The 57,671-nt window shown below is 38.2% G+C and carries 55 protein-coding genes and 1 riboswitch (1 of these 56 running past the window's edge); of the genes, 25 read left to right on the top strand and 30 right to left on the bottom strand.

Features of this window, described 5'->3' with window-relative positions; genetic code table 11:
* A protein-coding gene (locus ABN099_RS10025; protein ID WP_349463589.1) for a YbfB/YjiJ family MFS transporter crosses the window boundary here: on the bottom strand, positions 1–595 show its 5' portion. 575 nt of this gene lie to the left of the window's left edge; only the first 595 of its 1,170 coding nucleotides appear in the window; the start codon lies at positions 593–595; the stop codon falls past the left edge of the window.
* Positions 596–809: 214 nt separating this feature from the next.
* On the opposite strand from ABN099_RS10025, the gene moeA reads away from it, so the two are divergent.
* The 3 genes from moeA to ABN099_RS10010 all read left to right on the top strand — a co-directional run bounded on the left by moeA (position 810) and on the right by ABN099_RS10010 (position 4,779).
* Entirely contained in the window at positions 810–2,051 is a 1,242-nt protein-coding gene (moeA, locus tag ABN099_RS10020; protein WP_349463588.1) for a molybdopterin molybdotransferase MoeA, read from the top strand.
* A gap of 5 nt (positions 2,052–2,056) precedes the next feature.
* Positions 2,057–2,824, top strand: a complete 768-nt coding sequence (gene moeB / locus ABN099_RS10015; protein WP_349463587.1) for a molybdopterin-synthase adenylyltransferase MoeB — start codon at positions 2,057–2,059, stop codon at positions 2,822–2,824.
* A 254-nt stretch (positions 2,825–3,078) separates the two neighbouring features.
* Positions 3,079–4,779 (top strand): amidohydrolase, encoded by a 1,701-nt coding sequence (locus ABN099_RS10010; RefSeq protein ID WP_349463586.1) that lies wholly within the window; start codon positions 3,079–3,081, stop codon positions 4,777–4,779.
* A 76-nt stretch (positions 4,780–4,855) separates the two neighbouring features.
* Here ABN099_RS10010 and ABN099_RS10005 read toward each other — a convergent pair whose 3' ends face one another.
* Entirely contained in the window at positions 4,856–5,320 is a 465-nt protein-coding gene (locus tag ABN099_RS10005; protein ID WP_349463585.1) for a GNAT family N-acetyltransferase, read from the bottom strand.
* 9 nt (positions 5,321–5,329) lie between these two features.
* Entirely contained in the window at positions 5,330–5,908 is a 579-nt protein-coding gene (locus tag ABN099_RS10000) for a TIGR00730 family Rossman fold protein (protein ID WP_349463584.1), read from the bottom strand.
* Between the two features lie 335 nt (positions 5,909–6,243).
* Here ABN099_RS10000 and rhtA point away from each other — a divergent pair, with 335 nt between their 5' ends.
* On the top strand, positions 6,244–7,134 hold the full coding sequence (gene rhtA / locus ABN099_RS09995; RefSeq protein ID WP_349463583.1) for a threonine/homoserine exporter RhtA: 891 nt from the start codon (positions 6,244–6,246) through the stop codon (positions 7,132–7,134).
* Positions 7,135–7,398: 264 nt separating this feature from the next.
* Positions 7,399–7,905 (top strand): DNA starvation/stationary phase protection protein Dps, encoded by a 507-nt coding sequence (dps, locus tag ABN099_RS09990; RefSeq protein ID WP_349463581.1) that lies wholly within the window; start codon positions 7,399–7,401, stop codon positions 7,903–7,905.
* Positions 7,906–7,964: 59 nt separating this feature from the next.
* Here the strand turns inward: dps and dinG are convergent, their stop codons facing one another.
* Positions 7,965–10,076: an ATP-dependent DNA helicase DinG gene (gene dinG / locus ABN099_RS09985; RefSeq protein ID WP_349463580.1), complete on the bottom strand. Its 2,112-nt coding sequence runs from the start codon at positions 10,074–10,076 to the stop codon at positions 7,965–7,967.
* A 257-nt stretch (positions 10,077–10,333) separates the two neighbouring features.
* On the opposite strand from dinG, the gene ABN099_RS09980 reads away from it, so the two are divergent.
* The 3 genes from ABN099_RS09980 (at position 10,334) to fabZ (ending at position 12,678) form a co-directional block, all read left to right on the top strand.
* Entirely contained in the window at positions 10,334–11,242 is a 909-nt protein-coding gene (locus ABN099_RS09980) for a LysR family transcriptional regulator (protein WP_349463578.1), read from the top strand.
* Between the two features lie 78 nt (positions 11,243–11,320).
* Positions 11,321–12,202: a dihydrodipicolinate synthase family protein gene (locus tag ABN099_RS09975; protein ID WP_349463577.1), complete on the top strand. Its 882-nt coding sequence runs from the start codon at positions 11,321–11,323 to the stop codon at positions 12,200–12,202.
* A gap of 50 nt (positions 12,203–12,252) precedes the next feature.
* A complete protein-coding gene (gene fabZ / locus ABN099_RS09970; protein WP_349463576.1) occupies positions 12,253–12,678 on the top strand; it encodes a 3-hydroxyacyl-ACP dehydratase FabZ in 426 nt (141 codons plus the stop codon).
* Positions 12,679–12,740: 62 nt separating this feature from the next.
* Here the strand turns inward: fabZ and ABN099_RS09965 are convergent, their stop codons facing one another.
* On the bottom strand, positions 12,741–14,114 hold the full coding sequence (locus ABN099_RS09965; RefSeq protein WP_349463575.1) for an MmgE/PrpD family protein: 1,374 nt from the start codon (positions 14,112–14,114) through the stop codon (positions 12,741–12,743).
* An 81-nt stretch (positions 14,115–14,195) separates the two neighbouring features.
* Entirely contained in the window at positions 14,196–15,563 is a 1,368-nt protein-coding gene (purB, locus tag ABN099_RS09960; RefSeq protein ID WP_349463574.1) for an adenylosuccinate lyase, read from the bottom strand.
* 401 nt (positions 15,564–15,964) lie between these two features.
* On the opposite strand from purB, the gene metC reads away from it, so the two are divergent.
* The 4 genes from metC to sseA all read left to right on the top strand — a co-directional run bounded on the left by metC (position 15,965) and on the right by sseA (position 19,899).
* Positions 15,965–17,140 (top strand): cystathionine beta-lyase, encoded by a 1,176-nt coding sequence (gene metC / locus ABN099_RS09955; protein WP_349463573.1) that lies wholly within the window; start codon positions 15,965–15,967, stop codon positions 17,138–17,140.
* 33 nt (positions 17,141–17,173) lie between these two features.
* Entirely contained in the window at positions 17,174–18,541 is a 1,368-nt protein-coding gene (gene dcuC / locus ABN099_RS09950) for a C4-dicarboxylate transporter DcuC (RefSeq protein ID WP_349463571.1), read from the top strand.
* Between the two features lie 313 nt (positions 18,542–18,854).
* Entirely contained in the window at positions 18,855–19,043 is a 189-nt protein-coding gene (locus tag ABN099_RS09945; protein WP_349463806.1) for a hypothetical protein, read from the top strand.
* Between the two features lie 13 nt (positions 19,044–19,056).
* Complete coding sequence (sseA, locus tag ABN099_RS09940; protein WP_349463569.1) at positions 19,057–19,899, top strand: 3-mercaptopyruvate sulfurtransferase; 843 nt, start codon at positions 19,057–19,059, stop codon at positions 19,897–19,899.
* Between the two features lie 82 nt (positions 19,900–19,981).
* Here the strand turns inward: sseA and ABN099_RS09935 are convergent, their stop codons facing one another.
* The 3 genes from ABN099_RS09935 to rhlE all read right to left on the bottom strand — a co-directional run bounded on the left by ABN099_RS09935 (position 19,982) and on the right by rhlE (position 22,821).
* The gene (locus ABN099_RS09935; RefSeq protein WP_349463568.1) at positions 19,982–20,230 is read right to left on the bottom strand and encodes a GlsB/YeaQ/YmgE family stress response membrane protein; all 249 of its coding nucleotides are present in this window, start codon (positions 20,228–20,230) and stop codon (positions 19,982–19,984) included.
* 221 nt (positions 20,231–20,451) lie between these two features.
* Entirely contained in the window at positions 20,452–21,384 is a 933-nt protein-coding gene (dusC, locus tag ABN099_RS09930; RefSeq protein ID WP_349463566.1) for a tRNA dihydrouridine(16) synthase DusC, read from the bottom strand.
* 9 nt (positions 21,385–21,393) lie between these two features.
* Positions 21,394–22,821 carry an ATP-dependent RNA helicase RhlE gene (gene rhlE / locus ABN099_RS09925; protein ID WP_349463565.1) on the bottom strand — a complete coding sequence of 476 codons (1,428 nt, stop codon included), beginning with the start codon at positions 22,819–22,821 and terminating at the stop codon, positions 21,394–21,396.
* Positions 22,822–23,136: 315 nt separating this feature from the next.
* On the opposite strand from rhlE, the gene cecR reads away from it, so the two are divergent.
* The 8 genes from cecR (at position 23,137) to ABN099_RS09885 (ending at position 30,910) form a co-directional block, all read left to right on the top strand.
* On the top strand, positions 23,137–23,826 hold the full coding sequence (cecR, locus tag ABN099_RS09920; RefSeq protein ID WP_349463564.1) for a transcriptional regulator CecR: 690 nt from the start codon (positions 23,137–23,139) through the stop codon (positions 23,824–23,826).
* A gap of 21 nt (positions 23,827–23,847) precedes the next feature.
* Positions 23,848–24,834, top strand: a complete 987-nt coding sequence (gene hlyD / locus ABN099_RS09915; RefSeq protein WP_349463563.1) for a secretion protein HlyD — start codon at positions 23,848–23,850, stop codon at positions 24,832–24,834.
* A 14-nt stretch (positions 24,835–24,848) separates the two neighbouring features.
* The gene (locus tag ABN099_RS09910; protein ID WP_349463562.1) at positions 24,849–26,618 is read left to right on the top strand and encodes an ATP-binding cassette domain-containing protein; all 1,770 of its coding nucleotides are present in this window, start codon (positions 24,849–24,851) and stop codon (positions 26,616–26,618) included.
* The gene (locus ABN099_RS09905; protein ID WP_349463561.1) at positions 26,611–27,762 is read left to right on the top strand and encodes an ABC transporter permease; all 1,152 of its coding nucleotides are present in this window, start codon (positions 26,611–26,613) and stop codon (positions 27,760–27,762) included. Before ABN099_RS09910 ends, ABN099_RS09905 begins: the two co-directional genes overlap by 8 nt.
* Before the next feature lie 12 nt (positions 27,763–27,774).
* The gene (locus ABN099_RS09900; RefSeq protein WP_349463559.1) at positions 27,775–28,884 is read left to right on the top strand and encodes an ABC transporter permease; all 1,110 of its coding nucleotides are present in this window, start codon (positions 27,775–27,777) and stop codon (positions 28,882–28,884) included.
* Positions 28,885–28,949: 65 nt separating this feature from the next.
* A complete protein-coding gene (locus ABN099_RS09895) occupies positions 28,950–30,152 on the top strand; it encodes an AAA family ATPase (RefSeq protein WP_349463558.1) in 1,203 nt (400 codons plus the stop codon).
* On the top strand, positions 30,139–30,459 hold the full coding sequence (locus tag ABN099_RS09890; RefSeq protein WP_349463556.1) for a hypothetical protein: 321 nt from the start codon (positions 30,139–30,141) through the stop codon (positions 30,457–30,459). The genes ABN099_RS09895 and ABN099_RS09890 overlap by 14 nt, the downstream gene beginning before the upstream one ends.
* A 10-nt stretch (positions 30,460–30,469) precedes the next feature.
* Positions 30,470–30,910, top strand: a complete 441-nt coding sequence (locus ABN099_RS09885) for a glyoxalase (protein ID WP_349463555.1) — start codon at positions 30,470–30,472, stop codon at positions 30,908–30,910.
* Between the two features lie 181 nt (positions 30,911–31,091).
* Here ABN099_RS09885 and ABN099_RS09880 read toward each other — a convergent pair whose 3' ends face one another.
* The 3 genes from ABN099_RS09880 to ABN099_RS09870 are packed head-to-tail and all read right to left on the bottom strand — an operon-like array spanning position 31,092 to position 33,741.
* Positions 31,092–32,066, bottom strand: coding sequence for a sugar phosphate isomerase/epimerase family protein (locus ABN099_RS09880; RefSeq protein WP_349463554.1), 975 nt, complete (start codon positions 32,064–32,066; stop codon positions 31,092–31,094).
* A gap of 50 nt (positions 32,067–32,116) precedes the next feature.
* Positions 32,117–33,355, bottom strand: a complete 1,239-nt coding sequence (locus ABN099_RS09875) for an MFS transporter (protein ID WP_349463552.1) — start codon at positions 33,353–33,355, stop codon at positions 32,117–32,119.
* An 11-nt stretch (positions 33,356–33,366) separates the two neighbouring features.
* Positions 33,367–33,741, bottom strand: coding sequence for a RidA family protein (locus tag ABN099_RS09870; protein ID WP_349463550.1), 375 nt, complete (start codon positions 33,739–33,741; stop codon positions 33,367–33,369).
* Between the two features lie 193 nt (positions 33,742–33,934).
* On the opposite strand from ABN099_RS09870, the gene ABN099_RS09865 reads away from it, so the two are divergent.
* Positions 33,935–34,588, top strand: coding sequence for a helix-turn-helix transcriptional regulator (locus ABN099_RS09865; protein ID WP_349463549.1), 654 nt, complete (start codon positions 33,935–33,937; stop codon positions 34,586–34,588).
* Positions 34,589–34,686: 98 nt separating this feature from the next.
* On the opposite strand, the gene ABN099_RS09860 is transcribed toward ABN099_RS09865, so the two are convergent.
* The 5 genes from ABN099_RS09860 to moaA form a co-directional block, all read right to left on the bottom strand.
* Positions 34,687–35,397 carry a Bax inhibitor-1/YccA family protein gene (locus ABN099_RS09860; RefSeq protein WP_349463547.1) on the bottom strand — a complete coding sequence of 237 codons (711 nt, stop codon included), beginning with the start codon at positions 35,395–35,397 and terminating at the stop codon, positions 34,687–34,689.
* Positions 35,398–35,591: 194 nt separating this feature from the next.
* Positions 35,592–36,053, bottom strand: a complete 462-nt coding sequence (gene moaE, locus ABN099_RS09855) for a molybdopterin synthase catalytic subunit MoaE (RefSeq protein ID WP_349463546.1) — start codon at positions 36,051–36,053, stop codon at positions 35,592–35,594.
* Between the two features lies 1 nt (position 36,054).
* The gene (moaD, locus tag ABN099_RS09850) at positions 36,055–36,300 is read right to left on the bottom strand and encodes a molybdopterin synthase sulfur carrier subunit (RefSeq protein ID WP_349463545.1); all 246 of its coding nucleotides are present in this window, start codon (positions 36,298–36,300) and stop codon (positions 36,055–36,057) included.
* Entirely contained in the window at positions 36,297–36,776 is a 480-nt protein-coding gene (gene moaC, locus ABN099_RS09845) for a cyclic pyranopterin monophosphate synthase MoaC (RefSeq protein WP_349463544.1), read from the bottom strand. The genes moaD and moaC overlap by 4 nt, the downstream gene beginning before the upstream one ends.
* A gap of 41 nt (positions 36,777–36,817) precedes the next feature.
* Positions 36,818–37,798 (bottom strand): GTP 3',8-cyclase MoaA, encoded by a 981-nt coding sequence (gene moaA / locus ABN099_RS09840; protein WP_349463543.1) that lies wholly within the window; start codon positions 37,796–37,798, stop codon positions 36,818–36,820.
* Positions 37,788–37,934: riboswitch (molybdenum cofactor riboswitch) on the bottom strand. It overlaps the preceding gene by 11 nt.
* A 279-nt stretch (positions 37,935–38,213) precedes the next feature.
* Here moaA and yvcK point away from each other — a divergent pair.
* Positions 38,214–39,152 (top strand): uridine diphosphate-N-acetylglucosamine-binding protein YvcK, encoded by a 939-nt coding sequence (gene yvcK / locus ABN099_RS09835; protein ID WP_349463542.1) that lies wholly within the window; start codon positions 38,214–38,216, stop codon positions 39,150–39,152.
* A 195-nt stretch (positions 39,153–39,347) separates the two neighbouring features.
* Here yvcK and ABN099_RS09830 read toward each other — a convergent pair whose 3' ends face one another.
* The 6 genes from ABN099_RS09830 to bioB all read right to left on the bottom strand — a co-directional run bounded on the left by ABN099_RS09830 (position 39,348) and on the right by bioB (position 46,633).
* Positions 39,348–40,298 (bottom strand): DUF1266 domain-containing protein, encoded by a 951-nt coding sequence (locus ABN099_RS09830; protein ID WP_349463540.1) that lies wholly within the window; start codon positions 40,296–40,298, stop codon positions 39,348–39,350.
* 223 nt (positions 40,299–40,521) lie between these two features.
* Complete coding sequence (uvrB, locus tag ABN099_RS09825) at positions 40,522–42,531, bottom strand: excinuclease ABC subunit UvrB (RefSeq protein WP_349463539.1); 2,010 nt, start codon at positions 42,529–42,531, stop codon at positions 40,522–40,524.
* Between the two features lie 471 nt (positions 42,532–43,002).
* On the bottom strand, positions 43,003–43,686 hold the full coding sequence (bioD, locus tag ABN099_RS09820; RefSeq protein WP_349463538.1) for a dethiobiotin synthase: 684 nt from the start codon (positions 43,684–43,686) through the stop codon (positions 43,003–43,005).
* Positions 43,679–44,443, bottom strand: a complete 765-nt coding sequence (gene bioC, locus ABN099_RS09815; protein ID WP_349463537.1) for a malonyl-ACP O-methyltransferase BioC — start codon at positions 44,441–44,443, stop codon at positions 43,679–43,681. Before bioC ends, bioD begins: the two co-directional genes overlap by 8 nt.
* Positions 44,418–45,596, bottom strand: coding sequence for an 8-amino-7-oxononanoate synthase (gene bioF, locus ABN099_RS09810; RefSeq protein ID WP_349463536.1), 1,179 nt, complete (start codon positions 45,594–45,596; stop codon positions 44,418–44,420). The genes bioC and bioF overlap by 26 nt, the downstream gene beginning before the upstream one ends.
* Entirely contained in the window at positions 45,596–46,633 is a 1,038-nt protein-coding gene (gene bioB / locus ABN099_RS09805) for a biotin synthase BioB (protein ID WP_349463535.1), read from the bottom strand. The genes bioF and bioB overlap by 1 nt, the downstream gene beginning before the upstream one ends.
* Before the next feature lie 103 nt (positions 46,634–46,736).
* Here bioB and bioA point away from each other — a divergent pair, with 103 nt between their 5' ends.
* A complete protein-coding gene (gene bioA, locus ABN099_RS09800; protein ID WP_349463534.1) occupies positions 46,737–48,008 on the top strand; it encodes an adenosylmethionine--8-amino-7-oxononanoate transaminase in 1,272 nt (423 codons plus the stop codon).
* 51 nt (positions 48,009–48,059) lie between these two features.
* On the opposite strand, the gene pgl is transcribed toward bioA, so the two are convergent.
* On the bottom strand, positions 48,060–49,049 hold the full coding sequence (gene pgl / locus ABN099_RS09795) for a 6-phosphogluconolactonase (protein ID WP_349463533.1): 990 nt from the start codon (positions 49,047–49,049) through the stop codon (positions 48,060–48,062).
* Positions 49,050–49,197: 148 nt separating this feature from the next.
* On the opposite strand from pgl, the gene ABN099_RS09790 reads away from it, so the two are divergent.
* Positions 49,198–50,019: a pyridoxal phosphatase gene (locus ABN099_RS09790; protein WP_349463532.1), complete on the top strand. Its 822-nt coding sequence runs from the start codon at positions 49,198–49,200 to the stop codon at positions 50,017–50,019.
* A 73-nt stretch (positions 50,020–50,092) separates the two neighbouring features.
* Here the strand turns inward: ABN099_RS09790 and modC are convergent, their stop codons facing one another.
* The 4 genes from modC to ABN099_RS09770 form a co-directional block, all read right to left on the bottom strand.
* Positions 50,093–51,157: a molybdenum ABC transporter ATP-binding protein ModC gene (gene modC, locus ABN099_RS09785; protein ID WP_349463531.1), complete on the bottom strand. Its 1,065-nt coding sequence runs from the start codon at positions 51,155–51,157 to the stop codon at positions 50,093–50,095.
* On the bottom strand, positions 51,151–51,843 hold the full coding sequence (modB, locus tag ABN099_RS09780; RefSeq protein WP_349463530.1) for a molybdate ABC transporter permease subunit: 693 nt from the start codon (positions 51,841–51,843) through the stop codon (positions 51,151–51,153). Before modB ends, modC begins: the two co-directional genes overlap by 7 nt.
* Positions 51,844–51,860: 17 nt before the next feature.
* Entirely contained in the window at positions 51,861–52,631 is a 771-nt protein-coding gene (modA, locus tag ABN099_RS09775) for a molybdate ABC transporter substrate-binding protein (protein ID WP_349463529.1), read from the bottom strand.
* Between the two features lie 373 nt (positions 52,632–53,004).
* On the bottom strand, positions 53,005–53,148 hold the full coding sequence (locus ABN099_RS09770) for an AcrZ family multidrug efflux pump-associated protein (RefSeq protein WP_349463528.1): 144 nt from the start codon (positions 53,146–53,148) through the stop codon (positions 53,005–53,007).
* Between the two features lie 158 nt (positions 53,149–53,306).
* Between ABN099_RS09770 and modE the strand changes: the two genes are divergently transcribed.
* Positions 53,307–54,098 (top strand): molybdenum-dependent transcriptional regulator, encoded by a 792-nt coding sequence (gene modE, locus ABN099_RS09765; RefSeq protein WP_349463527.1) that lies wholly within the window; start codon positions 53,307–53,309, stop codon positions 54,096–54,098.
* Positions 54,099–54,392: 294 nt separating this feature from the next.
* On the opposite strand, the gene cdiI is transcribed toward modE, so the two are convergent.
* Both cdiI and ABN099_RS09755 read right to left on the bottom strand, forming a co-directional pair.
* Entirely contained in the window at positions 54,393–54,770 is a 378-nt protein-coding gene (cdiI, locus tag ABN099_RS09760) for a ribonuclease toxin immunity protein CdiI (RefSeq protein ID WP_349463526.1), read from the bottom strand.
* Between the two features lie 11 nt (positions 54,771–54,781).
* Positions 54,782–57,671, bottom strand: a 2,890-nt coding sequence (locus ABN099_RS09755; RefSeq protein WP_349463525.1) for a DUF637 domain-containing protein, incomplete at its 5' end; no start/stop codon positions are given.

The raw sequence follows: 57,671 nt of genomic DNA, 5'->3' as shown, positions 1-57,671 counted from the left end.
CACGATTCATCAACCAAGGCTTGGGTAAATGATAGCTTACATATATAGCGCAAATAAGCGCCAATGAACCATAAACTAACCACCCTGCTGTTGCACTCAACTGCCATTTCATAATTAGCACAGCAAGAATACCGCTTATAAATATGCCAACGCCAGTGCCAGCATAAACCGCGACACTTAATGCCGGGCGATTAAGGCGTGCGAGTAACTCATTTGCCCATGAAGCCACCAGCACTAAAGTCCAACCACTTGCCCAACCAATAAAAAAGCGAGCAATGCTATGCATAACAGCATCATTTAAAAAAGCAGATAACAAGGTGATAATTACTGCACCCCATAATCCTGCCCATAACCGATAACCGACACCGCGAACCGCTTTCATTGCATCATAAGAGCCCGCTAAATAGCCCAAATAATTGAATGCAGCAACAATACTGGCACTGGTGAGTGTTAATTGAGATCCACTAATCATCAGTGGTACTTGTGGTGTAAAGGTGAAACGTCCTATTCCCATCGCAACAACTAATGCCAGAAATCCACTAAAAGCGATATGAAATGCTTGTGCTGAATGACTTTGATAATTTGGCGTATTCATGGATATCCACAATTAAATTCTGGTTATATTCGCGGTTTGCTGTCGTTATCATTAACATATTTAATAACAATTAAACCTTAAATAGTTAACATTTTTACTATTCAATCAGGTTTTGTTTTTATCCTCAAGATGATCTCTGACATGATGAGGCTCATCATGATAGATTAGTATTATGAGATAAAACAAAACAGTTCTATGGATTTTGGAGTTTATAATGAGTCAATGTCACGTTAGCGGTTTGTTATCCCTTGATGAAGCGCTAGAAAAACTGCTTGAAAAACCGGTGGCAATAACAGACACCCTTAGCATCCCATTAAATAATGCAGCAGGTTATATTTTAAGTGAAGACATTACTTCACCCCTAAATGTGCCACCTTTTGATAATTCTGCAATGGATGGTTACGGTCTTCGTTATGCAGATTTAAATGACCAAACTCCACTCCCTATTGCAGGTAAAGCTTTTGCTGGCGTACCTTTTGAGGGTGAACTACCCGTTGGTCAATGTGTCCGTATTATGACTGGCGCAATGGTGCCAGCAGGTGTAGACACTGTCATTATGCAAGAAGAAGCAGAAGTGACTGAAAACGGTGTTCGCTTTCCTCACCCAGCTAAAAAAGGGCAAAACATCCGCCATATTGGTGAAGATATCAGAGAAAACGATACGGTATTAGCCGCTGGTACAAAACTCTCTACAGCTCAATTACCGTTAATTGCCTCGTTAGGTATTGCCAATGTACAGGTTTATCGTCAATTAAAAGTTGCCGTTTTCTCAACGGGTGATGAACTACAAACGATTGGTCAGCCACTAAAAGCGGGTCAAATTTACGATACCAACCGTTTTGCAGTACGCTTAATGCTTGAAAAACTCGGTTGTGAAGTCTTAGATTTAGGCGTTATTCCTGATTCACCAGAAAAACTGCGTGAAACCTTTATTAAGGCAGACCAAGAAGCAGACTTAGTCATCAGTAGTGGTGGTGTTTCTGTTGGTGAAGCGGATTACACCAAACAGATGCTAGATGAAATTGGCAAAATTGGTTTTTGGAAACTGGCAATTAAGCCGGGTAAACCGTTTGCATTTGGTCACTTACATAATGCTTGGTTTTGCGGTCTACCGGGCAATCCAGTTTCAGCTACGGTTACCTTTTATCAATTAGTTCAGCCATTAATCGCTCGCTTATCTGGCTTTAGCCAATGGAAAGCACCGCAACGTTTTCAAGCGATTTCTCAAAGCACACTGAAAAAATCAGCTGGTCGTCTTGATTTTCAACGTGGTATTGCCAGTATCAATGCCGATGGCGTATGGCAAGTTGAAACCACAGGGCACCAAGGTTCTCACGTTTATAGCTCCTTTAGTGCAGCAAACTGCTTTATCGTTTTAGAACGCGAACGAGGTAAAGTAACCGCCGGTGAAACGGTCACTATCGAACTATTTAATCCTCTGTTAAAAAGCGAATAATCGATATGAGTATCGAGCTAACAGATGAAGAGACGCTAAGATACAATCGCCAAATTGTATTACGAGGCTTTGACTTTGATGGTCAAGAGGCGCTGAAAAGTGCCTCTGTCTTGATTGTTGGTGCCGGTGGGTTAGGTTGTAGCGCATCACAATATTTAGCGGCAGCCGGTGTTGGAAAACTAACCCTACTCGATTTTGATACAGTGTCGTTATCTAATCTTCAACGTCAAATTCTGCATCGCGATGCAACGATAGGTCAGCCCAAAGTACTTTCGGCAAAGGCCACATTAACAGCAATTAACCCCCATGTTGTTATTGAAACCGTAGATGCATTACTGGAAGACGATGCATTAAATGTACTGATTAGCCAACATAATATTGTGCTGGACTGTACTGATAACGTAATGGTACGTGAACAACTTAATCGCCTATGCTTTCATCAGAAAAAACCGCTAGTTTCTGGTGCTGCAATCAGAATGGAAGGTCAAATCAGCGTATTTACCTACCAAGATGGTGAGCCTTGTTATCGCTGTCTTAGCCATCTTTTTGGTGATAACGCACTCAGTTGCGTTGAAGCTGGCATTATGGCACCTGTTGTCGGCACGATTGGAACACTACAAGCTGTTGAAGCCATCAAGCTACTTACTGGCTATGGTGAAAACCTTCATGGCAAAGTGCTTATGTTTGACGCAATGAGAATGCAATTTCGTGAATTCAACTTACCGAAAAACCCGCATTGTGAAGTGTGTTCAGTAAACTTACCTGATAACTAACCATTTCGTTATAAAAATTTATAAGGCAGGTATAAGCTTTTAGCCCCTGCCTTATCTCATCTTAATATTTCTGCTTTTTATATCTCTTATATCTTTTCTTGTATTTAACTCTCTTTTTTAAGTATAAACCCCAGTTAAATCAATGTAACAAACTTGTAGTATTCACAAATACTTATTGCTAAAACGTAATTGGATACTCTACAAACACAACTGAACACAAAACAACCATTAAAATAGCAACACAAGGTAGGATAATGACATTTCAAATTGCAGAAACGCTCTATTACAACGGATATATCTACACTGCCGATAATAATGACAGTATCGTTGATGCTATCGCTATATCTCAGGGATTTATTATCGCCACAGGGACAAAAGAGAGCGTAAGTTCTTTCTGTAATAAAAAAACCAAACAGATTGATTTACAGGGAAAAATGGTCATGCCGGGCATTATTGATGCACATATGCATCCATTTTGGGGTGGTGCCACATTAGCAGGTTGCCACCTTAATTATGAATCGCTGACAATTCCTGAAATTCTTTCTCATATTCAAAATCATCTTGATAATTTTGCTGTTGATAATGATAGCGAATGGCTAAAAGTCTCAGCATGGTATCGCGAAGCAATGCTACCTGAAGGTGTGCAAATGACGCGTTATCATCTTGATACCCTAAATACACAACGCCCAATTTTACTATTTTCAAGTGATTGCCATAGTGTACTCGCAAATTCTCGTGCTCTAGCATTATTAAATATTACAGCTGAAACGCCAGATCCCCCTGATGGCAATATTGAACGAGATACAGATAGAACGCCGATTGGGATCCTTGAAGACGCACCCGCAATGCAAGCCATTGATAGCTTGCCGCCACTAACCGCAGCACAAAACCTACAAATTGCACGTCATGTTCAAAAATTACTGAATGAGCAAGGTGTTACCACTATTATGGATGCTCGTGTTGGCGAACCTCAGTTACGTGCCTTTAATGCCTTAAGAGAAGCGGATGAACTGACTATTCGCGTTGAAAATGCCGTTGAAATCACGCCTGATGATGTGCCCAACATTAATGATATTCCTAAAGCAGTTCATCATGCTGCAACACGTTTTTCGCAGTGGCATCAACTTAGTAACGGCGCTAAACCTAGTGTGACAATTCGTCATATTAAGCTATTTCTTGATGGCGTTTTACAAGCGCCTATTATGACGGCACGTTTGCATTCACCTTATCGTATTAATGTAGGCACTGATGACACTCCACATTGGCAACGCTCAGAGCATTTAGGCGATCTCTATTTTTCACCTGAGATTTTAACGCCACTGATCACTGAAATAAGCCAAGCTGGTTATCACCCCCATATTCATACTGTCGCTGAAGGCGCCATTAGTGTTGCCCTTGATGCGATCAGTGAAATGCGCAAAGCACTACCCGAAAAAGATATCAGACCCGGTCTTGCTCATAATGAATTGATGTGTGAAAGCGATTATGCCCGTTTTGCACAACTGAAAACCTACCCATTTCTTTCATTTCAATGGGCAGCAGCAGAACAAAATAATATTGAAAAAGACATTGAAATGCTTGGCAAATCACGTTGTGAATATTTAGAAACCGCAGGTAAGTTTATTGATGCCGGTGTTACTGTTGCCTTTGGTAGCGATTGGCCTATTGACCCACTTAATGAGTGGTATGACTTTAAGGTTGCGATGACACGCCAAAAAGCGGTCACCACTCCACGTCTTGATAATGATCGTAATCTCACATTACTTGAAGTATTACGTGCAACGACCATTAATGCGGCTTATGCCTTAGCGAGAGAACACCATATTGGCTCATTAGAACAAGGTAAATTTGCCGATATGATCATATTAGATAGAAACTTGTTTGAAATATCGCCAGAAGATATTGAAAATGTCAGGGTATTGTGTACGATCATTGCGGGGAAACCCACAATTTAGCTGAATAATATAATTAATAAACCCGCTTTAAGGCGGGTTTATTTTTATCTCTTATTTAACTTAACTGTACTACTCGTTATAAAGCGATGCTCATAATGGTGCTCACTTCTGTTAGTCCTTCACGCGCATAAAAACGCTTTGCAGCACCATTTTCAGCCAATACCGATAATTCTAGGTGCGTCATTTTTTTTGATTTAGCCCATTGCTTCATGGTATCAAGTAACTGACGACCGACGCCTTGGCTACGCACGCAAGGATCTACCACAATATCGTAGATATAAATATATTTACGTTGCACCAAGCAATTAAACATAGGTGTTTCTTGAATTTGTGAAATGATAAACCCAACAACTTTGCCATCTAAATCAGCAACTAAAAGATGAAACTTATCATTTTCGATACCATTAATAATAAAAGCTTTATCTTGCTTACCCGGTTTTAATCTTTCCGGTTGTAACGTTGCCATTTCATTAAAAAGATGGGTGTAAAGTATATTAATTTCATCTACATCAGACAAAATCGCTTTTCTTATTATTATCATATTTCACCTTTATTTATTGTAGGTTTTTACTGGGGGTGCAACATAAACATTAAATTTATCGAGTAATTGAATTGGACACTGTTCAACTATTGCCATTGTACGGTATTTTTCGTGTAAAAATTGTTCATCTGCCATTTTATTAATCATCATTAACAATGGATCGTAAAATTGATTAATATTGAGTATACCAAGTGGTTTTTGATGAAGACCTATTTGGCTCCAAGTAAACACCTCACTAAACTCTTCTAACGTGCCAAAACCACCAGGTAATGCAACAAAACCTTCAGCTAACTCAATCATTTTGCTTTTGCGCTGATGCATAGTTTCAACAACGTGCAATTCAGTCAGGTTTTTATGCGAAATTTCTCGTCCTTCTAATAGCGTTGGAATAACACCAATAACGTTACCACCTTCTTGTAATACAGTATCAGCAAGCGTTCCCATAATTCCCACACTTGCACCACCATAAACTAATGTGATATTTCGTTTAACCAGCTCTTGGGCAAAAATAATTGCTTGCTCTTTATAAATAGATGAAGCACCTATACTTGAACCACAATACACAGCGATGGATTTTATGTTATTCATTTTTCATTCTCTTTTTGCTAGTATAAAACGAGTTAGAAATTATACTTGAGCTATTATTGATTACAAAGGTCAAAAAAAGTGATTTTATCATTTTTATAAAATATCTATCTATTCACTTTTATTAATTTAATTTATTTAAATCACTTTATTTTCTTGTTTTTTTATTAAAAACTCATTTCATAATATTTTAATTTATTAAGGCTAAACATAAATTAAATAAAATAAATAATAAATAGTTATATTAAACATCGTGATTTTATTTTATATTATGCGATCCTTTGTTATATAGGGTAACAGGGTACACACACGATTTATTATTGATGAGGTTTATCAGGATGTTGTCAGCCAGGCACTCAGCTAAATTACAGGTGTTTTACCCTGTACTTCTTTTGCTTCTTTCTATGCTTTCGATACAAAGTGGCGCATCTCTTGCCAAAAGCCTGTTTCCCGTTATTGGTGCTCCTGCAGTTACCGCATTACGACTGTTATTAGGTACTCTGATACTATTTTTTATTTTTAAACCATGGCGAATAAAGTTTACTCGTGAATCATTAATGCCACTTTTTTTATATGGTTTATCACTAGGTGCAATGAACTATCTGTTCTATCTCGCATTAGAGACTATCCCGTTAGGTATTGCCGTTGCACTAGAATTTACTGGACCATTAGCGGTAGCAATGTTCTCTTCACGTAGAGCCATCGATTTTGTCTGGATTATCTTGGTTATTGCCGGGTTAGGATTATTATTACCTATTGGCGATAATATTCATGGACTTGATCCTCTTGGAATTCTTTATGCTTTAGGTGCAGGTGTTGGTTGGGCGCTCTATATCGTATTCGGACAACGAGCAGGAAAAGGCTATGGTACCGCAACGGTTTCTATTGGCTCTTTAATTGCTGCATTTATCTTTTTCCCAATTGGATTAATGCAAAGCGACCCAGAATTAATGTTCAGTTGGTCTATCCTACCTATTGCACTCGCTATCGCAATTTTATCTACTGCATTTCCTTACACCTTAGAAATGATTGCCCTGACTCGCTTACCCGCAAAAACATTTGGTACGCTGATGAGCTTAGAGCCTTGTATGGGTGCATTTATTGGTATTATTTTTCTTCATGAACATCTTACTTTAATACAGTGGGTTGCCCTTGCATTTATTGTTCTTGCATCTATTGGTTCAACCACCACCATGAAAAGTAAGACAAAAATTGAAGAAGTAAAATAAATAATTAATTTACTTAGTTGACCATAAAATAAAAAGGGATCGTAAGGTCCCTTTTACTTATTTAATAATAACTTTACGGAGCTATCATTGCTATTTTAATATCTTTGACTTACCCTAAATAGACTATTTAGATAGTTTAGATTCTGACAAGAGATAACCTATCAATTTAATAGTATTAAGCGATAAGACTAACCATTAATAATTCACTATCATAATTATCAGAAATTAAGATTTTGATTTATTAATTATTTAGGGAGAACGATTATGAGTACTGCTAAATTAGTCAAATCCACACCTTCAACCCTGCTTTATACCCGTAATAATCTTGATGACAGTGTTAAACTGCACACTATCGAATTACTTCAGCAGATGGTGACTCAGTTTATCGACCTGTCTCTCATCACAAAACAAGCTCACTGGAATATGCGTGGCAGAAACTTTATTTCTGTACATGAAATGGTTGATGGCTTTCGCGATACCATTAATGAGCATACCGATACTTTCGCAGAGCGTATTGTACAGTTAGGCGGTGTCGTACTTGGTACAGCACAAACTGTCAGTAAAAAGACACCACTGAAAGCTTATCCATTAGACATTCATGATGTGCAAGAGCACTTAACAGCATTGGCTGATCGTTATACGATTGTTGCTAACGATATTCGTAAAGCCATTGATGAAGTTGAAGATGAGGACACCGCAGATATGTTTACCGCTGCCTCACGTGACCTTGATAAATTCTTATGGTTCCTTGAAGCGAATATTGAAAATTAATAAACCTGTAAGAAAATCATTATTATTACCTGAAAAGACTGTCATTAAAGGCAGTCTTTTTATTTATTCTCTTTAGGAATTTCTGGCTGATAAATTGGAAATACCGGAAGCGCCGTTAATAAACGAGAACCATAATTTTTGGTTAATAAGCGTCTATCATAAATAATAATCTCACCATGGCAATGGTGACTTCTAATCAACCTTCCTACTTGCTGAATAAGATTAAACGATGCACTAGGTAAGCTTTGCACTTCAAAAGGGTAACGTTTCAGCGATTTTAGCCACTCCCCTTCGGTTACAATAACCGGGTCGGTGACTGGTGGAAACGCTATTTTATGAATATGCACCTGTGTTAAATAATCGCCTTTTAAATCTAATCCTTCGGCAAAAGATTGCAGTCCAATTAATACGCTATTGTCACCATCATCAATACGCTTACAGTGTGTTTCAACTAATCGATAACGAGGTTGATCGCCTTGCACTAATAAGCACAAACGTAAGTCTTTAACTTCTTCTAAAAATCCTTCCATCGCACGTTGGCTACTAAAAAGCACTAGTTGCCCACGGTGGTTATTTTCTTCCATTCCTTGGCGAAAATACCGTGCCATCTCTTTTAAATGTTCAGTTTCATTATGAATAGTTGGCTCATAACTCATTTTAGGAATAATGAGTTTTCCCTGTTTTTCATGAGTAAATGGCGATGATAAGGTTATAAAACGATCATCAAACTGTTCACTTAACCCAGTTAATTCTTGAATGCGTGAAAAACTATTTAAAGAGCGCAACGTTGCCGATGTCACCACAACATGCGGAATATTGCGCCACAATAACTGAATAAGCTGCTCACTAACACGAATACCCGCACAATGAAAATAGAGATGAGACTGTTTTTTGTCATAACGGCGCGTTAGCCATTTTGATACTGGTGCTTGAGAAGTTTGCTCTAATGTCGCTAAACGCCACAGCTTTGACATATTTTCTAAATAACCCACCATTCTACTGGTGGTTAAAATAGCCCGGTGTAAACGCACCACATCTTCTTTAGCTGTACGCTCTGTTAAATCGCTAAGGATAGCTTCACCTAATATTTTCAAGCCATCTGTTAGTTTAAATAATGACTGGCAACATAATAATAGTTGCTCAGGCAATTCCCCCAAAGGAAAAATATATTCATCTTTTTCACTACGCTCTGGTAGTAAAGCACGAGTAAAAGTATCTACTTCTTGATACGTTTCACGTAATTTTGCGATATGGGCATCAAAGCGAATAGGATCTGCTAATTTTGGGGGTTTTACAGGAACAAACTGTGCTAAATATTGGCTGACATGTCGGGTAATATTATCGAGCTGGCTATTTAACGATAACAGTGTAATTTCGCCTTCCACTTCAAGCGCATCCCTTGCAACATCAGGAATATGATGTCCTTCATCAAGTACCAAGAGTAAGTTTTTAGCATCAGGTAAAACGGATTCACTCTCCATTGCCGCCATAACTAATGAGTGATTGGTAATGACCACGTCAACTTCATCAATTTCACGGCGAGCAATAAAAAAGGGGCAGCGATGATAATATTGGCAATTGCGACCTAAGCAGTTCATTTTATCGGTGCTAATTTTGCGCCATAAGCTGTCTGTTAATGCGCGTTTATGGTGATCTCGTAAACCATCCCAGCCAAAACTGGTGAAATCATTTTTTAACTCTTGGCAAATTTCTCGTTCTGCGCTGGTTGCAATATCGACTTTATCTTCAAGCAGGAACATTAAGTCGATTTGCTCACCTTCTGTAGCACAAATTGCCGCTAAATTACGGGGACATAAATAACGACCACGACCAAATGCCCCCGTAAACGTGAGATCAGGAATAATTTTCTTCAATAATGGCAGATCTTTACTATAAATTTGATCTTGCAGTGCCACATTTGCCGTACTAATAATCAGCGGTTTTTTCTCATCGCGGCTAATCGCAATTCCCGGAATAAGATAAGAGAGTGTTTTACCTACCCCCGTTGGTGCTTCTATCACCAAATGGCGTCCTGCATCATCTGAAAAAGTCTTAGCAACCTCAGCAATCATTTGGCGCTGTGGTGCACGAGGAATAAACCCGTCAATATGTTCTGGCAAGGCTTTATACCACTGACTTATTTGATTTTTCACGGACTGAGAAAGGGACATAACCACTCTATCGCTGATTAAAAAAGAGCGTCATTGTCTCATAACACTGTATAAAAATCAGTAGTTACCTTCTCTTCGTCTCATTTTTCATCGAATTATGGGTAACACTACGAAATTATTGAGCTTAGTTATAGATTATTAATTCAACTCTTTCTAGTATGAGTAACGCTTTACGTAATACTTAAAATAGCTTGATAAAAATAGATTGTTTCATTTGCAAAGCACACAACACCAACCCTTTTGAAGAGATAATAAAAATGACTTCTGCAAAGCGCCCTATCTTTAACTTAGAGCTCGATTTACTGAGAACATTTGTTGCCGTTGTTGATGGCAATACATTTGCAGCGGCGGCTGAATCTGTTTGCCGTACCCAGTCTGCGGTTAGCCAGCAAATGCAGCGTCTTGAATCCCTGATAGGAAAAGAGCTCTTTGCACGTCAAGGTCGCAATAAAACCCTCACTGAAGCAGGAATACAGTTACTTAACTATGCAAGACGTATTTTGCGACTTAACGATGAAGCTTGCCTTTCGCTCATGCATGAAGAGATAGATGGCATTTTAAAAATAGGTTCTCCTGACGACACCGCAAACACTATTTTACCTGATTTATTAGCTCGATTTTCTGGCGCTTATCCTCGTCTTATTATGGAAATTATTGTTAAACGTAGCCCGTTTCTTATGTCGATGTTAGAAAATAACGAGCTTGATTTGGTGATTTCCACAGAAGCACATGTGGGTTATCCGAAAATTGTTTTACGTGTTTCACCTTCATTATGGTATTGCGGAAAACACTTTAGATTTGATCTCGATGAACCGTTGCCATTAGTCGTTTTAGATGAACCAAGTACTTATCGCGATATGATGATTAATCATCTTGATCAACAAGGTATTCGTTGGCGCATTGCTTATATTGCCACTACGCTCTCAGGCGCTCGCGCTGCTGTTCGTGCAGGTTTAGGTATTATGGCGCGTTCAATAGAGCTTTCAGGGGATGATTTGCGTATTCTTGGCGAAAAAGAGGGATTACCTGCACTTCCTGCTATTCATTATAATCTTTATTTAAATTCCAATAGCCCTGCGAAAGCCGCCCAAATATTGTTTGATTCGTTAAAAAACGAACAAAATGAAGTTATTAATCATGCTGATATTACACATCAACACGATTAAACAAATAGATATTTTCCTCTTAAAAAATAAATAATTGCGGTAAATAACACACTAAAAAAATGAAATAGGACACCGATTATGACTCACTTTCATGGTATTTTTCCTTATCTTGTCTCCCCGATTGATCAAAACAGAGGAACGGTTCTTGAAACCTCACTACGCCGTCTTATTGAGCACCTTATCGAGTGTGGTGTTCATGGTTTAAGCCCACTAGGCAGTACTGGCGAGTATGCCTATCTTTCACAAGATCAGCGTAATGAAGTGGTGCGTATTACCGTTGATCAAGTGGCAGGACGTGTTCCTGTTATTGCTGGAGTTGCTGGCTTTTCAACTGCCGATGCCTGTTATCAAGCAGAGCAATACGCCAAACTTGGTGTAGATGGCATGGTGCTGATTTCGCAAAAAATGTATCCATTAAGCGAAAGCGCACAAGCAGGTTATTTCCGCACTATTGCGGAAACGTTCCCTGAGAAATCAATGACAATTTATACTAATCCCGGATTATTAGGTGATGTGCTGCCAATATCACTATTCAATGAACTGAGCTATGTTCCTAATATTGAATATATTAAAGATGCCTCCAGTAATACTGGCAGATTATTAACCATGATAAACACCTTTGGTGAACGCGTTAAAATCTTTAGTGCATCAGCGCATATTCCATTGTTAGTGTTAAAACTAGGTGGCGTAGGTTGGATGGCGGGTCCTGCTTGTGTGTTACCAAAACAGTGTGTAGAACTGTATGAACTGGCAACTAAAGGTGATTTTGATACTGCATTAGCGAAGCAAAAAGAGATGTGGCAAATCAATGAAGCCTTTACTAAATATTCATTAGCATCTTGTATTAAAGCCTCACTAAATATTCAAGGATTTGACGTTGGCGACCCTATTTTACCGCAAGAACCTTTAAACGAATCAGCTTTAGCTGATTTACGCCAAATTATTGCGAGTCTAGAATAACGCCTGTTTTGTAAAGTGTCTTACTCTGTTGTCGCAATGGGAGGCGTCGTATGTCCGTTTCAGTGAAAGAAATCATGGAAATATTACCTCATCGTTATCCTTTTTTACTTATCGATAGCGTAATTTCTGAACCATTAGAATTAGCTGAGGGAAAATTAACTGCGCTTAAAAATATCACCACTAATGATATTGTTGTTTATGGTGAGTTTTATCCTCCTTTATTACTTCTTGAAAGTATGGCTCAAGCGGCGGGCGTTCTCGCGCATTATTACCTTTCGCCGATGACAACAGGACAGCAATGTTATTTTGCTAGCATTAAGAATGCGCGTTTTTATGATGTGGTAAAAGCAGGGGATCAACTCCACTTTGATATTCAATTTCGCCGCCAACGTCGAACCATTGTCAGTTTTTCAGGTATAGCGCGTATCGGAGATAACATTATATGTACATCCGAATTTATGTGTGCAAGGCAATAAACAAAGGATTGGTTAAATTGAACCAATCCTTTTAAAAATAATAGTGTTAACCCTGAGATCACTTAAACAAGCAATAACTGTGTGATTTCTGAAATAGTGACCTTTTCAAACGCTAATACTTTCTCAACCAATTTTACCGCTTGCTGCGTTTCTATGGTCAAAGAGGCATTATCATAAAATTTGTGAACAACATCAGCATCGGTCATTGGATTTTTTGGATTACCGTACTGAATATCCAAGCGCTCTGTCATCTGTTTACCATTGTTCAATGTGACAAAAATTAATCCCGGAAAATAAGTAGGAAATGGAATTTCACCTTTTTCAGGATAACGATAGCTCACTTTTTTTGCCAAAGTTTGAATATCTTCACGCTGCAAATTTTCAGGCAATAGCGAGGATAACGTAAGTTCATCATCTAGAAATCCAGCGGCAAATAACCAAGGTAAACTAAATTTTGCACCATAAGCGGTTGTGGGTGCCCATTTTGTTTCTGGTGGCTCACAAATCAATGCCGCAGCGACAGGATCAACAACACACTCCACACTTTTTATATCATCAGCACTAATACCCTGCTTTAATAAACTACGACCACAATCAACCGTTGCATGGGCAAAATGGCAAACCGGATACGGTTTAATCGAAACATTTAAAAATTCCCACACGTCCCCTAATCCCAACGCCACTTGTTCTGGTTGTGCTTGCGCTTTTATGCCATGAGTATGATAAAGGCTATATCGACCTTCAAATATGGTTTCAGGTCCTGTCATTCCACCTTTTGCAAGCGAGGCTGCAATAATACCTGATTGTGCCGCCCATCCTGCATGAAAGCACTTTGAAGAGGAACTATTGGTTAAATATTCAGCAACACCCCCTGCTTGACTTCCTGTTAACCCTAATGCATTGGTTGTCTGGTCGGCAGTTAGTTTTAATAAAGAAGCAGCACAAGCAGTAGCACCAAAAATTCCGGCTATTGCTGTGGCATGAAAACCGCGTTGATGAAATCCACTATGGCTTGCTAAGCCCACTCTTGCTGCGACTTCCCATCCAACAATCCACGCTGTTAAAATTTCTTCTGTCGATGCACCAATTGATTCACCTAAGGCAAAAGCGGTGGGGGTTAAAACAGCACTACCATGAGCAATAGAATCAGTATGTGTATCATCAAAATCTAACGCATGAGCAGCAATGCCATTAGCTAAAGCGGCAATCGTAGTGCTCGCTGTTAATGCGCTTCCCCAAATGGGAATATCGCCTTGGCTATCCGGTAAAAAAGCAATACCTTGTCGCCCCTGTATTGCACTTTGTTGCACACTTCCCGCTAAAGCAACACCTAAAGTATCTAACAAATGAATTTTTGCTCTGCTAATAACTTGAGCGGGTAAATCAGAAAAAGTCGTTGTGGTAATAAACTGGCTTAAATGCTGACTCAATGTCATAAACACCTCGAAATCGATTAAGAAAAAGCCAGCATTTCACCGGCTTTTAGATAATAAGAAGGTTAAGTTCTATAAAGTCACTTAATCATTTAACCAACCAGACGCTTTAGTTTGCTCAATAACACGGCTCACTTGTTCTGGTGCATTACCAACATAAGTGGTTGGATCTAACAGTGCATCAAGCTCTTCTTGTGTAATGTGATCACGAATACGTGTATCGCGATTAATGGCTTCAACAAATGTAATTCCCTCTTCTTGCCCTGACATAGACGCTTCATACACAATTTCATGCGCTGTTTGTTTGCCCGCTTTATCCGATAGAGCAAACATTACCCGTTCAGCCAGCATAAACCCGCCTAAAATATCCATATTGGAACGCATTTTATCAACATGAACATTTAATCCACCTAATACTGTTTTCATATTATCGAAAATAACAGATAACATCAGGCACATTTCTGGCATGATTTTCCATTCCATTTTCCAAATGGCACCATCACGCTCATGTTGATGTTTCATCATATCGGTTAGCACAGATAAATTGGCTTTTAAGGTATTACTGACACAAGCGGCATTTTCAACAATAGCCGGATTGCGTTTATGTGGCATCGTTGAAGATCCCACTTGTCCTTTACTAAATGCCTCTGAAAGTTCATCGACTTCATTATGAGCTAATAACAATATTTCATTAGCAATTTTACCTAAAGTACCACTAATTAATCCCATTACCATGCCATATTCACTAAATCTATCACGTGCTGGTTGCCATGATATTTCTGGTACACCTAAACCTAAACGTTTTAAAACGCGCGCTTCGAGCTCATCCGCTTTGTCACTTAAAGAGGCTTTTGTACCCACTGCACCGACAACACTTCCCACAAATAAACGAGGTTCAACTTCTTTAAGACGCTGATAATGACGCGCGAGCTCTGTTAACCAAATAGCGGTTTTATGACCAAACGTAATCGGTAGTGCTTGCAACGCTAAAGTCCGCCCAACCATAGGTGTATTACGATGTGTTTCACTCAGTGATAATAAAGAACGCCCTAAAATTTTGATATCACGTAGAAAAGTTTGGTGTGCATCTTTAAGTTGTAGCACTAATCCTGTGTCAATAACGTCTTGTGTGGTGGGTCCAAAATGAACATATTCGCCATAATGTTCAGGGCAAGCATGTTCTAATCCGCGAATTGTAGGCACTAATGGATGGCGTGTAAGACGAACTTGTTCTAATACATAATCCATATCCAGCTTTTCAAGTTTTGCGGTATCCGCAATAACCTCTGCCGCCTCTTTGGGGATCAAACCTAAATTTGCCTGTTCAATTGCTAAAGCCGCTTCATAATCAAGCCAATTTTGCATTCTTGTTTTATCTGAAAAAATAGTTCGCATCTCTTGTGTAGACCATAAATTCTTTAATAAAACCGAATCAAATACGCTAGTACCCATAATATTTTCCCCTGTGAAAATAATAATTAAAAAATCACTTTTTAAATAAAATGACTTATTGGTTTGTTATTTTATTTATGCAATAGAATTAAAGAAAAAACACTTTGATAATTTTAATCTAATTTAAAATATTTCTAATCAATTAAAAAATAGCATTAATTCAATAAGTTATGAATCATCATTTACTTATTAGTTATAACTTTTAATTCTTAAGTGTTATTTAAGATTTAATTAGAATAATTAATGCTAAAAAGTTAGAGCAAGATCATCTTTTTTAGAAAATAGATATTTTAAGAATAAATAAGTTTGTTATAAATAATAGAAACACAAAGCACAGAGAGTAATTAAACCTTTTATTTAATTACCAGGGAACTCTATTTTTATATTCGGAGATATTAATAATGAAACAGAATAAACAGACAACGCTTATACACAGTGGACGCCAAGAAATTAAAACTTCAGGTCCCATTAATCCTCCTGTAATGAGAGCTAGCACCATCGTTTTTGACTCAATTAAAAGCTGGCGTGATGTGCGTGATCGCCGTGCAACAGAGCGAGTTTTAAGCTATGGCGCTCGTGGCACAGAAACTGCCTTTGCGCTTGAAGCTTTAGTTACTGAACTCGAAGGCGGGCATCGTGCTCAGTTATTTCCTACAGGGCTTGCGGCTATCGCGGTAACGATTATGGGATATGCACGTAATGGTGGTCATGTTTTATTTGCAGATTCAGTTTATGAGCCTGTTCGTAAAATCGCCTCAGCATTTTTAGAACCTAACAATATTGCTTACAGCTTCTTTAAAACCGACGGCTCAGATTTTGAGCAAAAAATTCAACCAAATACTCAGCTCATTTTTGTCGAATCTCCGGGTTCATTACTTTATGAAATGCTGGATTTGCCAGAAATTTGTCGTATTGCTCATGAAAGAGATATTCCCGTAGGCGTTGATAATACTTGGGGATCCGCTTGGCTTTATAACCCACTAGAGTTAGGCGCTGATGTTTCTATTATTGCTGCGACAAAATATTTATGCGGTCACTCCGATGTGATGATGGGCATTATGGTTGCTAATGAAAAAGCATGGCAGAAAATTGGCGCTTTACCTGAAGCCTTGGGTCAAGCCAGCAGCCCAGATGATGCCGCATTGGTATTACGAGGAATGAGAACATTAGGTCAGCGTATTGCTGCACATGGTAAATCCGCTTTAACCATTGCCCAATGGTTAGAAACCCGCCCTGAAGTCGAAAAAGTATGGTTCCCAGAACTACCTAATCATCCTCGTCATGATTTATGGAAACGTGACTGTAAAGGTAGCAACGGTCTATTAACCATTGAATTTAAAAAACAATACACCACAAAGCAATCTGAGCAATTTATTGATGCACTTGATTTATTTGGTATTGGTGCTTCTTGGGGCGGATTTGAGAGCCTTGCATTACCCGCCAACGTTGTCGGTGCAAGAACAGCATCAGATTGGCGTGAAGGTCATGGACCTTTTGTACGTTTACATATTGGACTTGAAGCAACTGACGACCTTATTGCCGATATTACACAAGCATTTTTAGCATTAAACCAATAACAAGAATATTGCATCACAACCGGGGAATTTACTATGACAGGCTTAATCATTGCCGCGCTGGTAACAGCGCTGGTCGTTTATTTACTGGCGCGGGGTTATAAACCTCAGCCAGTCTTATTACTGGGGGGTTTGCTGCTTTTGCTCCTCACAGCATCTCTCGATCTCAATCCGTTATTACCGGAAAACAAATCAACTCAATTTAAATATTTTGATGTTTTCCAAATCTTTACCGATATTATGAGCTCTCGTTTAGCGGGGTTAGGTTTAACGTTAATGGCAATTGCGGGTTTTTCACGCTATATGGAACATGTAGGTGCGAGTCGTGCTTTATTTGCCATTTTTGAAAAACCGCTAAAAGCAATTAAATCACCCTATTTGCTATTAGTTATCTCATTTTTAGTTACCCAAATTTTGGTTATTTTTATCCCTAGCCATGCTGGTTTAGGCATGCTGTTAATGGTAACCATGTACCCTATTTTAATTCGGTCAGGTATTAGCCCACTTTCAGCATTAGCGGTTATCGGATGCTGTCAGTTTATTGACCACGGACCCGGTTCTGGTAACGTTATTATGGCGGCAAAAACCGCGGATATTGAACCTGCGGTCTATTTTGTCCAACACCAATTACCTATCACTATTCCTATTATTATTGCGGTTGCGATTACCCACTTCTTTATTCAACGTTGGTGGGATAAACGTGAAGGTTTTATTTTTGACCCAACGACTATTGATGCAGTAAAAGAAGAAGGTAGTAAAATTCCACTCTCTTATGCCCTATTACCTGTTATTCCATTAATTTTAATTATCGGGTTTAGTCCGCTATTACACCCTTATATTAAATTAGAAGTCACCACAGCGATGATTATTAGTACTGTGATTGCACTTTTATTTGAATATGTTCGCTTACGCGATGCCAAAGCAGTGATGAATAGTTTTATGTTGTTCTTTGAAGGAATGGGTAAACAGTTTGTCTTAGTGGTATCACTGATTGTATCTGGTGAATTCTTCGCCAATGGATTATTAAAAAGTGGCGCGGTAGATACACTGATTTCCTCTGCTCAAGATGCTGGTTTTGGCATTGCCGCTATGATTATCGTGATGAGTGCTATTCTTGCATTAGCCGCATTCTTAATGGGTTCTGGTAATGCTGCATTCTTCTCATTTGCCGCATTAACACCAAAAATTGCTGCATTTTTAAAAGTTGATGTCATCACCTTAATTCTACCAATGCAAATTATGACTAGCTTTGGTCGTACTGTTTCACCTATCACTGCGGCGATAGTTGCCATTGCAGGTATTGCCAACGTGTCACCGTTCCAAATTGTTAAACGAACCGCTATTCCTATGGCTGTTGCTGCACTGGTAAACTTAGCAATGACCTTTTGGTTCCTCTATTCGTAGATAAAGTCATAAATAAAGTAGTAAGTGAAGTTTAAATTGCTTTACCCCTTGCCCTTAAACTCTGTTACTCCTGAGTTTAAGGGGCTTTTTCTTATCATTGACTGTAACCTTTGATTGTAACTTTGACTGTAATTAAGGCTGTTTATGCAAATAAACAGCCTATTTATTATTCAATGGCTATCTCATTCACCACCTTTTTTTGTCTAAAACCTAAGCACTTTTATTAATGTTATTTCCTATTTATGCTGACTTAGTGCTTGTTTCAACTTCATATCTCGATATACTTTTGCGCAACATTCATCTGCAAATGAACATTATGAAAAAAATAATTATCGTTGTTATCGCACTACTTGCCTTTGGATCGATTGGTGGTGTTTTTCTTGCTGGTTTAAATATTTATACGCGTTCTACCACACCGATAGAAACCAAACAGCCCCAGCCAGAAGCTTCGCCAACACAACAATTCCCAGCGATACCAGACAGTTCACCTTCTGCTAAATAAATGAGGTTGCACCATGGAATATGATTACTTTGTTACCCCACAATGGCTATTTGAACATCAAAATGATAGCGACCTCGTGATCCTCGATGTTAGTGCACCAATGCCAACACAAACTATTAATTATCAGCAACATTATCTCGAACGCCATATTCCACAGGCTCATTTTTTTAATCTTGATGAAGTCGCAGATAAAACCACAACGTTGCCACATATGCTGCCTTCAGATGCGCTATTTTCTGAAACCCTCACCCAATTAGGTATTTCCAATACCACGACCGTTATTCTTTATGATCAGGGTAACTTATTTTCAGCACCGCGTGGCTGGTGGACATTCACCACATTAGGTTGTCAAAATGTGCGTATTTTAGCGGGTGGTTTACAAGCGTGGATTGATGCTGGCTTTAAAGTAGAGCAAGGTAATGTCGCTATTACACCAGCAACTTCTGCTTTTGTTGTTAAACGCAATGCACAACGCAAAGTAGACCAACAACAGATCTATGAGAATTTAACCACTAAACAGAGACAAGTGGTTGATGCCCGTTCTGCTGATAGATTTTATGGTCGTGCACCAGAACCTCGCCCAGGTTTACGCAGTGGACATATTCCAAAAAGTAAAAATGTACCTTGGGATCGGTTAGTTGAACATGGCAAGTTAAAAAGCTGTAATGAGCTAAGAAAGCACTTTGAACAAGCTGGGGTAGATTTATCACAACCGATTATTGTGAGCTGTGGTTCAGGCATGACAGCGTCTATTTTATTCTTAGCATTAACCGTATTGGGTTGCCAATCTATCGCGCTTTATGATGGTTCATGGGCGCAATGGGGTGCCGATAGCGCATTGCCTTGTGAGTGTTGAGAATTAACGTATATTTCAATAAAAAGTAAACCCGCAGTTGCGGGTTTATTCTATTTATTGTGGTGCACATTTATAAGCTAGATTAACTGGCAAAAATCTTCGCTAAATATAAAACAACTATCGCACCAATCACGGCGACAATAAAGCTGCCAAAGTTGAAGCCATCAACTTTGCCTTTACCAAAAAAGCTACTGATAGCACCACCAACAACAGCACCAACAATACCCAAAATACATGTCCATATAAGACCAATATCATAAGAACCCGGCATTAAAAACTTTGCAAGAACACCGGCAATTAAACCAAAAATAATCCACGCTAATACACCCATATTTCCCCCTAAAAGAGTCATGATATAAACGTCATAAACAGATGTTTACCACTTATTAAGTGTAAGACGATATAGTGTTTTTTTCCAATAATTGACTCTAATCAATAAAAATTTTTTGATTAAGAGATTAGGACAAAAAATAGCGCAATATATTTTGCGCTAATTTCTTTTGAATTGGGCTATTTTTAGGCGTTATTTTATACAGTACATCAAACCACAAACTACAGCGCTTCTATTACTAGCGCAATTTCAGGCGATGTCTTTAATGTGCGTACTTGGGTAAATAATGCATCCGCTTCTTGATACTCTTTACGCAAATAACCTAACCACTGTTTAATACGTGCTGCATGGTAAATAGTTGTATCACCGCGTTTTTCTAACCGAATATATCGCTTTAATAGCTGTTCTACTTCTTTCCATGGCATTCTTGTTTCAGTGCCTTTTACAACACGGCTTAAATTAGGGGTATTCATCGCACCTCGCCCAATCATTACCGCATCACAACCTGTTGTAGATAAACAGGCTAATGCACTTTCACGATCCCAAATTTCACCATTAGCAATAACAGGAATTGGTAGCCTTTGACGAATATCACCAATAGCTTGCCAATCTATTTTATCGGCGCGATAACCATCTTCTTTGGTTCTACCATGAATAGTGATTTCTGTTGCACCACCTTGTACCACCGCATCTGCAATTTCATAGCTAGATTCTGATGAGTCCCATCCTAATCTAACTTTAACTGAAACGGGCAATTCTGAAGGTACCGCACTGCGTATCGCTTTTGTTGCCTGATAAATTAACTCTGGCTGCTTTAATAATGAAGCGCCACCGCCACTGCCATTGACTGTTTTTGATGGGCAACCACAATTAAGATCAATTCCCCAAGAACCTAAAGAGGTTGCTCTAAATGCATTTTCAGCAAGCCATTGAGGGCTTTGACCCAATAATTGAACACGAACTAAAGTACCGCTAGCAGTGCGGCTTTGGTTATGTAATTCAGGACATAAACGATAAAATGCTTTAGATGGAAGCAATGAATTGACGACCCGAACAAATTCAGTAATGCAGAGGTCATAATCATTAACAGAGGTCAGTAAATCCCTAACAAGGGGGTCTAAAACCCCCTCCATTGGCGCTAATAATACTCGCACTTTTTAGCCTCAGAACTCTTTTCTAGCTTTTGACCAAGGGCTTTGATTATCACTACCTTCATCACTTTTACGTGAACGGCGAGGCCCTAATTTACCTGTACGAGAGCCATCTTTATTACGGTAGTTTTCTTTGCCTTTATTGCGTCCAGCTTCTTTACCTTCGCTATCACCCTCTTTACGAGAATTGCTGCGATTATCTTTATCTCGAATATCAGCTCGACCATGCCCACCGCCACCACTTCTACGTGGTGTATTGTTTTTAGGCTTTTTATGTAAAGGCGCGGCTTTAATAGAAGGATCTGGATCATAACCTTCTAGCGCTAAACGAGGGATCTCACGTTTTAATAAACGCTCGATATCTGCTAATAACCCATGTTCATCGACACAAACCAAAGAGATTGCTTTACCTGTTGCAGCAGCACGTCCTGTACGACCGATGCGGTGAACATAATCTTCAGCAACTTGTGGTAACTCAAAATTCACTACATAAGGTAGTTGATCGATATCTAATCCACGAGCAGCAATATCGGTTGCCACTAATGCTTTTAGTTTGCCATCTTTAAAATCAGCTAATGCACGCGTTCTCGCACCTTGGCTTTTGTTTCCGTGGATAGCCGCAGATTTAATACCATCTAAATTTAGCTGTTCTGCCAGTTTATTTGCACCATGTTTGGTACGCGTAAAAATCAGTACCTGTGACCAATCTTCTTTACCAATAAGGTGAGATAACAGTTCAGCTTTACGTTTTTTATCAACCAAATGAACATGTTGTTCAACGGATTCTGCGGCTGAGTTTCTTGGTGCAACAGAAATACTAATTGGATCATTGAGTAATGTATTTGCAAGCCCAGTGATATCTTTAGAAAACGTCGCTGAAAAGAGTAAATTCTGGCGTTTTTTAGGTAATTTATTAATTACTCGACGGATATCGTGAATAAAGCCCATATCTAGCATACGGTCAGCTTCATCTAATACCAGCATTTCAACACGAGAAAGATCAACGGCATTTTGATGTTCAAGATCGAGTAAACGCCCCGGTGTTGCGATTAACACATCAACACCACCACGTAGTTTCATCATTTGTGGGTTAATGCTAACGCCCCCAAAGACGACTAAAGAACGAATAGGTAGATAGCGGCTATAGGCTTTTACATTCTCTGCAATTTGTGCAGCCAATTCACGTGTTGGCGTTAAAATCAATGCTTTAACTGGCTGACGGCCTTTGGTTTTATCGGCAGATTTAGACAGTTTTTCTAGTATTGGGAGTGTAAACGCTGCCGTTTTACCTGTACCTGTCTGCGCACTTGCTAATACGTCCTTACCCGCCAGAATCGGCTCTATCGCCTGCTGTTGAATAGGGGTTGGGGTTTTATACCCTTGCTCATCAATAGCGCGGAGCAGCGCCTCACTTAAGCCAAGCGATGTAAAATCGGTCAAAACAGTAGTCTCCTACAACCAGAACGTATAACACGGTGATTGAAATTAAAAATGACGGGCTTTCACAATAGGTGAAAGAGAATGAACCTTGTCAGGTTAACCTAATAACACCCATTTTAACAGTTTTTGCTATCTTCCGAATATAAAAATAATTTTTAAGAATAAATCATTATTTTTTATTATATGCCATCTTTATTCGACTATTTGTAACAAATCTTTCCTTTTACTCAATATCATCGAATATAATGCAGTTTGTTATCGCTGTTTTAATATCATGACTTTGTTACATTTTACTTAAGTAAGGTACCTTCTACTATGTCAGACACTCATCAGAAGAAGACTCGGGGTGAACTCGCAAAACAGCAATTATTAGAAGCTGCATGCGAAATTTTTGGTAAAAATGGCCCCGATGGCGCAACCACACGCCAAATTGCACAGGCGGCACAACAAAATATTGCTGCAATTGCTTATTATTTTGGCTCAAAAGAGGGATTATACCTTGCAGTTGCACAGCATATTGCCGATTTAATTCGTCTTGATTTTGAACCTACGGTTGTTGTGCTTGATGAATTTCTTGCGAGTCCAAATCCCACAGAACATCTCTCTTTGCTGCAAGACCTAATCACCAATAGCTTTTTACAATATGCACAACTTGTGCTTGATAAAGAGAATATTCACCTAAGCCGCATTATGGCTAGAGAGCAGTTGGTGCCAACAGAGGCGTACTCATTAATCCACCAGCAAGCATTATCTCCACTTCTTACTCGTGTAAATAAGTTATTAGCGTTGTATATTGGTTTAGATGCTACGCTTCCAGCAACAATGTTGCATACTCACGCTATTTTAGGAGAAGTGTTATCATTTCGTTTAGTAAGAGAAACTATCTTACGTCAAACAGGATGGGATAGAATTGGTAAAAATGAGTATCAAGTTATCTCTAATACCTTAAAAACACATATCACCATACTGCTCAACGGATTAAGAGAGATTTACGTTAACAAATAATCACATACAAATAGAGTTATTATGAACATAAAAAAAGTCAGTGTCTTTATTATCTTAATGATTATTATCGGTATTTTCTCAGGTATCTATTATTATGAAGAGAACAAAGATCCTGAGTTAGTACTCTATGGAAATGTCGATATTCGTACAGTGAATCTTAGTTTTCGTGTTGCTGGCAAACTTGATGCCTTACACGTTGATGAAGGTGCTCATATTGAAAAAGGGCAACTATTAGGTCAATTAGATGATGCACCTTATATCAACGCACTCAATAAAGCTTATGGCGAACGCGACAGCGCTATTGCTTCTTTGGCATTAATGCAAGCGGGTTATCGCACAGAAGAGATAGCACAAGCGCAATCTGATGTGACATTAAAGCAAGCCGCTTGGCAATATGCGGATAATTTTTATAAACGCCAACAAGATTTAGCTAATCGCAAAGTGATTTCAGCCAACGATTTAGATAGTGCGAGAAATAATCGCAATCAAGCAGCTGCGGCATTAAAAGCAGCGCAAGATAAACTAAATCAATATCAAAATGGTTATCGTAAAGAAGACATTGCCTCAGCCCAAGGGTTAGTAATGCAAGCCAAAGCAGGAGTTGCACAAGCTGAACTCAATCTTCAAGATACTAAATTAATCTCACCATCTGCAGGTACAGTACTCACTCGCGCAGTAGAACCTGGTACTATTTTACCCGCAGGTAGTACTGTTTTTACCCTCTCTTTAACCAATCCTGTTTGGGTAAGAGCCTATATTAGCGAAGCACATTTAGGTGAAGCAATTCCCAATCGAGAGATCTATCTTTACACCGATAACCGTAAAGATAAGCCTTATCATGGCACTATTGGTTTTGTCTCTCCAACGGCTGAGTTCACCCCCAAAAGTGTCGAAACACCAGAGCTTAGAACCAGTCTTGTCTATCGAATAAGAGTTGTTGTTACTGATGCAGATGACGCTTTACGCCAAGGAATGCCGGTTACCTTAAAATTTGCCCCCACACATTAATGGTGGAGAGCAAAATGGAACACACTGATTACACGATTGAGCTACAAGGTGTTGAGAAACATTTTGCCGGATTAGAACATCCGGCAGTCTCTTCATTAAAGGCGACCATCACGGGTGGTTCGGTAACAGGTTTAGTTGGTCCTGATGGCGCGGGTAAAACTACCCTTATACGTATGCTTGCCGGGTTATTAAAGCCTGATGCTGGTGATATTCGTATTTTAGGCATGGATCCACAACAGCAGAGTACTGAAATCAGAGCCATTCTAGGTTATATGCCACAAAAGTTTGGTTTATATGAAGATTTAACGGTGCTAGAAAATTTAAATCTTTATGCCGATTTAAAAAATGTGATAGGCGAAGAGCGTAAAAAGGTTTATCAGCAACTATTAACATTTACTGATTTAACCCGCTTTACCTCTCGCCTTGCTGGTAATCTTTCTGGTGGTATGAAGCAAAAATTAGGGCTTGCTTGTGCGTTATTAGGCAGCCCTAAAGTCTTGTTACTTGATGAACCAGGTGTTGGTGTTGACCCTATTGCACGCCGAGAACTGTGGCAGATGGTTCATGCCTTAGCAAGCGATGGCATGTTGATATTATGGAGTACCTCTTATCTTGATGAAGCAGAGCAGTGCCAAAATATTTTATTGTTAAATAAAGGACAACTGCTTTATAGCGGAGTACCTCAAGATTTAACGGCAAAAATGGCTGGTCGCTCATTTTTGTTGAGTGTTGATGGTCACCAACGTAGAAAAGTGCTACAGCAAGCTATTATTCAACCACAAGTGACTGATGGCGTTATTCAAGGGCAATCTGTCCGTTTAATCGTTAAAAAAGAGTGTGATCAACAAGCGCTATTAAATGCGATACAGATGCCCAATGCTCAACTCATCCCCGCATCTCCCCGTTTTGAAGATGCTTTTATCGATTTATTAGGTGGTGGGCCTTCTCATAAATCTGAGTTGGCAGAAATCATGCCACAAATTCCAGCAAATCCTGATGAAACCGTGATTGAGGCACAGCAACTCACCAAAATGTTTGGTCAATTTGCGGCAACAGACCATGTTAACTTTCAAGTCAAACGTGGTGAAATTTTCGGTTTATTAGGTCCTAATGGCGCAGGTAAATCGACCACCTTTAAAATGATGTGTGGTTTATTAGTACCAACCAGTGGTAAGGCGTTGGTATTAGGTATGGATTTAAAAGTAAGTTCAGGCAAAGCGCGCCAACATTTAGGCTATATGGCGCAAAAATTTTCACTTTATAGCAATTTAAAAGTGGGTCAGAACTTAACGTTTTTTTCTGGTGTTTATGGTCTACATGGCAAACAGCAACGCGATAAAATCCATGACATGATAACTGCATTTAGTTTACAACCGATGGTAAATCAAATTACTGATGAGCTACCTTTGGGTTATAAACAGCGACTCGCTCTTGCTTGTTCGCTAATGCATGAGCCTGATATTCTATTTCTGGATGAACCCACCTCTGGCGTTGATCCATTAACGCGCCGTGAATTTTGGCTACATATTAACGGGATGGTAGATAAAGGCGTTACTGTTATGGTCACTACCCATTTTATGGATGAAGCTGAATATTGTGATCGCATCGGTTTAGTCTATCGAGGAAAAATCATTGCCGCGGGTGAACCTGACGCCTTAAAACAGATGGTTGCGACCAAAGAGAACCCAACGCCTTCAATGGAAGATGCCTTTATTGAATTAGTTCTCAATTATGATAAGCAGCTTGAAAATCAAAACGATAAAGGGAGCGAAAACCATGCATAATTCGTCTCAATCTTCATCTATACGCTTTTCGTGGCGTCGTTTATATGCACTTTGCTTAAAAGAGACGAAACAGATAACTCGAGATCCTAGCAGTGCTTTGATTGCGATAGTTATTCCACTGACATTGCTGTTTATTTTTGGCTACGGTATTAATTTAGACTCAAGCAAACTAAACCTTGGTATTTTAACAAATCAGCAAAGTCAGCCAGCACAAGAGCTGGTTACTACTTTTACTAACTCTCCTTATATCAATGCCACTATTAGTGATAATCGTCAGTTATTAATTGATAAAATGCAAGCAGGACAAATTCGCGGCATTGTCGTTATTCCTGTTGATTTTGCACAACGTTTAGCAAGACAAGACACCATAGCCCAAATTCAAGTCATTACGGATGGCAGTGAACCTAATACCGCAAATTTTGTGCAAGCTTATACTAAAGGCGTATGGCAAATCTGGTTGCAACAACAAGCAATCAGTAAAGGTATTGATACAACCCCCCTAATTGAAATTGAGCCACGTTATTGGTTTAACCCTGCCGCCATTAGCCAGCACTATATTATTCCTGGTGCGGTGACGATTATCATTACCGTTGTCGGCGCTATTTTAACTTCGTTGGTGATTGCACGTGAATGGGAACGAGGCACCATGGAAGCGCTGCTCTCAACCCAAATTACACGCACAGAGCTTTTACTTTCTAAACTTATTCCCTACCAAATACTAGGCAGTTTTGTCATGGTGCTTTGTATGGTAGTGACTGTCTTTGTGCTTGGCGTGCCTTATCGTGGATCGTTGTGGATATTAGCTGGTATTACTTCACTATTTTTGGCTACTGCATTGGGAATGGGGCTGCTTATTTCAACGCTTACACGCAACCAATTTAATGCGGCAATGATTTCTCTTAATGCGGCATTCTTACCAGCCATCATGTTATCAGGATTCGTTTTTGAAATTGATAGCATGCCATTTTTTATTCAAGTGGTGACTTATTTTATTCCGGCGCGTTATTTTGTTAGTAGTTTACAAACGCTATTTCTTGCAGGTGATATACCACTGATTTTAATGTTAGATATGTGGCTGCTAATTGTATCGGCAATCTTTTTTATTGGCTTAACGGCGTGGGCAACCCGACGTCGTTTAGATTAAAGGAGCACACTTATGTTTTATCGACTGCTCACTTTAATAATGAAAGAGCTGCAATCACTATTACAAGAGCCTCAAACTCGCGCGATTTTAATCATGCCAGTTATCTTTCAAATGGTGTTATTTCCTTTCGCTGCAACACTTGATGTTACCAATGCATCAGTCGCTATTTTCAATGAAGATAATGGAAAGCAATCCATCGAACTAACGCAAAGAATTGCTAAAGCGAGTGCGTTTTCTCAAACTATATTACTTAAAAATGAACATGAGATAAAAGAGACAATAGATAATCGTAAGGCGCTATTGTTAGTCCGGTTTCCGCAGAATTTCAGTGCTGATTTAGCAAATGGTATTCCGGTTAAATTACAACTAATCCTAGATGGACGTAACTCTAATAGCGCGCAAATTGCGGCTAATTATATTCAGCAAATTGTGCAAAATTACCAAGTTGAACTTGCGGGTAATCACCCTTCTTTGCTAAATAAGAGCGAATTAGTTGTGCGCAATTGGTACAACCCAAATCTTAATTACAAATGGTTTATCGTGCCTTCGTTAGTGGCATTAATTATTACTATTGGTGTAATGATTGTAACTTCTCTTTCTGTTGCTAGAGAGCGCGAACAAGGCACCTTAGATCAGTTATTAGTTTCACCGTTATCAACATGGCAAATCTTTATTGGTAAAGCCGTACCTGCGATGGTGGTTGCCGCTATTCAAGGTACTATCGTACTTATTATTGGTATTTTGGGTTATCAAATTCCCTTCTCAGGCTCGCTATTACTATTTTACTTTACCATGTTGATTTATGGTCTCTCGCTGGTGGGATTTGGCTTATTGATATCGGCACTAAGCTCTACACAACAGCAGGCATTTATTGGTGTTTTTGTGTTTATGATGCCAGCAGTATTATTATCAGGCTATATTTCACCAGTAGAAAATATGCCAGTGTGGTTACAAAAAGCGACATGGATAAACCCTATTCGCCACTTCACAGACATCACTAAACAAATTTACCTTAAGAATGCAGATATCACGGTTATATGGCACAGTTTATGGCCTTTAATGGTGATTGCTATAGTGACAGGCGCTATCGCATATTATCTTTTCCAAAGGAAGATTGCTTAAAATCCGTACTTTAATAAATAACTCTAATAGACTGATACAAAAGAAAAAACCAATAGGCAAGCAATATGCAAATCAGCAAACTAAAACTTGAAAATTATGGTGTTTTTACTGATGCAGAAATCACATTAGCCACAAAAAATGGCAATGAGAATAGCGCTAATATTACCGTGTTTATTGGTAATAATGCTTCAGGTAAAACCAGTATTTTAGATGCAATTGCAACCGGATTAAGTTGGTTTGTGGCAAAGCTAGAAGATAAAAATGGTGAAGGCAATTCTATTGATAAATCTAAAATTAATATTTCTTCAGACGTGGCTGTAATTTCTTTTGATAAAGATAGAATAGTGGCGGGTTTAGAATCTTACTCTTCTTCTAATTTATATTCTGATGCATTATCTTTTGAATTAACAACAACTCGTTATCTGACTAAAGAGAATAAACTATCTACTTACCCAGGAGATAGCTTCATAGAGTCATTTTCTGCTCCATATCACAATGCCTTAATGTCAAAAGAAAAAATAGAACTTAACTTCCCAATTACAGCCTACTATGGTGCAACTCGCCATACCTATGACACCACTATCAATAGTGCAATTCAGCCTAATAATAGTAATCAATTTGATATTTTATCAGCTTATAAAGATGCACTAGAGGCTAAAACCGATTACGCTGATTTTTTTGCTTGGTTTCGTTACCGTGAAGATGTAGAAAATGAAACTGCACCTCATACCAGCGTTATGAAATTGTTGGAAAAACATACCGATGTAAACAGTGAAATTTACCAAAGTATGTTAGCAGAACAGAAAAAATTACAAGATAAAGCATTAACTGCTGTACGTGATGCGATTAAAATTTTCTTATCTGATGATAATTCAATTATTGAGAATATCTATATTGAGCGCACACCCGATCTCTCTATGAAAGTCGTAAAAGACGGCACTCATTTCTCTATTGAACAACTTTCATATGGTGAAAAATCATTACTCGCCATGATTGGTGATATCGCTCGTCGTTTAACGCTTTTAAACCCAACCTTAGATAACCCACTTGAAGGTAAAGGGATTATTTTAATTGATGAGCCTGATGTGCATTTGCATCCACAATGGCAAAGACGCTTAATTACTTTATTAGATAAAACCTTTCCCAATTGCCAATTTGTATTAACCACACACTCGCCATTATTAATTAGTGATCATAAAGATATTCTTGTTTACACCATTGAGAAAGGACACGTTGAAGAAGTATCTTCACTTTATGGACGAATGTGAAACGGAACTTAAATTTAAGATAAATGGACAAGTTGAAGGATTAACAGAACGAGCGAGGGAAACAATTAGGATCCTGAATTTAGGGGATTGTGAAAAATCTAATAAGTCTTTAATTGAAAAACGAAAAAAAATTATTTATTCCATTTTATTATCAGAGGGAATTGATCCTAGTGAAGGATTAGATGATGCCGATTTACTTAATGATTTAATGGATAAACTTGCAAAACCTGATGATAAAGAGAAGTTAGAAAGCTTTTCACCAATTATTATCAACGTATTAAAACAGTGGCTAATTCATAATAAGTAAGGATAAAATTATGCTCTCTCACCTATCCAATATTAAAGTTCTATTTATTGCAGGTTTTGGTCCTATTACCGCTAATAACGTACAAAGCCAACAATTTTATAAAGATATTCTTAAACTTCCTTTAGAACCAATGGAAGGTAACAGTGATTATTTATCAACACCTGTAGATAAATTAAACGGTGTTAAGCACTTTGCATTATGGCCCTTAGCCCAAGCTGCCATCTCTTGCTTTGGTGAAGACAATTGGCCTAAAACACTCCCTATTCCACAAAGCTGGATTGAGTTTGAAGTTGAAGATATCAATACAGCGACTCAAACCTTAAAACAAGAAGGTTATCGATTACTGGTAGATAATCGTATAGAACCTTGGGGGCAAACTGTAACACGTTTATTAAGCCCTGAAGGAATGTTGGTAGGATTAACAATTACACCGTGGCTACGGGATAATTAATCCTAATTAGAGCCATAATAAGTATTTAAGATAATTTATATTTAATAAAAAATAGCCCACATTGTTATATGTGGGCTATTTTCATACCAGTTAAGTCACTTTCAATATATTAAAATCGATTAGATATTTAATTAATTCCTTATAACAAAACACCTATCTATTTAATATTTATGCATTACTATTATTCATATAATACTGATTTTGCTTCTTCTTTTAATTCGAGAGCGAGCTTTCTTATAAAACTAATTTGATTCATTGCATCATTCATCTCTTTTTCTAAACGAGCATCTAATCCTTCTACTGGCATTGGTGTTTCACTTGCACCACGATAAGGGATCCAGGGGTTATCACCTTCATCATCAAAACGAAAAGCCGGTGCGTAATAATCAACCTCTTCTTCTAAACCAAAAGATTCAACCTGAGGTTTATCGTCACCTAAACAAATAAGTTGTTTTAATAATATTTTTACGGGTACTTCACCTTCACCAGAAAGACTTGCTCTATGACCAAATCCTTTGCCTTCTGGAACTTTTACCGCATCTTTCATATGCACTTGAGTAATATTGTTTTTCATATTCTCAAATGCTTCAAGTGGAAGTTCATTAGCATTAAACATATTGCCAAAATCAAATAGTAATGAAAAATTAGCAAAATTAGCGTTTTCAACCAAGCTATTTAATTCATGACTTTTTAAATCTTCATGTTGCTCAATAACAAATTTTAAACCCGTTTTTTCATATTGGTTTTTAATATATTGGATATCTGAGCTCACTTTTTCTAACACATCTTGTAAATGCCCTTCATATCGTGGATAAAAGCGAATTGAACTGGCTGCTGTTTTTAATGCAATATCTACCGCTTTATCTATTGCTTCTGCCGCAGAAGAACTGGTTTCGATTTTAAGATCTAATCCATATTCTTTAGCCTTTTCACCAAAAGCGTTTAATTGTTCATCATTCATTTTACACAGTGATTGAGTTTCACCATCTTCAACATGGATCTTTACACCTGTAAGCGATTTTTGTTTTGCTATTTCCAATAAATCATTGGGTAGAACACGTTCTTTTCTCATATTTAAATGAAAGGCATATGCATGTAAATATAAAGGTATGGAGTCTACTCTTTCAATAATTTTTTTTGCTTCAATCGGTGTCATGGTATTTACCTCAAATATTTTTACTTTAATTATTTGTTATTTATTTTTTGTTATTGACTAACTTCATTTCGTTGCTTAATACGTTTAGATAATATTTTTGCTGTTGTATACGCTAATAAACTAAACATAATCATCATGCCAAAAACAAAGTTATAGCCTTTAATTCCAGGATAATTATCTAAGAATGAACCATAAACTGCATAAGCAAACATTGCTGGCATATAACCTAAAATACATGCAAATGCCATTGCAGAACCGGCATATTCACGTTTAGTACCAATTTCTTCCATTGGTGCAAAGAAAATAGCGCGTTGTGAGAATATTATTGCACCAAATCCTAATGTTGCTGTCATGCCTAAATAAACATTCATTGTTTCATGTGGTAACAGCATGAACATAGCCATTGCCGCAGCCGCTAACAACGATGTGAATTGTAAGAATTTAGTCGGTGATTTAAATACTTTATCAGATAAAAAGCCACCAATTGGACCACCAACCATTTTTAATGCATATTGGTTAATAATTCCATAGGCGCCAACTAAAGCAATAGGAAGTGCATAAATATCTTTAAGGAATGGAATAAAGTAAGTCAAACCACAATATGCCGAGTAAATAAAGAATATGGTCATTGAAGCTAGCCATAAATTAGGGCATTTAATAACACTCTTAATGCCTTCAAATACTTTTTTATTTGCATCACCAGTATTACTAGCAATGGTTTTATCGTCATCAACAATAAAATAAGTAATGATACCTATTATTATTGTCACTACTGTGTAGAATGTCAGCCCGGCTTGCATCCCCTCTTTACCTTCGCCAAATAAGACGAAAACATAAAGAGCACCTGATGCAATAATAACATCAACAATACCACGTCCAGCTTCTAAAAAGCCAAATAGACGCCCTTGTTCTTCTTTATTGCCAAGTAATCTAACCGCTTTTAGTAATACAGGCCAATATATAACATCAGCAAATAGTGCCATTACTGCAAAGCTAATTAAATAACCAGTAAAAGAAGGAAGCGTGGATAAATATGCTCCACATAATCCAACACCTATCAGACCTACGGGTAATAGGATCTTTTTAGAAAATCTATCCGCAATATATAATGATGAAAAAAGGCCAATAGTTTGGACTATTGTGTAAACGGTAAAACCTAAACCAATTTGCGCATTCGTCAACCCCCAATCTTGTTGCATTGGAACATAAAAAACGTCTTTCATACTAGACAATTTAAAAATTGTTCCGCCACCTAAAATTAGAAAGCTGAGTTTTATCCACTTATTCATAAGTCTGCCTTTTATTTTGAAACTACGGCTTCAACTTCAATTAATACATCTTTTGGTAATCGAGAAACCTCTACACAAGAACGTGCAGGATAGATTCCTTCATTAAAGTAAGATTTATATGTTTCGTTGAATGGCACAAAATTTGCCATATCACTAATAAAACAGGTTGTTTTTACAACATCGTCCATCGTATAACCCGCTGCAATCACAATAGATTGTAGGTTTTTCATTACTTGATGAGCTTGTTCAATAATGTCTTCACCCACAACAGAGCCATCTTGATGATGGAAAGGACAACAGCCTGAAATGTAGAGTGTTGAACCTACTTTTCTTGCTTGTGAATAAGGACCTATCGCTTTTGGTGCATTTTCTGTTGAGACAATCATTTTAAAACCTTCTGTTGTTAATGTTTCAGTGTGGACACATTTAAACACAGACAAAAAATAGCAACCGTGATTGGCGTCAATTTTTTGATTAAGTAAAAAAATATTTTACTAAGTATCTATTTTATGGTCTTAGTCTTGAATAAATTCACTATCTTTAATAGAATTGAACAAATTTTTAAGTTGGTGACTTAATATGGATATGAATATAAATCATGTATTTACAGAAGATGATCGCAAACTTCTTCGTTCTTATATCCCAATGATTGATTCTTTAGGGGAATTTTTTGGGCCTTATTGTGAAGTTGTCTTACACAGTTTTGAAGATTTACATAGCTCTGTTATTCATATTGCAAATGGACATATCACAGGTAGGACGATTGGCGCGCCAGTTACAAACATTGCGCTGGAAAAATTAGCAGGTTTTAGAAAGAAACACTCATCTTGGGAGGTCTATTTTAATATGAAAAATATTCGTCCTTTTCGTTCATCATCAACATTAATTGTCAATTTAAACGATCAGCCTATTGGTATGGTGTGTATGAATTTGGCGTTAGATATGCCTTTAAATGCGATGGTTGAATTAATTAATGCAAATAACAATTCAAAAAACGAAAACTTCTCACAAGATGTGAATAAATTAATATTGGATCACTTAGAACCAATTAAAAATACAGTTTATTCGAATAAAAACATACCAAGTAAAAATAAAAATTTCGAAATAATCAAAGAATTACACGATTGTGGTATGTTTGAATTTTCAGCAGCGCATAAAATTGTGTCCACAGAATTAGGCATAAGCTCTGCGACTATTTATAAACATATCAGAAAAATAAATTCACAAGAATAATCGTTTTGTTCAAATAAAAAAAATCCCACAACTTATTTAGTTATGGGATTTTTTATCGCTGAAAGCTAAATCAGCTTTCTTGGTGAATACTATCGAAATTAACGACGATCACCTAAAATACGCAGTAACATTAAGAACAGGTTGATAAAGTCAAGATACAGCGTTAAAGCACCCATAATTGAGTAACGACGCATATTTTCTTTATCTTCTTGGTTAATTTCGCTACCCATATCTTTTAACTTCTGAGTATCGTAAGCCGTTAAGCCTGCGAAAATCAGCACACCCGCATAAGAGATAATCATATGCATCATTGGGCTTTTCAGCCAGAAGTTAACTAATGATGCTAACAAAATACCGATAAGCCCCATAAACAAGAAGCTACCCATACCTGTTAAGCTACGCTTAGTGGTGTAACCGTAAACGCTTAGCGCACCAAACATCGCTGCACAAATAAAGAAAGTACTCGCAACAGAAGATGCTGTGTAAACGATTAATACACTAGAGATAGTGACACCGGTTAACGCGGAATAGAGCATAAATAGAGTTGTAGCAACTGCACCACTCATTTTATGAACCATGCCTGATAACACGAAAACTAAGCCTAATTGAGCAATAATAAGTCCAAAAAAGACGATATTGCTAGAAAAAATCATTGAAAGTAGCGTTTCGCTTGATGCGACATAAAGTGCAACAAACGCAGTCAGTAACAGCCCTACTGTCATCCAGCCATAAACCTGAGCCATAAAGGTTTGTACGCCAGAACCCGTGCGCTGAACTATTGAATCATTTGAACGTGAAAATCGATCCATGATGATTACCTTTTAATCATAGTAATAACGTTAGGTTTAGTAATAACGTTTATTTCAGTAAAGAGCTAGCAATTAGCTCATTAGAATTTAATTTTATCACACTGATTTTACATTTCCACGAAATAAACTGTATGAAATGTCACCAGAAAATAAATTTAGGTAAAGTAATGTAGGCATCAATTAAATAAAAAGATTTATTCCCAACGTTCTGCTGAGTCATGATCGCTTTGGCGAGCATCTACCCAACGCTCATTATCTTCAGATAATCCCTCTTTTTTCCAAAATGGGGCACGCGTTTTTAAAAAGTCCATAATAAACTCGGCAGATTCAAAAGCACTATTGCGATGAGCACTTGTTACACCGACAAAGACAATCTCTTCACCAATATTTAATCGACCGACTCGGTGGATTACACTCACTCGCTGTAAATGCCAGCGGGAACGCGCTTCGCTCACAATGTCATTAAGGGCTTTTTCAGTCATACCGGGATAGTGCTCTAATGTCAGTGCACTTACGACATCACCTAAATTATGATTACGCACTTTGCCAGTAAAAGTGACAACCGCACCATCACTTTCGCATTCAGATAACCATTGATATTGCTCGCCAACACTAAAATTTTCAGTTTGAACAGAAATATGCGTTAAGGCGCTCATATTATCCTCCAGTTACTGGTGGAAAAAATGCAATTTCATCACCATCAGAAAGGGCATGATCACCTTGTACAAAAGATTGGTTTACTGCTGAAAGTAATTTGCCATCTTCAAGCGCAAGTGACCAGCGTTCACCTTTAGCAATTAACGCATTTCGCAAATCGTTTACTGTTTGATATTCACAAGCAAGTTCTAGTGAATCAACACCGACTAGCTCACGGACTTGAGCAAAAAAGAGAACTTTAATCATGCTTCCACCTTAAAGTGACCCGATTTGCCACCTGTTTTCTCTAATAAACGTACAGGACCGATAACCATATCTTTTTGCACTGCTTTGCACATATCGTAAATGGTTAATGCTGCAACAGAAGCTGCTGTTAACGCTTCCATTTCAACACCCGTTTTTCCTGTTAAGCGGCAAACTGATTCAATACGTACACGATTAGAGTCGCTAAGTGCTTCTAAGCGAACTTCCACTTTAGTTAATAACAGAGGATGACATAAAGGAATGAGTTCCCATGTTCTTTTTGCTGCTTGAATACCTGCAATGCGCGCCGTTGCGAAAACATCACCTTTATGGTGTTTACCTTGCGTTATCATCGCTAATGTTTCTGCCGACATTTCAACAAAAGCTTCAGCACGTGCTTCACGTACAGTTTCAGCTTTAGCGCTAACGTCCACCATGTGAGCTTCACCAGCGGCATTAATATGAGTTAGTTGAGACATGCACAACTCCTGAAATTAACGAAATTACAGAGCGAGAAAAATTATCCACCGATAACGGACAAGTTCGGTGTAATACCGCTATCGCCCTGATGAAGAAAATGCGTTTCTCGTTTATGAAGAAGACCACCCTGAATGCGTTGCTGTAAAGCTTCTTGCTGATAATCATCAGCCAGTAAATCACGCAATGGAATACCATTTTCGCCAAATAAACAAAGATGGAGATTACCAATAGCGGAAACGCGTAAACGGTTACAGGTGAGGCAAAAGTCTTTTTCATAAGGCATGATAAGACCAATTTCACCTTGGTAATCAGGATGAGTAAATACTTGAGCAGGCCCGTCACTACGAGCGCGAGGAATTTGTATCCAACCTTCATTCAGCAAGCGTTGACGAATAACTTCGCCAGATAAATGAAATCGGTTGAAAATATCGCTGCCATCTCCCGTTTCCATTAACTCAATAAAACGCAACTGAATTGGTCGGTCTTTGATCCAATGAAGAAAATCTGGCAGGTTTTTATCATTCACGTTACGCATTAGCACAACGTTTACTTTTACTTTTTCAAAACCAGCAGTAAATGCAGCATCAATACCATCCATTACTAAAGAGAATTTATCTTGCCCGGTAATAGCATGGAATTGTCGAGGATCTAAACTATCAACACTGACATTAATTGCACTTAAACCAGCATCACGCCATTGAGCGACATCACGCGCTAAACGATAGCCATTGGTGGTAACTGCAATTTTTTTAATTGACGGTTCTTCGTTGATAGTCGCAATAATATCAGTAAAATCACGACGCATTGTTGGTTCACCGCCAGTTAAGCGGATCTTTTCTGTACCAAGGGCGGCGAAAGATTGTGTGAGTCTGCGAATTTCATCTAAAGAGAGAAATGACTTATGACCATTAGGTTTATAGCCATTAGGTAAGCAATAAGTGCAGCGGAAATTACATACGTCTGTAATAGAAAGACGTAGATAAAAAAACTTACGGGAAAACGCATCAACGAGTTGTTGCATAATAACACCTTTCCAAATTCGGGAGATGCTGGCATTTCTACCTTGCACCCTGGTGGCTTTTAGCCACGGCCAGAACATCATATCGTTTAGAAAAAGTTTTCGACTTAGATGCTAAGGCTAGGAGTTAATCTTTACCTGTTTTTGACAGGTTTCTTATACCTATATAATTAGTGTGGATTCTACCTTCTAATTTTACAAAAAGCGAACTTTGTTTTCGCTATATAATTTATAATACAACGACTTACAACACTTTAGTGCCTTTAATAACATAAGTAAAACCACTTTCATTGGTTAAATAATAGGCTGTTAATAGTAAATTAAAACTAGGAATGTGACGAAATCACGCCGTGATCATAGGCTTAAAAATTAATTGTGATAAATTAGCCGCAAATTTTTAAAATTAAACAGGACAAATATGCGAAATCGCACACTAAGTGATTTAGATCGTGTTGTTGCCCTTGGTGGTGGTCATGGTCTTGGGCGCGTGCTTTCTGCACTTTCCTATTTAGGCTCTCGCCTTACCGGTATCGTAACCACAACAGATAATGGTGGCTCTACAGGTCGTATTCGCCAAGAAGAAGGCGGTATTGCTTGGGGAGATATGCGTAATTGCATTAATCAATTAATTACAGAGCCTTCTGTGGCTTCTGCGATGTTTGAATATCGTTTTTCAGGAACGGGTGAACTTGCTGGACATAACTTAGGTAACCTTATGCTTAAAGCACTGGATAACTTAAGTGTTCGTCCTCTTGAAGCAATCAACCTTATTCGAGGTCTATTAAGAGTTAATGCCCATTTAATTCCGATGTCAGAACAAGCCGTTGATTTAATGGCTATCGACGATGAAGATCGTGAGATTTATGGTGAAGTTAATGTTGATAGCTTACCTGTTATTCCTAAAAGACTAGACCTTTATCCTAAAGTCCCAGCAACACGAGAAGCGATAGAAGCGATAGAACAAGCTGATTTAATTTTAATTGGTCCTGGTAGCTTTTTTACTAGCTTAATGCCATTACTATTATTGCCCGAACTTGCTCAAGCATTAAGACGTAGTAGTGCAACGACCATTTATATTGGTAACTTAGGGAAAGAGCTTAGCCCAGCAGCGGCAAGTATGACGATGTCAGATAAAATCGCCATGATGGAAAACTATATTGGTTCGCAAACAGTCGATGCGGTGATCCTTAGCCCTGAAACACAATATGAGTCGATGAAAGGTCGATTGATAGTACAGGCGCAATTAGAGGCAAAAGATGTCCCTTATCGCCATGATCGCCACCTTTTAAGTAAAGCGATTGAGTTAACATTACAGCAATTAGGTCAACGTAACGCGTTAAGTAATACCACACCGTAATCGACTGGCATTACACAAAATAACGAACCCTGTAGTGAAATAACGTATTGTATTTATTTCTAAATTTTAATAAAAAACCGCACCTGATAAGGTTATCTTAAAGGCGCGGTTTTTTTGTGTTTGTGATATCAACTGATCTTTTATTTTATATACAAGCCGTTTATACACAAATAAACTTGAATCACTTTCAATGTACTAGCTGTTAAGCTTTTTCAACGTAATACGCTGGCTGATTACTTCTTCGATTTCATCGAACGTCATCGGTTGATCTTCTTTCATAAATCCTAATCCAGCAACAGTACGAGTAAAAGAGATTAAATCAAGCGGAGGTAAGTCCATTAGCCAGTTTTCTTCGGTTGCTAAGGTATCTTCTGCATCAATGATATTTTGAATCGCATCTGAAAAGGCTTGATGAGAAGAGACCCAATCCTGATCACCACTTGCCCATAACCAACGAGTAGCAATAAAGTTTTTCCACATATCTTCCCAACTATCATAAACACGGCGTAACATTGATGCACTCATTAATGACCATGTTTGCGCTTCTTGCTGAGTAATATAACCTTGCTTACAACCTTCTAAACAGAGCTTACTAAAACGGCAAAAATCCCAAATTAAATATTTGCCATTTAGAATATTCATTCTGTTGGTGCTCATCATATCAATTTGCCAAAGACGTTCATTTTTATCATTTTCAGTTAATTCAGATAATAAAATATCATTTTTCATTGACTGAATATCACCGTCTTTAGCATCGACAATTTGATCACGTAGTTGATAAAAATCGTTGGTATGACCTTGTGTTAATAGCCAAAAGAGTTGGTAAATTAAATCCCAGCGGTCGTTAATTCCCCAACCTGCAGATAATCCACCATCACTTTCACCTTTTTGGTAATCATTATATGCCCACTCATTCATTACAGCGTAAGGCAGCCCAACATATAATCCCCACTCATTAGGTAATAGCATAGAAGGCTGACTATTTTCTTTTATCACAGGGGTTGGCTCCTGCCCTTTTGGTGGTTTTGATAAATTATGATCTTGAGCTGTGAATTTACGTAACCACTTAAAAATCAGAACAAGGAAAAAAACACCAATAATCACACCTACAGAGCTTGAAAACCCTGCAAAAACATAACCACTCATTCACTGTCCTTAATGTCTTTTTTATCTTTATAAATAATTGACGCTTTGCTTGGGGTATTTAAACAGCACAAGTACGTTAAGGGAATAACTATTGGATAAAAAGTCGAAGATAATAGAGAAAAAGGCATAATTACAGACAGGTATATTTAACAATACTTGTCATATTATGCCTTTAGCTTATATCTTCAAACTAATACTTAAACTTATACCTTTAAGTAATATGTTAAGAATTAGCGATAAATTGTGCTCTTAATGCTTGAAGTTTATCTCGAAGCCCTGCCGCTTTTTCAAACTCAAGATCTTTAGCATGTTGATACATTTGTGCTTCTAAACGTTGGATCTCTTTTTCTAACTCCTGAGTTGAGAGCAGTGGATAATTATCTTCAGGATGAACCGATTTATGGCTCTTTTTATTGCGCCCTTGCGATGGTTGACCAATTTTTAGAATATCGCCAACTTTCTTATTTAACCCTGTTGGCACAATGCCATTTTCTAAGTTAAATTGTTGCTGCTTCTCACGACGGCGCTCTGTTTCGTCTATCGCTTTTGCCATTGAAGCCGTGATCCTATCACCATATAAAATAGCTCTGCCTTCAAGATTACGAGCAGCACGACCAATAGTCTGAATTAAAGAACGTTCTGAACGCAAGAAACCCTCTTTATCGGCATCTAAAATCGCCACCAAAGAGACTTCTGGCATATCTAACCCTTCTCTTAATAAGTTGATCCCCACCAGCACATCAAACTCACCAAGACGTAAATCACGAATAATTTCGACACGCTCAACGGTGTCGATATCAGAGTGTAAATAGCGAACACGTTCACCATGCTCTTCAAGATATTCGGTTAAGTCTTCAGCCATACGTTTAGTCAGTGTTGTGACTAATACACGCTCATTTTTTGCCGCACGAATACGTATTTCAGAGAGTAAATCATCAACCTGAGTTGCAACAGGTCGTACTTCAACAATAGGATCAAGTAACCCCGTAGGTCGAACAACCTGTTCAATAATATCTGTACCTGATTTTTCTAACTCATATTTACCTGGTGTTGCAGACACATAAATAGTTTGAGGTGCTAATGCTTCAAACTCTTCAAAGCGTAGTGGACGGTTATCAAGGGCAGAAGGTAATCTAAAGCCATACTCTACTAGTGTTTCTTTACGAGAGCGGTCACCTTTATACATACCACCTATTTGTGGAATGGTAACGTGTGATTCATCAATAACTAACAATCCATTGGCGGGTAAGTAATCAAACAGCGTTGGCGGCGGCTCACCAGGTCCTCTGCCAGAGAGGTAACGTGAATAGTTTTCAATACCAGAGCAATACCCCAACTCGTTCATCATTTCTAAATCAAATTGAGTTCGCTGAGAAACCCGTTGTTCTTCAACCAGTTTATTATTCTCTAATAAAACTTTTTTTCTTTCAGCAAGCTCTACTTTGATATTTTCCATTGCATCAAGAATGCGCTCACGAGGTGTTACATAGTGAGTTTTAGGGTAAACCGTAAAACGAGGAACATTATAGTGAATTTGCCCCGTTAGTGGATCAAACAGTGATAACCGTTCAACTTCTTCATCAAATAACTCAACGCGCAGTGCGTAGTCATCAGATTCTGCTGGAAAAATATCGATAACTTCGCCACGAACTCGAAATGTGCCTCGCTGAAAAGCTTGATCGTTGCGGGTATATTGCAAGTCAGCTAAGCGACGCAAAATAGAGCGTTGATCGATAATCATGCCGTTAGAGAGGTGTAGCATCATTTTCAAATAGCTATCGGGATCACCCAAACCATAAATAGCCGAAACAGAAGATACTACAATAACGTCTTTACGCTCTAGTAACGCTTTAGTTGCCGACAAACGCATCTGTTCAATATGTTCGTTAACAGAAGCATCTTTCTCAATAAAGGTATCAGAGCTAGGTACATAAGCTTCTGGCTGGTAATAATCATAGTAAGAGACAAAATATTCCACCGCATTGTCAGGAAAGAACTCTTTCATTTCACTATAAAGCTGTGCTGCCAATGTTTTATTGGGTGCAAGGACCATGGTTGGTCGATTAAGGTTTGCAATCACATTGGCAATAGTGAATGTTTTACCTGAACCAGTTACCCCTAAAAGAGTTTGGTGTGCCAGCCCATCTTCTAACCCTTCACATAATGAAGTGATAGCCGCGGGTTGATCGCCACCAGGCTTAAATTCTGAATGCAGTTTGAACGCTTTGCTCATATTTTCATCTCCTAACTAACCTCCTTTATAATACTGGATAAAAATCCAGCTTCAATCTCTATCTATTAAAATTTATCTCAATAATTAAGCTCAGGTTATCCCCAGTTTTAAAACTGGGTTTTTAAAAAAAATCAAGCCCCAATTTATGAATTATTCTTAGTAAGCGAGTCTAGTGGAGCACTCTATTGCTTTTATTTAACTAGCTAATAAATAAAGATAAAAAATAAAAGTTGAGAATAACGTCAATCTTTACCAATGCCTTGTCTTCTCTCGATTCAGCGTATTTTTATAATGGTAATACACAAGGTTATCCACAGGAATAGTGGATAACTTCACAAAGTTGTTATTCCTCGGTAAGTTACGTCTTTTTTTTCCCATTGAAATATCACTAAAAATTAGCGAAATTTATTTTTTTTATTTTTAAATTATCATTAAATATATTCGCTAACATCATATGTTTATTAAAGAAAATCAGTCTGTTTTTAGCGCAGAAAGGTTTAAATAAGGTGTAAAATCATGCTCTTTAACACTATTTAGGTAGGGTATTTTTCCTAGCAGTGGTGCATGTAAGTGCCGTTGTAAGGTAGCAAGATAATCCGTCTGATATTGACCTGCTGGTTCAACTTCATTCGCAACCCATCCAGCCAATGTTAAACCAGACTGAATAATTGCTTGTTGCGTTAGTAACGCATGGTTAATACATCCTAATTTAATACCTACAGTTAAAATAACAGCAAGGTTTTCTGCTATTACCCAATCAGCAAAGAATTTTTCATCTGATAACGGCGTAAACCAACCACCAGCACCTTCTACAAGTACCCAATCAGCCTGTTGTTGCAATTGAGAAAGTCCATTAGATATAAAATCAAAATCAATAGGTTGATGCATTTTTTGGCTAACAATATGTGGTGAGGTTGCCGCTTCAAAACAGTAGGGATTAACCTGCTGATAATCTAATGCAACGGTACTGTGTTGCTGTAATGTCAGAGCATCCGAATTTCGCAGACCATCAGCAAGCCATTCACTACCAGAAGCGACTGGCTTATACCCTGCTGTTTTATATCCTTGTTTAGCAGCACACTGTAACAAGGCACTGCTCACAACAGTTTTACCTACTTCTGTATCTGTTCCTGTTAAAAACCATGTTTTAGTCATGAGATATTTTGCCTATAACCAATTGATACGTTAATAAATATTTACCAGACTCTGTTTTCCACATTTTTTCTAATTGGCGATATTTTTGGCGAGTCATTAACCCTTTTTGACGTCCACCTTGTAAATAATTCGCACCTACCCCTTTTAATGAGGCAAATAATTCATGCAGTGAGTCATATTGCTCAACCACATTTTCTGTAAATAGTTGTGTTTTAAAGCCTGTACATGCTGTTTCTATTTCATTAAACGATAAAAAAGGATTGATATGAGCGTTATCATCAATAGATAGCCAAGCGTCTCTGATCTCTTGTAATGTTGATGTTCCAAGCGTCGAGAAACAGAGTGAACCAGAAGCGTTTAAAGTACGCATAAGCGTTTTAATGGCTATGGGTAAATTATCACACCACTGCATTGCCAAATTACTAAATACGATATCAATACTTTTATCTCTAATCGCACAGTGCTCAATATCACTTTGTAGATAACTATCAGCACGCTGTTGCTGTTGTGCGACTTGCAACATTTGGTGTGATAAATCAAGCGCGATAACGTATTTCCCTTGCTGTTTCCACTGCTGGCTGAAATATCCCGTTCCACATCCTGCATCCAGCACAATATTGCCAAGCTCATTACTCGCGAGATCCATTAACTTATCACCGCTATAACGCTGGATAAGCGCATAATCATCATAATGTTTTGCTGCTTTACCAAACGTTTGAGCTAGGCGTTGTTTATCGGTTTTTACTGAAGAAGCCATGAAGAGTCTCGATTAGCATCGTAATATCTGAAATATGATGGCTAGCGGTTAATGTAATACGTAAACGCGCACTTTGTGGAGGTACTGTGGGTGGAAAAATAGCTTTAACCCAAAGTCCTTTATTTTGCAGATAATCTGATAACTTTTGACATAGTTGCTCATCGCCCACAATTAATGGTTGGATCGCGGTTTCTGAAGGGAGCAATTTTGCCGGTAATGTTGCGACACCTTGGCGAAAATAGTGAATTAATTGCTGAAGATAATCACGCTGCTCATCGGCTTGTTGAATGACTTGCAATGCTGCATTTAATGCCACTGCTTGTGCTGGAGGCATTGAAGTACTGTAGATAAGATGGCGTGCATATTGTTCAAAAAATTCAGCGGTCGATTTATTGCAAAGTACTGCAGCACCACTGACACCAAAAGCTTTACCAAAGGTTACTATCAATAATTCAGGTTTAATCCCAGCCTCATTACAACTACCTTTGCCTTGATCACCCAAAACACCAATACCATGAGCATCATCCACCATCAGCCAGGTACTATTTTGCTGACTTATTTGTGCAATTTCTCTTAATGGCGCTTTATCGCCATCCATACTAAATACCCCTTCTGTTACCACTAAAGCTTTACTGGCTGAGGTTTTATTTGCAGTAATTTTATTCAGCCGATGAGATAAAGCATCTGGTGAGTTATGTAAAAAACGCCATAGCGTTGCAGGAGATAATGCAGCGGCTTCCATTAATGATGCATGACAAAGTTTATCAGCGACAATGACATCATTTTTTTCTAATAACGCAGTAATAACCGCTTGATTTGCACTGTAACCTGATGAAAAAAGCAGTGCATTGTCATAACCTAACCAATCTGCTAATTGCTGCTCTAATTGTGCATGTGCTTTGGTAAATCCGGTAATATGACCAGAACCACCACTGCCAACACCATATTCATTTGCACCTTGTTGCCATGCTTTAATTACATCAGAGTGCTGACTAATTCCTAAATAGTCATTACCGGAAAAATTCAGGTATTTTTCCTCTAAGCCAGTGAATAAAAACCGTACATTAGAATATTTGATTGCTTGGCGTTTACGCCATAATGGCGTATTTCTACGCTCATCAAGACGATTATCTAAATAGGTTTGCCAGTTCATTACAGTGCCGCGTTATAAAATTGTTCAGTATCTTTATTAACAACAGCTTGCATCAAAGCTTCTTCTTGTTGATTATCCCCCATAGAAACCGATAAACGCTCAGGATTTAAGCCTAATTTACGGAAAAGTTGATGGTCTTTATCTTCAGTTGGATTGGTTGTCGTTAAAAGTTTGCAACCATAAAAAATCGAGTTGGCGCCAGCCATAAAGCAGAATGCTTGTGTCTGCTCGCTCATTTGTTCACGACCTGCTGAAAGTCGAACATAAGAGCGAGGCATCATAATGCGAGCAACGGCGATAGTACGAATAAAATCAAACGGATCAACATCTTCATTATCCGCCATCGGCGTACCTTTAATTTTTGCTAACATATTAATTGGCACACTTTCTGGTGGTTGTGGCAAATTCGCTAATTGCACGAGCATTGCCGCGCGATCTTTGACTTCTTCGCCTAATCCTAAAATACCGCCAGAGCAGACTTTAATACCCGCATTACGCACTTTATCAAGTGTATCTAATCGGTCTTGATACGTTCGTGTTGTGACAATACTGCCGTAAAATTCAGGAGAGGTGTCAAGATTATGGTTATAAAAATCCAAACCAGCATCCGCTAGTCGCGTTGCTTGAGTATCGTCTAATTTACCCAGCGTCATACAGGTTTCCATACCCAGCGCTTTCACTTCTTTTACCATCTGCTCAAGGTAAGGCATATCACGCTCATGTGGATTTTTCCACGCCGCCCCCATACAAAAACGCGTTGAACCAGCTGCTTTCGCCTTTTTCGCAGATTCAATAACTTGCTGTACTTCCATTAAACGTTCTTTTTCTAAACCTGTTTTATAACGCGCACTTTGAGCACAATATTTACAATCTTCAGGGCAAGCCCCAGTTTTGATTGAAAGTAGAGTACTGACTTGAATCTGTGAAGGATCAAAATGTTGGCGATGAACTTGCTGTGCTTGAAAAATTAAATCTAAAAATGGCATCTCAAATAATGCTCTTGCTTCTTTTAGTGTCCAACGCTTTAGTGTGCTCACAATACATTCTCCTGTTTAAAAGTGATTGTCAGTTTAAATAATAGGGTTATCATGTCAACTAAAATTGATCACCTTTGGTTTACATGATTAAGTGAATGATAAAATGACACCTGACGATATCGCTTTCGATTTGCGCCATATTTGGCATCCCTATACCTCTATGAGCAATCCTCTTCCGGCTTATCCTGTTGTGAGTGCCAAAGGGGTAGAATTAACACTGGCTGATGGTAGAAAATTAATTGATGGTATGTCTTCATGGTGGGCTGCAATTCATGGATATAATCATCCTGAACTTAATAATGCAGTAACAAAACAGCTAGAAAATATGTCTCATGTAATGTTTGGCGGGATCACGCATCCCCCTGCTGTTGCACTTTGCCGACAACTATTAGCTATCACACCAAAACCTCTTGAGTGCATTTTTTTAGCAGATTCAGGCTCTGTTGCTGTGGAAGTTGCATTAAAAATGGCATTGCAATATTGGCAAGCTAAAGGTGAAAAACGCCAGCGCATTGTGGCACTAAAACAGGGGTACCATGGCGATACTTTTGGTGCGATGTCGGTGTGTGATCCTGATAATTCTATGCATAGCCTTTACAAAGGTTATCTGCCTAATCACCTTTTTGTGGATGCGCCTAAAACAGGATTTTATCAACAGTGGGATCCTGACGATATCAATTCACTTCGCCTAACATTAGAACAACATCATCAAGAAATTGCGGCAGTAATGCTAGAACCGATAGTTCAGGGTGCTGGTGGCATGCGAATTTATCACCCTGAGTATTTAAAACAGACCAGAGCACTGTGCGATAAATTTAATGTTTTATTAATTGCTGATGAAATCGCTACTGGTTTTGGTAGAACTGGTAAGCTTTTTGCCTGTGAACATGCCGGCATATCACCTGATGTTATGTGTGTAGGCAAAGCATTAACTGGCGGTTATATGACGTTATCAGCAACATTAACCACACGCCATATTGCCGAAACCATCAGCCAAGGTGATGCAGGCTGCTTTATGCATGGTCCTACTTATATGGGTAATCCATTAGCCTGTGCAGTGGCAAATACCAACTTATCACTATTAGCGAGTGGTGAATGGGTTAATCAGGTCGCTAAAATAGAAACTCAATTAAAACATGAGTTACTACCATTAAAACAAGCAACAAAAGTAAAAGATGTTCGTGTATTGGGCGCAATTGGCGTAGTAGAAATGAATGAGCCAGTGAATATGGCACAATTACAAAAAGTCTTTGTTGATAACGGCGTTTGGATAAGACCTTTCGGTAAACTAATTTATATTATGCCGCCTTATATCATCACACCAAAGCAGCTATCAGCGTTAACAGATGCGATTAAAAAAGTGGTATCTGATTAACCACAGATCATCTCCTCTAGCAGCAACTAGAGGAGATTGAACACTGAGGGATTATAACGTCACTATCGTTACCCACATTGCACCTTTTCCTACTGGATAACGCGCTAATTCAGTTAATGCACCTGTTTGTTTATCAAGGCGAGAAACCGATACTGAGTCTGATTTTTGACCACTAGAGACAAGGTAGCTGCCACTATTATCAATATTAAAGCCCCGTGGCTGAGCTTGTGTTGGATAGTAGCCAACTGGTTGTAGATAATCACCAGACGCTGAAATCGCCATTGCGCAAATAAAGCTTTCAGTACGCTCACTAGCATAAAGAAAACGACCATCTGGTGTAATATGGATATCTGCTGCCCAACGTGTGCTATTAAAGTTTTCAGGCACAATATCGATAGTTTGCATTAAACGATATAAATCACCCATACGGCGATAAACATTAATTGTCGCATCTAATTCATTAAGACAATAGAAAACCTCACCATTAGGGTGAAATGCCATATGACGAGGTCCTGAATTTGGTGCTGTTGTTAACTGAGCAGTACCTGCTTCTATTAAATTACCGTTATCTGATAAGTTAAAGAAACGAATATGATCTTCGCCTAAACAAGGGATAATCAGTTGTTTATTGTTCCAATCAATATTAGAAGAGTGAGGTTTATTTAATCCCTCGATAATTTGAATTGGTGATTGTGCAATACCGTTTTCATTAATAGGTAAAACCGCGACATTACCTTGGTGATAAGAAGGCACAAACAAGAAACGCTCTGTTTTATCTAAGCATAAGTGCACCGGTGTACTTGGAATTGAGGTGATTGCTTTTTGTTCAAGTTTACCGTTATCACCGATTTTAAATGTAATAACACTGAAATTAGGTCGAATACCCACATAAAGGTATTTTCCATCAGCACTTGCAATCATAGGTTGAACTTGCCCTGAGACTTCAACCACCTGCAATAAATTCATTTCACCCTCTGAATTTAAAGCATAAACATGGATTTGATGACTCTCTGGGCTTGCTACGTAGACTACCTGATTCATCCCTTCTCCTTAAAACCCGTTATTTATTGATTTATAAAGAATAATAAACTAACTACCGCTAACTTGTCACGATTAAGCAGGTTTATCTTTTATTGGTTAACGTGTAACATCAGAACCATTGCATTTCATACTATCAAGGGGCTTATTTATGTCTTACCGCGTTATTGCATTGGATCTTGATGGCACACTGCTTGATGACCAAAAACGTATTCTGCCAGAATCTTTAGCCGCACTGAATCTTGCTAGAAAAGCGGGCATTAAAGTATTAATTGTAACAGGTCGTCATCATGTTGCTATTCATCCATTTTATCAAGCGCTAGACCTTGATACCCCTGCTATCTGCTGTAATGGTACTTACCTTTATGATTATCTCGGTAAAAAAGTACTTGAATCAGATCCATTAACCACACAAGAGACAAGTGCGGTGTTAGATCTTGTAAAGCAAACTGATGTGCATCACTTAGTCTATGCCGATGATGCAATGCTGTATGATCAACTATCAGCCCCAGTACAACGTACACTCAATTGGTCAGAAACATTACCTATTGCACAGCGTCCAAATTTAGTCAAAGTAGACGATTTTTATCAAGCCATGCACGATGTTCGTGATATTTGGAAAATTGCTACAACAACGACTAATCATGATGAATTGCGCGCGTTAGTCGAAAAAATCGAACAACAAGTTGGCTTAGAGTGCGAATGGTCTTGGGTTGATCAGGTTGATATCGCGAAAAAAGGCAACAGCAAAGGCAGACGTTTACAGCGTTGGGTCGAAGCTAATGGTATGAATATGAGTGATGTTATAGCCTTTGGTGATAACTTTAATGACCTAAGTATGCTAGAGCATGTTGGTTTAGGTGTGGCTATGGGTAATGCTTCAGATGAAGTGAAAGCACGAGCCAAAATAGTGACCAAAGTGAATTCACAACCGGGTATTGCCGAAACTATCCATAAGTATATTTTGTCTTAATTTAATCATCGACTTAAAAGACAAAAACCTCATCCAAGATGAGGTTTTTTTGTGTGTTAATTAAACTGGTAAATCAAAGATGACGACTTAACGAGACACTTTTAATTTGAGCATAAAGCCACTGACCTTCTTGAATATTCAGCTCATCTTTTGCCCATGGCGTGATCCTTGCCCATAAATAGTTACCATCGTTAACTAACTTAACGTCAATCTGACCATCATTTTTTATCGTTTCTACCACTTTCATATGAAGGATATTACGAATACTGCTATTTGATGGGCGAGTCGTTGTTAATGACACATCTGAAGCATCAATACGAACACGAACATCGCGACCAATTTTTGCCTCTATTTGTGGTAACCAAAGTACTTGGTTACCAAATGCCGTTGCCGTCATATCGTAATGATTGTGATGCTCAACCACCATTACGTTTGCAATGCTACTTAACGTCTCTTTTTGTAACCAAGGACGCAAAGCACTACTTGACCAAACATCTTCAAGTTTACCCGTTGCCTTAATTTTACCTGCATCCATAACAATAACGTTATCTGCAAGTCGGATAATTTCATCAAGACTATGGCTGACATACAAAATAGGGATTTGTACATCTTGTGATAATTTTTCGAGGTAAGGCAACAATTCTCGTTTACGAGGTAAATCAAGAGATGCTAACGGCTCATCCATCAACATAATATCAGGTGCCGTTAATAGCGCTCGACCGATAGCAACACGCTGCTTTTCACCACCAGATAAAGTGATAGGAAAACGAGAAAGTAGATGTTCTATACCGAGTAAGTGAATTATTTTATCAAATTGCACTTTCATGGTTGGCGCCATACCATAAAGTAAGTTTCCTCTTACGCGGTAATGAGGAAACAGACGTGCATCTTGAAAGACATAACCCACTTTGCGTTTTTCAGGTGGCAGATAAATTTTCTTTTCAGTATCTACCAGAGTGTGATTATTTAATACAATACGCCCTGAATCTGGCTTGGTTAAACCACCGATTACGTTAATCAGTGAGGTTTTACCTGCACCGGATAAACCAAATACCGCGGTAATACTCTCTGTTGGTAGTTCTGTATTGACTTCCAGACGCAAAGAACCTAGCGTCTGTTTAAAATTCATCTCTAGCATACGCCCCCCAATCTTTTACGACCCCAGCGAGTTAACCACTCAGAAGCCATTAAAGAGACGAGCGCCAGAATAATTGCAATAACACATAAACGGGCGGCATCCATTTCCGCACCAGGTGTTTCAATTAAGGTATACATTGCCAGCGGAATTGTTCGAGTTTCCCCTGGAATATTGGAGACGAAAGTGATTGTTGCGCCAAACTCACCTAATGAGCGTGCAAATGCCAACACAATCCCTGCGATAATACCCGGCATAGACAACGGTAACGTTATCGTGAAAAAGACGCGTAGTGGCGAAGCCCCTAGTGTTCTTGCGGCTTGTTCCATACGTTGATCGACAGCCTCTAATGCCAGTCGGATAGCTCTTACCATAAGTGGAAATGCCACAACTGCTGACGCAAGTGCAGCGCCTCGCCAACTAAAGGTAAAGCTAAAACCAAACCAGTTATAGAGCCACTCACCAATAATTCCCCTTCTACCCATACTAATAAGTAAAAGATATCCCACGACAACAGGGGGAAGAACTAACGGTAAATGGATAATACTATCGAGCAGCGATTTACCCGGAAATCGTACTCTAACTAAAAGCCAAGCCATCAAAATACCAAAAGGAAGACTGATAATAACTGCAACAGTCGAAACCTGAAGGCTTAGAACGATAGCTTGCCATTCGTATTCACTTAACATCTCCAAAAGTATAATTCCTACAGTGGGCTAAAGCCGTATTTCTTAAAGATTTCTGCGGCTTGAGGCGTTTTCAGATAGTCATAAAAATCACGAACTGCTTTATTGTCCTGACCTTTTACAACTGCCATTGGATACTCAACAGGTTTGTGGCTATCAGCTGGGAATACGCCAACAACTTTCACTTTTTCACTCGCAACCGCATCAGAACCATAAACGATACCTAATGGTGCTTCATCACGCTCAACTAACGCCATACCACTACGAACGTTATTAGTACGAGCCATTTCAGGGCTTACAGTATCCCATGCACCTAAATATTCTAGTGATTCTTTCGCATAGATACCAACTGGTACGTGGTCAGGATCGCCAACAGCTAATTTTCCGCCATTAAGTAAGGATTTCCATTTGGTTTCCTTATTAATAACAACGTCATTTAATTTACTATCTTTAGGGGCAATAAGAACTAAATCATTACCTAATAGCGTATGACGCGTATCTGCAACCATTAAGTTTTTATCGATTGCGTAGTCCATCCACTGCTGATCTGCTGAGATAAACAGGTTTGCAGGTGCACCTTGCTCAATTTGACGAGCCAGTGTAGAAGAAGATGCATAAGAGGCAACTACCTCACCTTGTTTTTCTTGCTTATATTGTGCCGAAATTTCATTAAGAGCATTGGTAAGAGAAGCGGCAGCAAATACCGTTACTTTTTCCGATGCAAAACTTTGGCTCACTAATGCAAAAGAGATAACCGCCCCAACAAGCAACTTACCTGATAATTTTTTCATGTTTGAATTCCACTTAAATTAAATGATGACACGCTGTATATAACAAAATACAACGAAATATGAAAGGATTAGATGCTAAAAACCGGTTATATATCAATAAATATAGCCATTAAAAAGAAACAGAAAATAGAGATAGAGATAGAGATAGAGATAGAGAAAATTTACATACTTTAAATAATTCTAGGCGATAACTTGAAATGCACGAGTAGATACTCTAAATAATTCAAGGTGTAGCTAGGCGAAAAACGAATGAGTCGCTAGGAGCATACTAAAGTATGTGACTAGTGCGAATGAGTGCTACAACTTGAAGTATGACAAGTAAAAAAAACAGCCCTCTAAGATAAAGGGCTGTTCTAAATGAGGAGGGGAAAACTTATGACTTTTTGTCGGCTTTTGGCTGACTTGGTGAAATAAGATTAAAAAACTCACCTAATAAGTAAATTAGTCCCATGATGAAAACCATTACAACAGGTACCATCAAAAGAGCAAACCCCAAACTTTTCAACAATTCAAGCATGATAACCTCTTTATCATGGTATATTCGGAAAGCCAGAGTTGGCAATTTTCCACGAATGACTAATAATAACGCTATAGTTCACCATATTCTAGAGAATTATCGTTTTGTGTCGCCACAAAAAATGCGATAACCACATAAAAAAGAAGAAACCTATCATTATGCAAGCAGAAATATTACTGACACTCAAACTTCAGGATAAGCTCTTTGCAGATCCACGTCGAGTTGCTTTGTTAAAACAGATCAAAGCGACGGGTTCAATTAGTCAAGGGGCTAAAATGGCTGGTATCAGCTATAAAAGCGCGTGGGATGCCATCAATGAAATGAATCAACTCGCCGATGAGCTACTTGTTGATAGAGCAACAGGGGGTAAAGGCGGTGGTGGTGCAACACTGACACATTATTGTGAGCGCTTACTACAGCTTTATGATTTGTTGGGTCAAATTCAACAAAAAGCCTTTGATGTTTTAAAAGATGATTCGCTTCCTCTTGATAGCCTATTAGCGGCTATTTCACGTTTCTCATTACAAACCAGCGCAAGAAACCAATTTTTCGGCACTATAACAGAACGCGATCATCTACAAGTTCAGCAACACGTTAATGTACAACTAGCTGATAAGAAAACCGTTATCCGCGCAGCATTAACTGAAAAAAGTGCTGACCGTTTAGGGCTTAAAAAAGGCAAAGAAGTCCTTATTTTGATTAAAGCACCTTGGGTCAATATTGAAAAAGGGACTTCTTTAACACAGCAATATGACAATGCGCTTTGCGGTACTTTGACTCAAATTGAGACAGGCAGCGAAAACAGTGAATTAGTGGTGACATTAGAAGGCGGACAAGAAGTCTGTGCCACCTGTTCTAATCAGCACGTTAAAGAACGCAATTTAACACTGAATGATACCGTAACTGCACTGTTTAATGCCGATCAAGTGATTGTCGCCACGCTGTGTTAATTATTAGCATGGTTGCTTTTTATTAAACAATAAAACCATCACTTAGTATTTTAGAAATAATATTAAGTGATGGTTTTTAATAGATCATTCAATATAATCAAAAAAACCTTACAGATAATTAGTATAAGGTATTTTATTTAGTATCCATTTAAACTTTACAACTAATACAACGTGTAAAAGCTTCTATTATTAAGGCACCTAAAACCTCGTCACTACAATTAGTTTTTAATGTCATAATTGTACTATCAGGTATTCCCTCATCTACCCAATAATCCATACGTAAATGGTTTTCATTTATAAAACAAAGTGATTTAATCTATTTTTTGATAGCAAAATTTTAATTTTTATCTTATCTTCAGGATGCATTAACAAATATTTCTCACAAGATAATCTAATAAATTGATAACAAGTATCTTCGCTTACAATAACAATATCTTTATCTGTTAAAGGATATCCTACTCCAAACTTAACACCTAAAAAATGATCAGACACATCAGCGCTATTCATATCTGGGAAAAAGCAATATATTCCATCGAGGACAAAAGATTCTTTTTGAACAATATTAGAAACAGCATCTAAAAAACAACCATCATTATATATAAGATCAAAATAACTTTTTATAGTCCAATTAGGCTCACTCTTTTCATAGGGTAATTCAAATAAATACTTCATCAATAACGCTCCTACTTAGGATGGAAATTAGTAACCATCTTTGTTTCTTTATCTAAATATACTCTAAAAGTTATGCCTTCTGACATTGCATCATAGGATTGCAATTCTTTATCTAACGCATTCTTATATCCATTAGCGGCTGCTTTTTGACCTAATTCAAGTATTTTTTGGTCAGAAAAAATCTTGGGATCATAAATTGTTTTTTTAAAAGGTTGAGCGCCATTAGCTTTATAATGAGTTATTTCTCCAGTTTGGGGATGCTTCGCTGGTATCTTATATTCAATATACATTATCCCTCGCACATTTGTGGGGATCTCTTTTATAATTTTTAAATTTTTATCCTTTACAACATTATAAAATACATTAGCATTATGACCACCTGAAATTCCCATTTTCTGAGTAAATTTATCTACTGTAGCTAAATGTTTTGGTAATTCAATCTGGAAACTTATTCCATCAGGAAATGAAAACCTTGTTGTTTTTCCTATTATTTTAGCCGATGTCTTAGCTATAAGCTGAGAACCTCCTTTCGCAACTCCAACACCGCCAGCAAATAAAGCAGCGAGATCAAAAATTAGTTTTCCACTTTCAACACCAGCATTAAATGAACCAGATACACCTGCTTTTTGATATTCTGCCTCCAGCTTTTCAATACGATCGATATACGATTGTTTAACCGCATGAGTTAATGTATCTAAAGCATTATCACTTTGAATAACTGCTTTTATAGCTTGGTATGTTTCTAGCGGATTTGCAGCAAGAGAAGCGACCCCTTCAATCGTTTCATACAATCCTGTTGGTATACCTGCTACAAGACCTGCATTAAATCCTGCATCTTGTCCTATATCTGTTGATAGCCATTTAAGATAAATTGCTGTCTTTTTAAAATAATTAGTTTCAACAGATAATTCTTTTTCCATTAACTTTTGCTGATGGTGAGAGAGATAATTGTAACGGAAACTATTTTCAGCCCCTGTTGCACCACTATACACACCACCTGGCTCACCAGTAAAAACCCCACCTGCTATACCACCGAATAATCTAACAAACTGAGCCTGTGATTCTGATTTTTTCTGCCATTCCTCTGCTTTAATTGTATTATCGCCCAGCGAAATAGCTGCAATTTCAGCGGCTAAACCACCAATAATTGCACCTTTAACATTTCCGCCACTAATTTGGGCTGATAAACCAGATAATATTGCATGGCTAATGGCTTTCCCTGCATGCCCTAATACCGCACCGTTATTGCCAATCAAATTCGCGCCTTCAGCATGAAATTGACTGCCAATATTGCTAAGTAATGCTGTTTTAAAATTATCAATAAAACTACCGCCTTGGATAGCGGTGCCAAGGGTTGAACTCACTACAGAGTGAGCGGCAACACGCTGTGCAACTTGATTCCAAGTGGCGTTATCGGTCGCAAGTAACTTTCCTGCTGAAGGTAATGTTCCCCCTTGGATTGCCTGATCCCATCCCATAAATTGGTCAAGACCTTGCAACGCGCCAGCAACTGCCATGCTGGTGACAATCGATTTTACGGTGTCACTACTACCAAGAGATTTTACGGTTTTAAGAAGGTCGCCTCTGTTTTCAGCTAAAGAAACAGCCGCTTGTGATGCTAAAGAGGCAAAGCCTGCTTGCGCGGCAACCGATGCTGTAGAGGCTATACTTGCTGAAGCACCGGCAGCCGTTGCTGCTTTACTTGCCATTCCCCCTATTGTTGCTGCAGTAGATGTTCCATATGTGGCGATACCAACACCTATCGCGATAATGGCACCCACAACCGGATTTAATTGCTGGCTCTTTTCATCCCAACTGGCATATGTCTCTTTAACTAAATTCCAATTGACGTTTTCATGTTGTTGAAGATCGTTAAGCCAAGCATATTCAGGGGTATTACTTAAAACCGTTAATACCTGTTCTAATGTCTGTTTTTTCTTAGTTTTAATATCAGCGGAAATACCTGCTGGGGCATCAATAGTGAGCTTTCCGCCAATATAAAGTTCAGGTAATGCCCAGTTTCCTTTGATATATCCCTGATTACGTTGGGTGATATAAATATCTTTTGAATGGGTAATAACTTGTTTAAATGCCGTATTTTTTACCGCTTTAAAATTAACTTTTCCCGTTTTACTGGTAATTTTGGCGTTTTTTGCCGTGTTAATTTTGGTTGCTTCTAACGTGATATCATCTTTAGCAAATAAGCTAATATCGCCATTGGCAATAAACTCGGTGACTTTATTATTAGTATTATGAGATGTTTGAGTGACGGTTTTCTTTAATATACACAGAGACCATTTTCTACATTTTTTCTTTTCCTCTTCGTAATAACTCGATTCTTCCATCGCTTGTGCATAAAGAAATCCGCCTTTTGCTGCGATATCTATTGCATTATTAGCGGTTAGTTTTGATGCTTGAAATAAAATACTGCCTTCAGATAATAGGGTTAAATTTTTACCACTCGATATATCGGTACCAATATGTTTATAAATATCTTCTAGTTCAGAACCTGACTCTTTACGGAAATGTGTTCTTACCGATCCCAATTGAATATTGCCACCACTCGATATTGTGATGTCACCCTCTGATTTAATGGTGCTACCTTGAGTTGTAATGGCGCCATTAGAGGCAAGTGTAATACCTTTATTTCCCGTAATAGCGGTGGTGACATACTGAATATCTTGATCATCCTCATGGGGATTTTCGATAGCGGAATACGCGGTTGCACCCAGTTTTATATCTCGACCTGATAATACAATCGCTTTATCTTGTGAAGACAAAACAGTTGAGGTTAAATCAATATCACGAGCAGCATTTAATATAATATTATTGTTGGCGAATAATTTAGATTGTAACTTTGGGTAATGAATATCACTAAAGAAAGGATCCGCTTCTTTTATT

Source organism: Proteus hauseri, assembly GCF_040139125.1.
GTDB lineage: Bacteria > Pseudomonadota > Gammaproteobacteria > Enterobacterales > Enterobacteriaceae > Proteus > Proteus hauseri_B.
Note: the sequence above shows the minus strand (reverse complement) of the source record. Positions and strands in the feature narration are given on the sequence as shown.

Bases quoted from the DNA above. Each gene is read 5' to 3' on its own strand.
- ABN099_RS09870 (WP_349463550.1), bottom strand. From the start codon at position 33,741: ATGATTGTCTCAACAGAAAATGCACCAAAAGCGATAGGTCCTTATTCA.
- modB (WP_349463530.1), bottom strand. From the start codon at position 51,843: ATGTTAAGTGAATACGAATGGCAAGCTATCGTTCTAAGCCTTCAGGTT.
- ABN099_RS09880 (WP_349463554.1), bottom strand. From the start codon at position 32,066: ATGACACCGATTGAAGCAAAAAAAATTATTGAAAGAGTAGACTCCATA.
- ABN099_RS09895 (WP_349463558.1), top strand. From the start codon at position 28,950: ATGCAAATCAGCAAACTAAAACTTGAAAATTATGGTGTTTTTACTGAT.
- bioA (WP_349463534.1), top strand. From the start codon at position 46,737: ATGACACCTGACGATATCGCTTTCGATTTGCGCCATATTTGGCATCCC.
- dps (WP_349463581.1), top strand. From the start codon at position 7,399: ATGAGTACTGCTAAATTAGTCAAATCCACACCTTCAACCCTGCTTTAT.
- rhtA (WP_349463583.1), top strand. From the start codon at position 6,244: ATGTTGTCAGCCAGGCACTCAGCTAAATTACAGGTGTTTTACCCTGTA.
- moaC (WP_349463544.1), bottom strand. From the start codon at position 36,776: ATGTCTCAACTAACTCATATTAATGCCGCTGGTGAAGCTCACATGGTG.
- sseA (WP_349463569.1), top strand. From the start codon at position 19,057: ATGGAATATGATTACTTTGTTACCCCACAATGGCTATTTGAACATCAA.
- ABN099_RS09980 (WP_349463578.1), top strand. From the start codon at position 10,334: ATGACTTCTGCAAAGCGCCCTATCTTTAACTTAGAGCTCGATTTACTG.
- bioF (WP_349463536.1), bottom strand. From the start codon at position 45,596: ATGAACTGGCAAACCTATTTAGATAATCGTCTTGATGAGCGTAGAAAT.
- dinG (WP_349463580.1), bottom strand. From the start codon at position 10,076: ATGTCCCTTTCTCAGTCCGTGAAAAATCAAATAAGTCAGTGGTATAAA.
- moeB (WP_349463587.1), top strand. From the start codon at position 2,057: ATGAGTATCGAGCTAACAGATGAAGAGACGCTAAGATACAATCGCCAA.
- ABN099_RS09860 (WP_349463547.1), bottom strand. From the start codon at position 35,397: ATGGATCGATTTTCACGTTCAAATGATTCAATAGTTCAGCGCACGGGT.
- purB (WP_349463574.1), bottom strand. From the start codon at position 15,563: ATGGGTACTAGCGTATTTGATTCGGTTTTATTAAAGAATTTATGGTCT.
- ABN099_RS09905 (WP_349463561.1), top strand. From the start codon at position 26,611: ATGCATAATTCGTCTCAATCTTCATCTATACGCTTTTCGTGGCGTCGT.
- ABN099_RS09865 (WP_349463549.1), top strand. From the start codon at position 33,935: ATGGATATGAATATAAATCATGTATTTACAGAAGATGATCGCAAACTT.
- ABN099_RS10000 (WP_349463584.1), bottom strand. From the start codon at position 5,908: ATGAATAACATAAAATCCATCGCTGTGTATTGTGGTTCAAGTATAGGT.
- ABN099_RS09875 (WP_349463552.1), bottom strand. From the start codon at position 33,355: ATGAATAAGTGGATAAAACTCAGCTTTCTAATTTTAGGTGGCGGAACA.
- metC (WP_349463573.1), top strand. From the start codon at position 15,965: ATGAAACAGAATAAACAGACAACGCTTATACACAGTGGACGCCAAGAA.
- moaD (WP_349463545.1), bottom strand. From the start codon at position 36,300: ATGATTAAAGTTCTCTTTTTTGCTCAAGTCCGTGAGCTAGTCGGTGTT.
- ABN099_RS09790 (WP_349463532.1), top strand. From the start codon at position 49,198: ATGTCTTACCGCGTTATTGCATTGGATCTTGATGGCACACTGCTTGAT.
- ABN099_RS09830 (WP_349463540.1), bottom strand. From the start codon at position 40,298: ATGAGTGGTTATGTTTTTGCAGGGTTTTCAAGCTCTGTAGGTGTGATT.
- bioC (WP_349463537.1), bottom strand. From the start codon at position 44,443: ATGGCTTCTTCAGTAAAAACCGATAAACAACGCCTAGCTCAAACGTTT.
- dcuC (WP_349463571.1), top strand. From the start codon at position 17,174: ATGACAGGCTTAATCATTGCCGCGCTGGTAACAGCGCTGGTCGTTTAT.
- fabZ (WP_349463576.1), top strand. From the start codon at position 12,253: ATGTCCGTTTCAGTGAAAGAAATCATGGAAATATTACCTCATCGTTAT.
- cdiI (WP_349463526.1), bottom strand. From the start codon at position 54,770: ATGAAGTATTTATTTGAATTACCCTATGAAAAGAGTGAGCCTAATTGG.
- ABN099_RS09900 (WP_349463559.1), top strand. From the start codon at position 27,775: ATGTTTTATCGACTGCTCACTTTAATAATGAAAGAGCTGCAATCACTA.
- hlyD (WP_349463563.1), top strand. From the start codon at position 23,848: ATGAACATAAAAAAAGTCAGTGTCTTTATTATCTTAATGATTATTATC.
- modA (WP_349463529.1), bottom strand. From the start codon at position 52,631: ATGAAAAAATTATCAGGTAAGTTGCTTGTTGGGGCGGTTATCTCTTTT.
- ABN099_RS09935 (WP_349463568.1), bottom strand. From the start codon at position 20,230: ATGGGTGTATTAGCGTGGATTATTTTTGGTTTAATTGCCGGTGTTCTT.
- moeA (WP_349463588.1), top strand. From the start codon at position 810: ATGAGTCAATGTCACGTTAGCGGTTTGTTATCCCTTGATGAAGCGCTA.
- ABN099_RS10005 (WP_349463585.1), bottom strand. From the start codon at position 5,320: ATGATAATAATAAGAAAAGCGATTTTGTCTGATGTAGATGAAATTAAT.
- ABN099_RS09910 (WP_349463562.1), top strand. From the start codon at position 24,849: ATGGAACACACTGATTACACGATTGAGCTACAAGGTGTTGAGAAACAT.
- cecR (WP_349463564.1), top strand. From the start codon at position 23,137: ATGTCAGACACTCATCAGAAGAAGACTCGGGGTGAACTCGCAAAACAG.
- modC (WP_349463531.1), bottom strand. From the start codon at position 51,157: ATGCTAGAGATGAATTTTAAACAGACGCTAGGTTCTTTGCGTCTGGAA.
- ABN099_RS09975 (WP_349463577.1), top strand. From the start codon at position 11,321: ATGACTCACTTTCATGGTATTTTTCCTTATCTTGTCTCCCCGATTGAT.
- moaA (WP_349463543.1), bottom strand. From the start codon at position 37,798: ATGCAACAACTCGTTGATGCGTTTTCCCGTAAGTTTTTTTATCTACGT.
- moaE (WP_349463546.1), bottom strand. From the start codon at position 36,053: ATGAGCGCCTTAACGCATATTTCTGTTCAAACTGAAAATTTTAGTGTT.
- ABN099_RS09885 (WP_349463555.1), top strand. From the start codon at position 30,470: ATGCTCTCTCACCTATCCAATATTAAAGTTCTATTTATTGCAGGTTTT.
- uvrB (WP_349463539.1), bottom strand. From the start codon at position 42,531: ATGAGCAAAGCGTTCAAACTGCATTCAGAATTTAAGCCTGGTGGCGAT.
- yvcK (WP_349463542.1), top strand. From the start codon at position 38,214: ATGCGAAATCGCACACTAAGTGATTTAGATCGTGTTGTTGCCCTTGGT.
- ABN099_RS09890 (WP_349463556.1), top strand. From the start codon at position 30,139: ATGGACGAATGTGAAACGGAACTTAAATTTAAGATAAATGGACAAGTT.
- ABN099_RS09965 (WP_349463575.1), bottom strand. From the start codon at position 14,114: ATGACATTGAGTCAGCATTTAAGCCAGTTTATTACCACAACGACTTTT.
- ABN099_RS09770 (WP_349463528.1), bottom strand. From the start codon at position 53,148: ATGCTTGAATTGTTGAAAAGTTTGGGGTTTGCTCTTTTGATGGTACCT.
- bioD (WP_349463538.1), bottom strand. From the start codon at position 43,686: ATGACTAAAACATGGTTTTTAACAGGAACAGATACAGAAGTAGGTAAA.
- ABN099_RS10010 (WP_349463586.1), top strand. From the start codon at position 3,079: ATGACATTTCAAATTGCAGAAACGCTCTATTACAACGGATATATCTAC.
- modE (WP_349463527.1), top strand. From the start codon at position 53,307: ATGCAAGCAGAAATATTACTGACACTCAAACTTCAGGATAAGCTCTTT.
- pgl (WP_349463533.1), bottom strand. From the start codon at position 49,049: ATGAATCAGGTAGTCTACGTAGCAAGCCCAGAGAGTCATCAAATCCAT.